Origin of the sequence: Pseudogemmobacter hezensis, from assembly GCF_013155295.1 — a bacterium.
Taxonomy (GTDB): domain Bacteria; phylum Pseudomonadota; class Alphaproteobacteria; order Rhodobacterales; family Rhodobacteraceae; genus Pseudogemmobacter; species Pseudogemmobacter hezensis.
On record NZ_JABJXT010000004.1, the window covers coordinates 229,983 to 270,537 of the forward strand.

30 protein-coding genes and 1 pseudogene (1 of these 31 running past the window's edge) are annotated in these 40,555 nt (G+C 64.7%); 20 read left to right on the forward strand and 11 right to left on the reverse strand.

What is annotated here, in order from left to right:
* On the forward strand, nucleotides 1–103 hold the final stretch of the coding sequence (gene eutC / locus HOY34_RS06670; protein WP_172361096.1) for an ethanolamine ammonia-lyase subunit EutC. Its footprint begins 692 nt before the window's first position; 103 of the gene's 795 nt are visible here — the last part of the coding sequence; its start codon lies off the left edge, out of view; it ends in the stop codon at nucleotides 101–103.
* A 60-nt stretch (nucleotides 104–163) separates the two neighbouring features.
* Here eutC and HOY34_RS06675 read toward each other — a convergent pair whose 3' ends face one another.
* From HOY34_RS06675 to HOY34_RS06685, 3 genes are read right to left on the reverse strand one after another with little or no spacing between them, the layout of a single operon-like run.
* Nucleotides 164–910 (reverse strand): SDR family NAD(P)-dependent oxidoreductase, encoded by a 747-nt coding sequence (locus HOY34_RS06675; RefSeq protein WP_172361098.1) that lies wholly within the window; start codon nucleotides 908–910, stop codon nucleotides 164–166.
* Between the two features lie 13 nt (nucleotides 911–923).
* Nucleotides 924–1,649: an SDR family NAD(P)-dependent oxidoreductase gene (locus tag HOY34_RS06680; protein ID WP_172361100.1), complete on the reverse strand. Its 726-nt coding sequence runs from the start codon at nucleotides 1,647–1,649 to the stop codon at nucleotides 924–926.
* Between the two features lie 46 nt (nucleotides 1,650–1,695).
* Entirely contained in the window at nucleotides 1,696–2,715 is a 1,020-nt protein-coding gene (locus tag HOY34_RS06685; RefSeq protein WP_172361102.1) for a helix-turn-helix transcriptional regulator, read from the reverse strand.
* A 226-nt stretch (nucleotides 2,716–2,941) separates the two neighbouring features.
* Here HOY34_RS06685 and HOY34_RS06690 point away from each other — a divergent pair, with 226 nt between their 5' ends.
* The 8 genes from HOY34_RS06690 (at nucleotide 2,942) to HOY34_RS06725 (ending at nucleotide 16,274) form a co-directional block, all read left to right on the forward strand.
* Nucleotides 2,942–3,985, forward strand: coding sequence for a sugar ABC transporter substrate-binding protein (locus tag HOY34_RS06690; protein WP_172361104.1), 1,044 nt, complete (start codon nucleotides 2,942–2,944; stop codon nucleotides 3,983–3,985).
* 315 nt (nucleotides 3,986–4,300) lie between these two features.
* Nucleotides 4,301–5,866 (forward strand): sugar ABC transporter ATP-binding protein, encoded by a 1,566-nt coding sequence (locus HOY34_RS06695; protein WP_172361106.1) that lies wholly within the window; start codon nucleotides 4,301–4,303, stop codon nucleotides 5,864–5,866.
* The gene (locus HOY34_RS06700) at nucleotides 5,856–6,839 is read left to right on the forward strand and encodes an ABC transporter permease (RefSeq protein WP_253944250.1); all 984 of its coding nucleotides are present in this window, start codon (nucleotides 5,856–5,858) and stop codon (nucleotides 6,837–6,839) included. Before HOY34_RS06695 ends, HOY34_RS06700 begins: the two co-directional genes overlap by 11 nt.
* A 42-nt stretch (nucleotides 6,840–6,881) precedes the next feature.
* A complete protein-coding gene (locus HOY34_RS06705; protein ID WP_172361108.1) occupies nucleotides 6,882–7,760 on the forward strand; it encodes a polysaccharide deacetylase family protein in 879 nt (292 codons plus the stop codon).
* A 103-nt stretch (nucleotides 7,761–7,863) separates the two neighbouring features.
* The gene (locus HOY34_RS06710; protein ID WP_172361110.1) at nucleotides 7,864–10,197 is read left to right on the forward strand and encodes a penicillin acylase family protein; all 2,334 of its coding nucleotides are present in this window, start codon (nucleotides 7,864–7,866) and stop codon (nucleotides 10,195–10,197) included.
* 217 nt (nucleotides 10,198–10,414) lie between these two features.
* Nucleotides 10,415–12,214, forward strand: coding sequence for an ABC transporter substrate-binding protein (locus HOY34_RS06715; protein ID WP_172361112.1), 1,800 nt, complete (start codon nucleotides 10,415–10,417; stop codon nucleotides 12,212–12,214).
* Nucleotides 12,215–12,710: 496 nt separating this feature from the next.
* Nucleotides 12,711–13,379 carry a TetR/AcrR family transcriptional regulator gene (locus HOY34_RS06720; RefSeq protein WP_172361114.1) on the forward strand — a complete coding sequence of 223 codons (669 nt, stop codon included), beginning with the start codon at nucleotides 12,711–12,713 and terminating at the stop codon, nucleotides 13,377–13,379.
* Nucleotides 13,380–13,820: 441 nt separating this feature from the next.
* Nucleotides 13,821–16,274, forward strand: coding sequence for a membrane-bound PQQ-dependent dehydrogenase, glucose/quinate/shikimate family (locus HOY34_RS06725; RefSeq protein WP_172361116.1), 2,454 nt, complete (start codon nucleotides 13,821–13,823; stop codon nucleotides 16,272–16,274).
* Between the two features lie 48 nt (nucleotides 16,275–16,322).
* Here the strand turns inward: HOY34_RS06725 and HOY34_RS06730 are convergent, their stop codons facing one another.
* On the reverse strand, nucleotides 16,323–16,472 hold the full coding sequence (locus HOY34_RS06730) for a hypothetical protein (protein WP_172361118.1): 150 nt from the start codon (nucleotides 16,470–16,472) through the stop codon (nucleotides 16,323–16,325).
* Between the two features lie 710 nt (nucleotides 16,473–17,182).
* On the opposite strand from HOY34_RS06730, the gene HOY34_RS06735 reads away from it, so the two are divergent.
* The 4 genes from HOY34_RS06735 (at nucleotide 17,183) to HOY34_RS06750 (ending at nucleotide 22,715) form a co-directional block, all read left to right on the forward strand.
* Complete coding sequence (locus tag HOY34_RS06735) at nucleotides 17,183–17,704, forward strand: RNA polymerase sigma factor (RefSeq protein WP_172361120.1); 522 nt, start codon at nucleotides 17,183–17,185, stop codon at nucleotides 17,702–17,704.
* 101 nt (nucleotides 17,705–17,805) lie between these two features.
* Nucleotides 17,806–18,759 carry a FecR family protein gene (locus HOY34_RS06740; RefSeq protein ID WP_172361122.1) on the forward strand — a complete coding sequence of 318 codons (954 nt, stop codon included), beginning with the start codon at nucleotides 17,806–17,808 and terminating at the stop codon, nucleotides 18,757–18,759.
* A 186-nt stretch (nucleotides 18,760–18,945) separates the two neighbouring features.
* Nucleotides 18,946–21,477, forward strand: a complete 2,532-nt coding sequence (locus HOY34_RS06745; protein ID WP_172361124.1) for a TonB-dependent siderophore receptor — start codon at nucleotides 18,946–18,948, stop codon at nucleotides 21,475–21,477.
* 86 nt (nucleotides 21,478–21,563) lie between these two features.
* Nucleotides 21,564–22,715 (forward strand): YncE family protein, encoded by a 1,152-nt coding sequence (locus HOY34_RS06750; protein WP_172361126.1) that lies wholly within the window; start codon nucleotides 21,564–21,566, stop codon nucleotides 22,713–22,715.
* Nucleotides 22,716–23,283: 568 nt separating this feature from the next.
* Here HOY34_RS06750 and HOY34_RS06755 read toward each other — a convergent pair.
* The 3 genes from HOY34_RS06755 to HOY34_RS06765 are packed head-to-tail and all read right to left on the reverse strand — an operon-like array spanning nucleotide 23,284 to nucleotide 26,739.
* Nucleotides 23,284–25,263, reverse strand: a complete 1,980-nt coding sequence (locus HOY34_RS06755; RefSeq protein ID WP_172361128.1) for a PP2C family protein-serine/threonine phosphatase — start codon at nucleotides 25,261–25,263, stop codon at nucleotides 23,284–23,286.
* Nucleotides 25,260–26,054, reverse strand: a complete 795-nt coding sequence (locus HOY34_RS06760; protein ID WP_172361130.1) for a hypothetical protein — start codon at nucleotides 26,052–26,054, stop codon at nucleotides 25,260–25,262. Before HOY34_RS06760 ends, HOY34_RS06755 begins: the two co-directional genes overlap by 4 nt.
* A complete protein-coding gene (locus tag HOY34_RS06765; RefSeq protein ID WP_172361132.1) occupies nucleotides 26,038–26,739 on the reverse strand; it encodes a hypothetical protein in 702 nt (233 codons plus the stop codon). Before HOY34_RS06765 ends, HOY34_RS06760 begins: the two co-directional genes overlap by 17 nt.
* Before the next feature lie 185 nt (nucleotides 26,740–26,924).
* Here HOY34_RS06765 and HOY34_RS06770 point away from each other — a divergent pair, with 185 nt between their 5' ends.
* The 7 genes and pseudogenes from HOY34_RS06770 to HOY34_RS06800 all read left to right on the forward strand — a co-directional run bounded on the left by HOY34_RS06770 (nucleotide 26,925) and on the right by HOY34_RS06800 (nucleotide 32,748).
* Nucleotides 26,925–29,267: an MFS transporter gene (locus HOY34_RS06770; RefSeq protein ID WP_172361134.1), complete on the forward strand. Its 2,343-nt coding sequence runs from the start codon at nucleotides 26,925–26,927 to the stop codon at nucleotides 29,265–29,267.
* The gene (locus tag HOY34_RS06775) at nucleotides 29,264–30,259 is read left to right on the forward strand and encodes an ABC transporter substrate-binding protein (RefSeq protein ID WP_172361136.1); all 996 of its coding nucleotides are present in this window, start codon (nucleotides 29,264–29,266) and stop codon (nucleotides 30,257–30,259) included. Before HOY34_RS06770 ends, HOY34_RS06775 begins: the two co-directional genes overlap by 4 nt.
* Complete coding sequence (locus HOY34_RS06780; protein ID WP_172361138.1) at nucleotides 30,260–30,901, forward strand: hypothetical protein; 642 nt, start codon at nucleotides 30,260–30,262, stop codon at nucleotides 30,899–30,901.
* A pseudogene (locus HOY34_RS22010) lies at nucleotides 30,898–31,524 on the forward strand (alanine racemase); the annotation flags it as partial. The gene HOY34_RS06780 and the pseudogene HOY34_RS22010, both read left to right, overlap by 4 nt.
* A gap of 77 nt (nucleotides 31,525–31,601) precedes the next feature.
* Nucleotides 31,602–31,997, forward strand: a complete 396-nt coding sequence (locus HOY34_RS22015) for an alanine racemase C-terminal domain-containing protein (RefSeq protein WP_253944252.1) — start codon at nucleotides 31,602–31,604, stop codon at nucleotides 31,995–31,997.
* Nucleotides 31,997–32,419, forward strand: a complete 423-nt coding sequence (locus HOY34_RS06795; protein WP_172361142.1) for an ATP-binding protein — start codon at nucleotides 31,997–31,999, stop codon at nucleotides 32,417–32,419. Before HOY34_RS22015 ends, HOY34_RS06795 begins: the two co-directional genes overlap by 1 nt.
* On the forward strand, nucleotides 32,416–32,748 hold the full coding sequence (locus HOY34_RS06800) for an STAS domain-containing protein (RefSeq protein WP_216654668.1): 333 nt from the start codon (nucleotides 32,416–32,418) through the stop codon (nucleotides 32,746–32,748). The genes HOY34_RS06795 and HOY34_RS06800 overlap by 4 nt, the downstream gene beginning before the upstream one ends.
* Here HOY34_RS06800 and HOY34_RS06805 read toward each other — a convergent pair.
* Genes HOY34_RS06805 through HOY34_RS06820 form a run of 4 tightly spaced genes read right to left on the reverse strand, consistent with a single transcriptional unit; the run spans nucleotide 32,745 to nucleotide 39,704 of the window.
* Nucleotides 32,745–35,645, reverse strand: coding sequence for an ATP-binding cassette domain-containing protein (locus HOY34_RS06805; RefSeq protein ID WP_172361144.1), 2,901 nt, complete (start codon nucleotides 35,643–35,645; stop codon nucleotides 32,745–32,747). The genes HOY34_RS06800 and HOY34_RS06805 overlap by 4 nt on opposite strands.
* Entirely contained in the window at nucleotides 35,642–37,783 is a 2,142-nt protein-coding gene (locus HOY34_RS06810; RefSeq protein WP_172361146.1) for an ATP-binding cassette domain-containing protein, read from the reverse strand. The genes HOY34_RS06805 and HOY34_RS06810 overlap by 4 nt, the downstream gene beginning before the upstream one ends.
* On the reverse strand, nucleotides 37,780–39,069 hold the full coding sequence (locus tag HOY34_RS06815; protein ID WP_172361148.1) for an NHLP bacteriocin system secretion protein: 1,290 nt from the start codon (nucleotides 39,067–39,069) through the stop codon (nucleotides 37,780–37,782). The genes HOY34_RS06810 and HOY34_RS06815 overlap by 4 nt, the downstream gene beginning before the upstream one ends.
* 47 nt (nucleotides 39,070–39,116) lie before the next feature.
* Nucleotides 39,117–39,704 (reverse strand): hypothetical protein, encoded by a 588-nt coding sequence (locus HOY34_RS06820; RefSeq protein WP_172360730.1) that lies wholly within the window; start codon nucleotides 39,702–39,704, stop codon nucleotides 39,117–39,119.
* Nucleotides 39,705–40,555 lie beyond the last annotated feature (851 nt).

Consider the following 40,555-nt stretch of genomic DNA (forward strand, 5'->3'; position numbering starts at 1 on the left):
CCAGGAGGCGCGGCGGCGCAATCTGTCAGGCGTTGATCTGAAGGATGAGGCCGAGATCCTTGCCGGGCCCGGGGGAAATGCGGGCTTTTTGCTGGGCCACTGAGGGCAAAAACCCCCGCCCGGGCTTGCGGGCGGGGGATTTCATACCCGTGAAAGCCAGGCCTCAGGCCAGGATCCCACCATCCACCAGCAGCTCGGCCCCGGTCACATACCGCGCCTCGTCGCTGGCGAGGTAAACCACCGCATCCGCGATGTCGCGGGGCTGGCCCAGCTTGCCCAGCGGAACCGAGGCGATAAAGGCCCCGGCCTGGGCGAGATCGTTTTCATGGAACATCGGCGTGTCGATCACCCCCGGCGAGATGGTGTTCACCCGGATCCCGCGCGGCGCGAATTCCCGCGCGGCCGAACGCGACATCCCCCGCACCGCCCATTTGCTGGCGGTATAGGAAAACGTCCCGCGATAGCCGACCATACCACCAATCGACGACAGGTTGACGATTGCCCCGCCATCCCCCATCAGCGCAGCCGCCGATTTCATCCCCCAGAACACCCCGAACTGGTTGATATCGCTCATGCGGCGAAAGCCTTCGGGCGTCTCGCTTTCGATCAGGGCGGGGGCATAGATCCCGGCATTATTGACCAGGATATCCAGCCGCTCGTGATCGGCCTTTATCCGCTTCATCACCGCGGCCCAGCTTTCGGTCGAGGTAACGTCAAGCAACAGGCCAATCGGCCCGGGGCCTTCGGCGGGGGGAAAGTCCGGCAGCCTCAGGTCGGCGGCATAGACAGAGGCCCCCTCAGCGATAAGACGCAGGCAGGTTTCACGCCCGATCCCGCCTGCGGCCCCGGTCACCAGGGCGATTTTACCCGCCAGCCGGGCAGAAGATGTGTTCGCAGAAGACATGTTCATTGTGCCAGCCCCCTTATTGCGCGGTAAATCCGCCATCGACCGGCAGCACGGCGCCGGTCACAAAGCTTGATGCGTCTGACGCAAGGAAAAGCACCGCCTTCGCCACTTCCTCGGGCAGGCCAATGCGCCCCATCGGCGTCAGCGCCAGGGTGGCCGCGTTCATCTGCGGCGGCTGGACGCGGACCATTTCAGTATCGATCAGGCCGGGGCAGATCACATTGGCGCGGATGCCGTCTTTGGCATAGGTCACGGCGGCATTGCGGGTCATATTGATCACCGCGCCTTTGCTGGCGTGATAGGCGATCTGGCCCATGCCGCCGACCTGGCCCCAGATCGAAGAGATATTGACGATAGAAAGCGGCCCGCGCCCCAGCATCAGCCGCGTGGCAAGCCGCATCCCCAGCAAAACCCCGGTCTGATTGACGCCAAGGATCACATCCCAATCGGCCAGCGTCACATCATGGGGGGCGGCTTTGGTCGGCGCGATCCCGGCGGCGGTCACCAGCACATCAACCGGGGTGCCATCGCGGCGCAGATCGGCTTCCAGCGCGCTCCAGCCCGCCTCATCGGCAACATCAAGCCTGTGATAGCGGATGCCCGGCACGGCGTAATCCGGGGCCTCTGCGGCGATATCGGTGGCGATCACCTGCGCCCCGGCCCTGGCCAGAACCTCGGCACAGGCCCGGCCGATGCCGCGATAAGCGCCTGTAATCAGAGCGGTCTTTCCAATGAGGTCCATCAGCCCCTCCTTTAATGTCTCAGGTTTTTGCGATTCTGTTATGCGGTCAGGCGACAAGGTCCGGCAGTTGCGCCGCCCTGAGCCGCGAAGGCGGTTGCCCGAACCAGCGCGATGAGGCCCGGGTCAGCGCGCTTAACTCGGAATAGCCCAGAAGCGCCGCAATCTCGGCAAGCGCAAGGTGGTTCTGGCGCAGATAGAGGCGTGCCAGATCGCGGCGGGTCTCATCCACCAGATCCGAGAAGACCTCGCCCGCTGCGGTCAGCCTGCGTTGCAGGGTCCAGCGGGTGGTGCGCAGCGCCTCGGCCACGCGCTCGATCCGGGGCACGCCGGTCGGCAGGGCCAGCTGGATCTCGGCCTTGACGCGGTCGCGCAGCCCGATCCGCGAGGGCGCGACACAGCTGTGCAAAGCCGGTTCCGCATCCGCCCCGCAGCCCGAGACCGGGATTTGCAGGGCCGCGGCCTCGATCAGCATTGCGTCGCGGCCCATGCCAAACAGCGGCAGGACGCCGAATGCCGCGCGATGCGGGCGGGTGTCTTGCGGCGCGGCATGCTGGAATTGCAACTCCAGCGGCGCCCAGCTGCTGCCCAGAACACGGCGCAAAAGCCGCAGCAGGGCCAGCATCGCCAGCTCTGCCTCCTGGCGGCGGCAGAGCGCCCGCCCGTCAAGATGCCGCCGTGTCAGCGCGAAAGCGCCGTCCAGACGTTGCAGCGACAGCTCTTCCCAGGGTCTGCGGGCGATGGTGATCCGGCACAGGCGCTCCAGCGCGAGTTGCAGGCTGGGGGCGTCCTGAAAGCCCGGGAACATATCCTCGGGCGGCAGTTTCGCCCCCAGCGACAGCCCGGCTGCCTGAGAGGTTTCCTGCTCCAGCAAAGACCAGGCATCCGGGGAATCGAGCAAAAGCGCGTTTTGGCGCTGCCCCGGAATTTGGTGTGCGGGGATCTGCTGCGCCGGGGTCTGGTGCCCCGGAATCTGGTGTGCCGGGATTTGGCCGCCCGCCCCGGATTGTGCCGCAAGGAAAAACGGGAATGCGGCCTTTGCCGTCGGTAAGACGCGGATATTGGGCATTTTCTCCCTTTCGGCGGATGGGGTGGGCCGCGCATTGGCCCTGCCGGGGCAAACCTGCCCTGCCTCACCCCGCGCCAGAAATACGCAGATCTACCGATGCGGGCGGCCGATGGGGCGCATCCGAGGGGCCCTGATTTTGTGTTCGCCGGTCAAACACTCTGCCGGCTTGCGGCCCATAGTTGCGGTTCGGGCCGCAAGGCATCCGATCCGACAGATGGAGAGACATATGCAAAGAACAAGAAGGGCGCTGGCCCTCGGCACGGCTTTCTGTGCGGGCGTTGCCCTGCCGGCCCTGCTGCCGCTGCCCGCCGCCGCCGAAGAGTGCACCCCGCATCCGATTGACGTTGGCACCGATACGCCGGTGATGGGCGGCTGCGAACCGCTGCGCATCGCCTTTATGATTGCGGCAACCAACAACACCCACCTGCAGGCGCAGATCAAAGGCGCGCAGGATGCCGCCGCCGAGATCGGCGCCGAGCTGGCGGTCTTTGACCCGAACTGGAGCCCGACGACCCAGTTCAACCAGGCCCAGAACATCATCTCTGGCGGGCAGTTCAACGCCATCCTGGCCGAGATGAACGACGGCAACCAGGCCTGTTCCATCCTGACGAAAACCGCGCCTGAGGCCGGGGTTCTGGTCGCGGTGGTCAATCAGCCGGTCTGCGGGCGCGGCTCGAACGAGGGTGATGAGCTTTGGGCGCCGGGCACGCTGAATTTCGTGGGCGGCACCCAGGGGCGCACGGCGTTCCGCGACTGGATCTTCTCGGTCGCCGAGGAAAATCCGGGCCCGCAAAAGGTGGCGGTGCTGACCGGGCCGGATCTGAACTCCAACACGATCAACACCGATCTTGCGGTGAAAGACGTGCAGGAGGCCTATCCCGATTTCAAGGTCATTGCGACGGTGCGAACCGATTATTCGGTTTTGCAGGGCAATGAGAAAACCCTGCCGCTGTTCCAGGCCAATAAGGATCTGAACATCTTCATCTCGAACTATTCCGACATGACGCGCGGTGCGGTTCAGGCGGCGAAACAGGTCGGCATCACCGATTCGCTGAAAATCTATGACAGCGGCGGCAATAAATGGGCCTTTGAGGCCGTGCGCCGTGGCGAGATCGCGCGCACCCGCACCATCGAGCCCTATGCCGAGACCTATACCGCGATCAAACAGATCGGCGAGGCCTGGAAGGGCCAGCAGGTCGCACGGTTCACGCTGACCGATACGCTGGTCGTGACGCCGGAAAATGTCGCCGACCATGAGGCGGAATACTGATCCTGCCCTGCAGAGGGATGTGATCGCAAAGACGGACCGCGCTCTTTAAAGGGGCGCGGTTTTTCGTTTCATATCAATGTTTTGAAATAGTCTGAAAATCTGTGTTCTGCGGTCAATCCGCTTTCGCGCCGGGGCTGTTAGACCTTCGGAAAAGAACAATGCTTCTCGCAGGGAGGAGTGATCGGGCCCCAGGGTCCCTCTGAAGAACCGGCATGGCGACAGCCCTGCGCGGCTCTGGCCTGGCGTGTCCGGGCAGGGATCTCATGGCCGGTCTTTCCCGTCCTGCGAACGGCACCAGTCTGAAAGGATCAGCCTATGACGCAGGCCGAGGCCCGCATATCGCCGCCGCGCGCAGGGGCGGCGGAGGCTCTGCCCGCATTCGCGGCGCGTGGCATTACGAAACGCTATGGCGGCACGCTGGCGCTGGATCATATTGATCTGACGCTGGCCGCCGGGCAGATCCATGCGCTGGTCGGCGAGAACGGGGCGGGAAAATCCACCTTCCTTGGTGCGCTGGCCGGGCGTGTGGTGCCCAGCGAGGGCGAGATTACCGTCTTTGGGCAGCCCCATGTCTTCGGCAACCCGCGTGAGGCGCGGCGGCTGGGGATCGGCACGATCTATCAGGAGCTGACGATCATCCCGCGCCTTTCTGCGGTGGCCAATGTTTTCCTGGGCCAGCCGCTTTCACGCGCCGCGATCCTTAGCGAAGCCGCCATGCGCCGCGAATTCCATGATCTCTGCCTGCGCTTTGACGTCAGCATCCGCCCCGATGCCATTGCAGGCACCCTTTCGACCGCCGATCAGCAGATGCTTGAAATCATGCGCGGCGTGCGTTCCGGGGCCGAGCTTTTGCTTTTTGACGAGCCGACAACCTCGTTGGCCCCGCCCGAGCGCGAGGGGCTGTTTCGCGTGATGCGGCAGCTGCGCGAGCAGGGCAAGACCATGGTTCTCGTCAGCCACAATCTCGAAGAAGTGCTGGCGTTGGCCGATACGATCACCGTCTTCCGCGATGGCAAGCTGGCCCGCAGCGCGCCCCGCGCCGACTGGACCAAGGCCACGATGGTCCATGCCATGGTCGGCCATGAGGTCGAGGAATATCGCCGCGTCGCCCGTGCCGCCCGTCCGGCCGGTGCCGCGCCGCTGCTGACGGTCAAAGGCGTCACGCTTCCGGGCGCCTGCGAGGATATCTCGTTCAGCCTGCAACCCGGAGAGATCCTTGGAATTGGCGGGCTGGTCGGATCGGGGCGCTCATCGCTGCTGCGCGCGCTGGCCGGGGTCGAGCCGAAGTCGCGCGGCGAGATGATCATTGAGGGCCATGGCACTCCCTGGCCCGCGCGTCCGCGTCAGTCGATGCGGGCCGGCCTTGCGCTGGTCCCCGAGGATCGCAAGGCCCAGGGCCTGGTGCTGAGTATGCGGGCCATGGACAATATCGTGATGTCGAATATGGGTCGGGTGATGCGGGCGGGCATTCTGTCTGACAGCACCATTGCCAGCGCCAGCAGGCAGATCGCCCGCGAATTCGGCTATGCCGAACACCGGATCGGCACCATCGTGCGCCATCTGTCGGGCGGCAATCAGCAAAAGGTGCTGCTGGGAAAGGCCCGTTTCAGCGATCCGAAAATCCTGATGGTGGATGAGCCTACCCGCGGCATCGATATCGGCGCCAAGGATGAGATCATGTCCACCCTGCGTGCGCTGGCGGATCAGGGGATGGGGATCATCGTCGTCTCCTCCGACCTCGAAGAGGTCATCCAGATCAGCGACCGGATTCTCGTGATGTCCCATGGCCGCCTCGTCGATGAGATCGACCAGTCCAAAGGGCCGGCCACGGTTTCGGACATCCTCAATTCAGCCTTCGGAGTCGACAAAAATGCAAACTGAAGCACAGGCACATGCCGGAACCGGCGGCGGATTTTCCAGATATTTCAGCCGCGATATGCTTTTGCAATATGGGGTGGTCTGGGCCTTTGCCCTGCTGCTGATCCTGGGGTTCATCGCCTATCCGCGCCTTTTCGCGCTGCAAAACCTGCAAAACATCCTCAGCCAGGCCGCCCCCCTGGGCATCGTTGCGGTGGCGATGACCTTCGTCATCATCTCGGGCGGGTTTGACCTCTCGGTCGCGGCGATCTTCGCGCTTGGGGCGGTGGTCTTTGCCGGTCACGCCGATGGCCTTGGCCTTTGGGGGGCAGCCGGGGCCGTGCTGCTGATCAGCGTGATCTGCGGCGTCATCAACGGCTTCATCATCACCAAAATGAAGGTGAATCCCTTTGTCGCCACGCTTGGCACCGGCTCGATCTTTGGTGGCGGGGCGTTCCTTTACTCTAACTCTGCCCCCCAGGTGCCGGACAATTTCGACTTCGGCATCCTTGGCACCGAGCGTTTCCTGGGCTGGCCGATCTCGATCTGGATCCTGCTGGCGGTCTTTGTGATCGGAGCCTTTGTGCTGGCCCGCACCGTTTATGGCCGCTCGCTTTACGCGCTTGGCGGCAATGAAGAGGCCGCGCGGCTTTCGGGGATTTCCGTCGATCTGATCCGGGGCTCTGCCTATGTGCTGACGGCGGTCTGCGCGGGCCTCGGCGGCATGATCCTGTCGTCGCGCCTTGGCGTGGGCCAGGCCGATATGGGCGGCTCGCTGGCGCTGGATGCCATCGCGGTCGTTGTGATCGGCGGCACCTCGCTGCTGGGGGGCGAGGGCGCGGTCTGGCGCACGGCAATCGGCCTTCTGATCATCGCCACGCTGACCAATGTCTTCGACAGCCTGGCGATCAATACCAATGTCCAGCAGGTGGTGAAGGGTGTGATCGTCATCTTCGCCGTGGCGCTTGATCTTTATGCGCGCCGCGTCCGCCGCTGAACCCATCTTCCTGAAATACACTGACAAGAAAGCAGGTTAACCATGACCACGCCCGTGACGAAAGATGTCTCTGTCGCCCTGACCTTTGACTTTGATGCCATGTCGCTGTGGATCGGCACATTCGGCATGAACTCGCCCTCGGCACTGTCGCGCGGTGAATTCTGCGCGGTCGGCGCACGCCGCATCCTTTCGGTGTTGGAAAACGCCCGGGTGCCCGCGACCTTCTACATCCCCGGCCATACCGCCTATGCCTTCCCGAAAACCTGCCGCGCCGTGGTCGAGGCCGGGCATGAGGTGGGCCATCATGGCTGGGTGCATGAGAACCCCGTCTCGGTCACCCCCGAGCGCGAGCGCGAGATCATGGCGCTTGGCCTGCAGGCGCTGAATGATGTGATGGGCATCCGCCCGACCGGCTATCGCTCGCCCGCCTGGGACAATGGCCCCAAGACGCTGGAGCTGCTGCTGGCCAATGGGTTCGAATATGAAAGCTCGATGATGGGCAATGATTTCGAGCCCTATTGGTGCCGCATCGGCGATGGCTGGAGCGCGGATGGCAAATGGGTCTGGGGCAAGCCCGTCGATATGGTCGAGATCCCGGTGGCATGGCATCTGGATGACTTCCCGCTGTTCGAATATGTGCCGCTGAAGAACACCGTGAACCAGGCTGTCGCCACCCCGCGTGAGGTGCTGCAGATGTGGAAGGACGAGTTCGATTACCTCTATGACCGCATCGGCACCGGGCTTTTCGCGCCGACCATGCACCCGCAGGTGATCGGGCGCGGCCACCGGATGCTGCTGCTGGAAGAGTTCATCGATTACGCGCAATCGAAGCCCGGCGTGAAATTCACCACCATGACCGATTACGCCCGCCGCTGGCGTGCGGGCAAAACCCCGTCGCTGCCCGCTGACGCCGAAGCGTAAGACCGCACGCATTATGACCGGGCCGCAGATGTTGCGGTCCGGTATGTCATTCCGCCCGGCCCTGTTCCTTTGGCCCGGGATCCTGCCCCAGGGGGATCTGCCCATGCTTCGTGAAACGCTCTCGCTTGCCGGTCTGAAGGCGCCCGGCTCGATCCATCTGGATGCCTGGGGCATCCCCCATATCCGGGCCGAAAATGAGGCGGATCTGTTCTTCCTGCAGGGTCTGAATGTCGCGCGTGACCGGCTCTGGCAGATCGACCTGTGGCGCAAGCGCGGGCTTGGGCTGCTGGCCGCAGATTTCGGGCCCGGCTATCTGGAGCAGGACCGCGCCGCGCGGCTGTTCCTTTATCGCGGCGATATGGCGGCGGAATGGGCCAGCTACAGCCCGGATGCGAAGGCGATCTGCACCGCCTTTGTCGCCGGGATCAACGCCTGGATCGCGCGTCTCGACGCCAGCGGCACGGCGTTGCCCGCCGAATTCCAGCGGCTTGGAACAAAGCCCCAGCCCTGGCAGCCCGAGGATGTGCTGCGCATCCGCAGCCACTCGATGATGCGCAATGGCCTGTCTGAGGTGATCCGCGCCAATGTCATGGCCCGTGAGGATCAGACGGTCGATCTCTTGCGCCAGTTCCTGCAGCCCGCGCATGAGGTGCAGATCCCCGAGGGGCTGGATCTGGCCGCGCTGCCGATTGGGGTGCTTGATCTTTTCAAACTCGCCATCGCCCCGGTGACATTCGAGCCAGAGCGCCTGGCCGCAACGCTGGATGAGGCCCCGCGCTGGCGGATCACCTCGGCCAGCGGCGATGTGGTCCGCGATGCCAATGCCCAGGGGTCGAACAACTGGGTGATCGGGCCGGGTCGCAGCGCGACCGGGCGGCCGATCCTTGCCTCAGACCCGCACCGCGTTCATGCCGTGCCGTCCTTGCGCTATATCGCGCATCTGACCTGCCCGACGCTGGATGTGATCGGCGCGGGCGAGCCCTGTCTGCCGGGCATCTGCATCGGCCATAATGGCACGGCGGCCTTTGGTCTGACGCTGTTCTTCGGCCCCGATCAGGAGGATGTGCAGATCTATCAGCTGAACCCCGATGACCCGCTGGCCTACCGCTATGGCGAGGGCTGGGAGGCGATGACCCTCGTGACCGAGACCTTCGCGGTCAAAGGCCATAACGATCAGACGCGTGATCTGGCCTTCACCCGCCATGGCCCGGTGATCTGGACCGATCCCGCCCGGGGCCTTGCCGCCGCCGTCCGCACAGTCTGGAGCGCGCCGGGTGCCGCGCCCTATGCCAAATCCATGGCGGCGATGCGCTCGCAAAATTTCACCGAGTTTCGGGGGCATATGGAAAGCTGGGGCGTTCCGGCGGCCAATCTGGTCTATGCCGATACCTCTGGCGATATCGGCTGGACCACCGCAGGTTTCAGCCCGCAACGCCCGAACTGGGACGGGCTTTTGCCGGTGCCGGGCGATGGGCGCTTTGAATGGCAGGGGCATTTCCCGGGCGAGCGGCTGCCGATGGTCGTCAACCCGCCAAAAGGCTGGTTCGCCACCGCCAATGAGATGAACCTGCCCGAAGGCTGGGACCAGTCTACCGATCAGATCGGCTTTGAATGGATGGAGCCTTCGCGGGCCGAGCGGATCAATGAGGTGCTGCGCGATTGCCAGGATCACAGCCTCGCCGACAGCGCGGCGCTGCAATGTGATGTGCTCTCGATCCCGGCGCGGCGGCTGATGGCGCTGCTTGCGGGGCTGGGCACGCCCCTGCCCGCCGCATGCGCGGTATTCACCGGCTGGGATTGCCGCCTTGAGACCGACAGCGCGGCTGCGGCTTTGTTTGAGGTCTGGTGGTCGCGCCATCTGCGCCCGATGCTGATTGCGCGGGCAACATCCGATCCGGGTCTGCGCAGCCTGCTGTTGCCCGGCGATCCGGCGGGCGTTCTGGCCTGTCTTGAGGCCCCGGATGCCCGTCTTGGCCCCAACCCCGAAGCGGCCCGCGATGCGCTGCTGGCCGAAAGCCTGGCACGTGCCTGCGAGGATTGCACAGCACTGATGGGGCCGGAGCCGCAGGCCTGGCGGTGGGGCAGCCTGCATCGCAGCCGGTTTGCCAATGTCACGGCACGGGTTGACGGCGGGCCGGACATTGCCCCGATCCCTGAGGCAGAGGTGCCGGGCAGCGACAGCACGCCAATGAACGCCCTTTACTCGGCGGCGGATTTCACGGTCACGCTGGGGGCCTCGGTGCGGCTGGTGCTGGATGTCGGGGCCTGGGACAACAGCCTCTTTATCAATGCGCCCGGCCAGTCTGGCAGCCCCGACAGCCCGCATTACGCCGATCTGGTCGGGAAATGGGCGCGTGGGGAATATCTGCCGCTGCTTTACTCTGCGGCCGCCGTCGATTCGCAGACCCGGACTGTGCTGACCGTCCTGCCGCTGTGATCCAGGCTTTGCCCAACTATTGCGCGATCTGATGATATATGCCTTACTTCAGCCCAGCTGGAGGAGCAGCGCCGGGCTTGCCGCGTGTGGCTGACCGCACCCTTTTACAAAGGGCGGTCGGTCCTCCAGTCTGGTGATGGCAAAGAGGCAGGACGCCCCTTTCTTCTTTGCGCGACAGGTTGAATGTTTCCGGCATCGACAGATTGTGACCCCTCACGTGAAAGACCTGCCTCAGGATCAGAGCAATGTAACCGCCGTCGTGCTGCGCGACGGGCGGCTGATTGTGTCCTCTGGGGGCAAGAGCGCGACAGAGTTCTTCGAGACCCACCCGATCTTTGCCGAACATGCGCGCAAGCTGCTGCAATCGGGGCGCACCACGGTGCGCTACAGCTATATAGATGAGGGCGCCGCCGACTGGTTCCTTGTCTCGATCGATGCGCTGCCCGGCGCGAATGGGGAAAGCCTCGGCCGGTTGCATGTGCTGCGCACGGCGGCGCCCTTTGGCCTGACCCTGCGCGAGCTGGATGTGCTGACCCTGCTGGCGGCGGGCCACAGCAACCAGGATATCGGCGATTGCCTTGATATCAAGCTGCGCACCGTGACCACCCATGTCGAACGGATCCTTGTGAAGCTGGGCCGTCTCAGCCGGACGGCGGCCGCGACGCTGGCGGTGGATTTCGGCCTCTTGCGGCTGCCCACGCCCGGCGGCGGGCGCAATCTGCAGCCGCTGACCGTGGGTCTGCTGGATGCGGTGATCAAAGAGGATGCACCGCAAGAGGCCACCGCTCGCAGCCGAAGCGCGCGGCCCGACCCGCTGATCATCGGCACCCCCCTCAGCCTGCGCGGCCTGGCCGCCGCCGATGCCCGCGAGATGATGATGAGCGCGCGCATGGCCGTCAGCGAGATCAACGCCGCCGGCGGTGTGCTGGGCCGCCCGCTGGAGCTGCGCGAATTTGACTGCGACATTGGCGATGCGGGTTCGGTGACCTCGGCGGTGCGGGGCCTGATCGATCAGGGCGTGCATGCCATTGCCAGCGGCTATTCCGCAGGTGAGGTCGCGGTCCAGGACCTGATGGCGGATTACGGCGCGCCCTATCTGCATTGCGCCACGATGGAGGCCCTGGTCGAACGTGTCCGCAATGAGCCCGACCGGCTGTCCAATATCTTCCAGATCTGCCCCAGCGATGTAAGCTATGGGCCGCGCTTCATCCAGTTCCTCGATCACCTGGCCGAGAATGGCCAGTGGAGCACCGGAAACCGCCGTATCACCATCATCCAGCCGCGCTGGCTGCAGATGGATATCGGGCTGCAGCGGGTCGAGCAGATGGCGCTCAGGCGCGGGCTGCAGCTGGATGTGATCAGCGATCTGCCGCCGCGCAATATCGACTGGGCCGGGGTTATCAACCGGGTGAACCGCCATGATCCCTGTGCGGTGCTGCTGGCCTATTATTTCCCCGAAGAGAATATCGCCTTTCTGCGCCAGTATCTCGCCGATCCCGGCAATGCGCTGATCTATACGCTTTATGGCCCCTCGGTTCCGGCCTACCGGGAAGAGCTGGGCGCTGCCGCCGAGGGCGTGATCTGGGCCACCACCACCGGGCGTTTCAGCAATCCAAGGACCGAAGGCTTCCTGCACCGCTTTCGTGGTATGCATGGGCGCAACCCCGGACATTCGCATGCCGGTCTTTCCTATGACCGGATCCATCTTCTGGCCCGGGCCTGGGCCAGCGTGGGCGACCCGAACGCCTTTGGCGCGGTCTGCGAAGCGCTTCGCACCCAGCCCTATCGCGGGGTGAATGGCATGTATTTCATGGACAATGCGGGCCAGTCGGTTACCGCGCCGGACCTCAACAGCGAAGACCCGTCGCTCAGCCATCCGCATCTGATCTACCAGATCCAGCAGGGCAAACAGGTTCTGCTGTCGCCGCATCTCGAAAAACAGGTTCGGTTCCGGGCGCCGCCATGGGTTATGCGCGGGCAGCGGCACCTGGTTGCGGGCGGCGAGGGGCTGCGCTGAACGCTGAGGCCAGCCCGCGCCACCCCGGGGCTGACATTCCAACCGGGGGGCCGCCAAACCGTCATGCAATCCGCCAGGGGATGCGAGATGCCATCTGGGCCGGTTTCCTGCAGCGGGCCACGGGATGCCGGTTTCGCCCCCGAACATTCCTGCGCGAATTCGCGGTGAAGCGCAGGTGGACCATGATCATCGTATTGAGGGCCTCGTTCGCAGGCAGAGGCGCGATGCCGGGCAGGTCTGGAAACCTCTCAGACTTTATGACCGCATGGCAAAACAGACCGGAGGCATTCACAACCCTGATGATCCGCCCTGCAAACATGTTTCCTGACCGCGGCCACGGGGCCCTGAAATCCCGGAAATCCCGGATACAGGCCTGTGTCGTGCAGTGCCATTTCAGGGCTCATGCGCTTCCCCTGAGCGGTCGAGGCACTTTAGCAGTATCATCCTGTCCCCGATGCTGGCTTGCGTGATTTCCGGGCCGTCGTAAGATAGCGCCATGCCAAGAATATCAAGTTCCTCCAGCCGTGCCGATGAACCGCGAACCCGCGGTCCCAGCCCGGACAAGACCCGCCAGACCCGCAAACAGATCCTCCAGGCGGCGCGCGACGAATTGACCGAGCACGGCTTCTCCGGCAGCACCATGGCCGGGGTTGCGGGCCGCGCCGGTCTCGCAAAGGGGACGGCCTATCGCTACTTCGTATCGAAAGAAGCGCTGTTTCTGGGGCTTATGCAGGATCTGGTGGCCGATCCGCTGCGCGAGGCCCGTGCCCAGATGCCGTCACCGTCTGAAAGCATCAATGCCTATTGCCGCCGGGTGCTGCTGCCGCTGATGCGGGTTATCGAAGAGAGTGGCCGTGCCGAGATCGCCCGGATCGCCATAACCGAAAGCCGCAGCTTTCCCGAACTGACGGCAACCTACAGCCGCGATGTCTATCTTCCGTTTCACCGCCATCTGGAAATGCTGGTCACAGAGGCTGTCAGCCGGGGCGAATTACCGGCTGCAGGATCGCAGCATGTGCCGCATCTGCTTTCGGGGGCGCTCTGGGTTGGCATGATCCAGAACGGGATTCTCGCAAGTGATCAGCCTGTGGCGATCGGCGATGTATTCGAATGCCAGCTTGACTGTGTTTTCGGCCCCGATCCGCAAAACAGTGGCGCAAACTGATCTCTGAACCTGAGCTGGCCCCGTTGAAGCTGGCCTCGTTACAGCTGGCACCGCTTCAGCCGGCCCCGTTACGACCGAGGGGGACAAAGGCGGCGGTTCAGCTCTCTGCCGCAACACAGGCCTATGCCTGAGACAGAGATCTGAACCGCCAGCGACCGCCGGCGCTGCTGGCGGGGGCCGTCGCCAGCAACAGGTTCATCCGGCATTTGGCAGGCCGCATCCGCGAAATCAGGCATCCGTTCGGGCGCAAGACGCCAGGATACAGGCCGCTTCAGGGCTGCCCAATTCCGGCTGCGCAGCGGGTGACAGAGGCCTCTTCAGTATGCGATGGCATGCTCTGCCTTGACTAAAGTGACCGCATGGTCATTTTAGGCGGCGCACAGCAATGGCCTGGCGGCAGCCGGAATCAGACAGGGCTGCATCATTCAAGGGATATCAATCATGTCAGAAACGACACAACGCCAGGGCACGGGGGGGCGGGCGGCGAAGGTTTTCGCGGTCCTCCTTGTGCTGATCGGCGCGGCTTATATCTGGGGCGGGGGGCAGCTCGCAGCTTTGGGGGGAAGCCTTTACTTTCTCCTGACGGGGATCGCAGTTGTTCTCTCGGGCCTTTTGGTCTGGCGTGGAAATGCGCTTGGCGGCTGGCTTTACGCGCTGGTGCTGGCCTCGACCTGGATCTGGGCGATTTCCGAGGTGGGTGTTGATTTCTGGACGCTGCTGCCGCGCCTTATGGGGCCGTTCCTGTTCGGGCTGTTCTTCCTGACCCCCTGGTATCGCCGGTCGGTCACATCCGGGCCGGTTTCGCTTGCGGGCGGCAGGGCCGTGGCAGGCGCGCTGACGGCTGCGATCGCCGGGCTGTTCGTCTGGGGTGGCCTGGCCGGTGACCCGCACGAAACCAAAGCCGCCCGCGCCTTGCCCCAGGCCCTGGGCAGTTTTGCCCCGCCGGGTGTCAAGGGCGAATGGCACAATTACGGTAATGATACCGGCGGAACCCGGTTTTCGAACCTGACCCAGATTACGCCGGCAAATGTCAAAGGGCTTGAGGTCGCATGGACCTATCGCACCGGCGACTACCCGCCCGCCGAAGGGCCGAACCGCCGCTTTCAGGCGACTCCGCTGAAGATCGGCAATGCGCTGTATTTCTGCACGCCGCGCAATGACATCGTGTCGCTCAACCCTGAAACCGGGGCCGAGAACTGGCGCTTCAATGCGAATGTGAACCTGCGCGGTGTGACCGGCTCGGCTGCCTGCCGTGGCGTGGCCTACTTTGAGACGCCTTCCCCCGATACGACGCAGCGCAACAGCGCGGGCGAGGCGCTTTGCGCGCGCCGCATCATCGGGCCCACCGTTGACGCCCGCCTGCTGGCGGTGGATGCCGCGACCGGCGAGCCCTGCACCGGCTTTGGCGAAAATGGCCAGGTCAACCTGCTGAAGGGCCTGGGCGAGGTGATCCCCGGCTACTCCTATGTCTCATCGGCGCCGCAGGTCATTCGCGGCCGCGTGGTGATCGGGGGCTGGGTCTCTGACGGGCAATCGGTGAATGAGCCTTCGGGCGTAATCCGGGCCTTTGATGCGACCACGGGGGCCTTCTCCTGGGCTTTCGACATGGGCGATATCAACAACCATACCGAACCGGGCGAGGGTGAGGAATATACCCGTGGCACCCCGAATTCCTGGGGGCCGATTTCGGCGGATGAGACGCTTGGTCTGGTCTATATGCCGACCGGCAATGCGACGCCCGATTACTGGGGCAGCCATCGCCGCGATTTCGACAACCGCTATTCCGGGTCGGTGCTGGCGATCAATGCCGAAACCGGCGCACTGCGCTGGCATTTCCAGACCATCCATAACGATGTCTGGGATATGGACGTCGCCGCCCAGCCAAGCCTGATTGATCTGGAGATCGACGGCAAGACCGTGCCCGCGCTGGTGCAGCTGACCAAGCGCGGCCAGAACTTCGTGCTGAACCGCGAAACCGGCGAGCCGATCTACCGGGTCGAGGAAAAGCCCGCGCCGCAGGGCGGGGCCGAACCGGACTACATCTCAAAAACCCAGCCCTATTCGGTGGAAATGCCGGAGTTTTCGGGCATGAACCCCGACAAGCCCTTTGGTGTGGACGAGGCTGACATGTGGGGCATTACGCCCTTTGACATGATGTATTGCCGCATCCAGTTCAAAAAGGCGCGGTGGGAAGGCACGCTGACGCCTCCGGGCGAAGATCCCGTCTTCTTCTTCCCCGGCTCGCTGGGCGGCAATAACTGGGGTTCGGGCAGCTTCGATCCGGAACGCAAGATCCTGATCGCCAACTGGAACCGGGTGCCGATGTATCTGCGCCTGATCCCGCGCCCCGAGGCGGATGCGATGGGCCTCAAGGCCGCTGACGGCTCGCCCGGAACTTCGGTCGGGGGCAATGTGCCGCAGATGGGTGTGCCCTATGCGGCAGGGCTTGCGCCCTTCATGTCGCCTCTTGGCGCGCCTTGCCTTGCGCCGCCCTATGGGATGGTGACGGCTATCGATCTGACCACGAAAGAGGTGCTCTGGAGCCGCCGGTCCGGCACGGCAGAGGATAGCGGCGTATCGGTCGGCGGGACGAAGATCTCGGCGCCTCTGCCGATCCCGATGGGCGTTCCGGGGCTTGGCGGCACCATGACCACCAAATCCGGCCTGGTCTTTGTGGCGGCCTCGGGCGAGCAGACGCTGCGGGCGATGGACCTGGCGACCGGGGATGTGATCTGGAAAGATCGGCTTCCGGCGGGCGGCAATGCGACACCGATGACCTATCTCTCGGAAGAGAGCGGGCGTCAGTTCGTTGTCATCGCCGCTGGCGGGCATAACCTGATGCAGACCCAGCCCGGCGACTATGTGGTCGCCTATGCGCTGCCGAAGGGGAACTGATCCCTCGGCAGGATAGATCAACCGGGGCGCCCTGTCAGGGCGCCCTTTCTATTTGCCGCGCCCGGGTTCCGGGACCTGCCCGCGGCCCTCGGGGTCAAAGGCCACCCCGGCAAGGCCCACCAGCCAGAGCGTCAGCGCGCAGACAGCATGGATCACCCCCGGCACCGTCAGGCGTTCCTCTGGCGCAAACCCGCCCACTGATGCCTGAAATCATATTCAAACCCGGCAAAGATGCGGGGCAGATCCCGTGCGAGGGAAAGCAAAAGACGCGCAGGAAGGGAATAGCCTGTGCAATCTTAATATATTGATAATAAAAGATTATAACAGGGCTTTGACCCACCCCCTTCTCACCCCCGCGATCCCGACGAAGTGGGGCTCAAAAGCTGCAAATGGCGGCTGATTGCCCTGCCTGCCTTGCCGGGGAAACGGCCTGGTCCGGGCGGCAACCGGGCTCGCTTTCCTGATGCGACACAGGGGGCTGCGCATCCTTTGCTGTTTTCGACCGGGAACATGAAAACCGTAATCTGACGACCAGCGCAGATGCCGCGTGCAGGTCACGATCCGCTTCCCTCAGAACTTCTGCAAGCGCACCAGCCTGGTGAAAGCAGGGCAGTTCATGTGCCCGAAACGGCTTTGCGGGAGGCTTCAAAGCAGAAAGGGGAATGAAACGCCCATTTTGGGCCGCCCCGACCCCAGCCGGTTTGCTTTGTCCTGCGAGAGGCCGTAAAACAGGGAACGGGTCAGCCATATGCCAGCTCAGAGGGGATCGTCCGGTTCGCCCGGACGCTGCAGAGAGTGGGGCGTGGCATGTGTCGCAAAGGCTGCGATTATATCGTGAAAGGCTTTGCGCGCCGCCGGGCGTTTCCCGCGCATACAAACCGCTTCGGTTGGTGGCAGCAGGATGGGCCATGAGCCATTCTGAAGATCCGAAGAGCATATTCGCGGCACTTGCCGGCAGCTACAGCGAGCTGACGCGACGGCTGGCGCGTCGGCTTGGCCACCATGCCGATGCGCAGGATGTGATGCAGGAGACCTGGATCCGCCTTGCCCGCAGTGAGGTTCCGGCACAGGTTTCCAGCCCGAAATCATATGTGGCAAGGGTCGCAGGAAATCTGGCGATCGATCATATGCGCGCGCAGACCCGGCATGAGCGGCAATTCGGCGCTGATCCGGAGGCGGTGGTCGCGGATGATGCGCCCTCGGCCGAGCGGGTGCTGGATTACCGCCAGCGCATCGCGCGGCTGAATGCGGTGATCGCCGGTCTGCCACCGCGCCAGCGCGAGGTGTTCCTGATGCATAAATTCGACGGGCTCAGCCATTCCGAGGTGGCATCCCGGCTTGGCATCAGCCGCTCGGCGGTGGAAAAGCTGGTGATGAAGGCGCTTGCAAGCTGCCGTGACGGGATGGGGGATCTGCTCGATGAAGACTGACAGGCCTATCCCCGCCCCGGGGCTGAGGGGGGCGGGCCGACGGATCGTCTTATCTGCAGCAGGGATGCGGTCGCAGGGCAGCAGACAGACAGGTGACGCGGATGGCTGAGACAGGCGAAGGGTTCGCCCCGGAAGGAAGCGTGCGCGATCAGGCGCTGGCCTGGTTCGTCCGGATCAATTCCGGTGATGCGACGCCAGTGGAACGGGCAGGCCATGCGGCCTGGCTTGCCGCCGATCCGGGGCACCGCGCAGAGTATCAGAAGCTGGGTGGTCTCTGGCAGGATCTTGAGGGCGTCACTGATCCGAGGATGGGGCAGATCGTTGCGATGCCCGCGCGCAGGCTTTCACGCCGGATGGTGCTGTCGGGCGGTGTGGCGGCCAGTGCCGCGGGCGGCTGGCTGGCGCTGAACGGGCTGCCGGATTTCCTGCAAAGCGACGAATATACCGGCATCGGGGTTCAGGGCCACGCGGTTCTGGCCGATGGCAGCGAGGTGGATCTGGACGCCGATACCGCCTTCGCGCTGGATTACACTGCTTCCGCGCGGGGCCTCAGGCTGCAACGGGGCCGCGCAGTGTTCGAGGTCGCGCCCGACCCGCGCCCCTTCCGCGTTTCCGTCGGCGATGGGGTGATTACCGCGCTCGGAACGAAGTTCTCCGTCCATCTCTGGGCCGGGATGACGACCGTGGCGGTCGAGGAACATGCGGTCACCGTTCAGGCCCGGGGCCTGGGCCAGGTGCAGGTGGCAGAGGGGGAAAGGATCTCCTTCGGCCAGGGCGTCAGCGGCCAGGTGGAAACCGCCGATCCCGCGACGGAAACCGCCTGGCTGCGCGGCAAGCTGATTTTTGAGGACCGCCCGCTGCGCCAGGTAATCGCCGATGTGAACCGCTATCGCAGCGGCACCATCCGCGTGACCAGCGACAGCCTGATGGAGATGCGGGTCAGCGGCATGTTCGACATCGCAAACCCCGATGGCGTGCTGGCAGCGATTGAACAGACCCTGCCGGTGAAAAGCACCCATATCACCCCCTGGCTGGTGGTTTTGCGCCCGGCATAAACGCGAGACCGGATCGATCAGCCCCCCGATCAGCCCACCCGATCAGCCCCCGGGTCGGCCCCCGGATGAAACTTCTGACAAAAAAATTAAGAAATCTGCGCGCAGGGGGTGAGGGACCAGGCTCGTCCGCTCGTCCTGATCTGTAACGGGCTGGAAAGCCCTCTCACGGACAGGAGTTTTCAGATCATGGCGCAGGGTTCAGGCCGCAGACAGACCATAAACCGGGCAGGGTCAGTAAGAGGGATTGGCCTCGCGCTGATGTCCTCGACCGCCATTCTTCTCGGCGCGGCGGGCGGCCTCATCGGTTCCGCCACGCCCGCCCGCGCGCAGCAGGCGGCGACGCAATATGCGGTTCCGGCCGGGCCGCTCGCCTCGGCGATCACCCGCTTTGGCGAGGCCTCGGGGTTGCAGATCCTTTATCCGGCGGACCTTGTGCGCGGCAAGCAATCGCCGGGCGTCTCGGGCAGCTACAGCCGCGATGAGGCGCTCTCGCAACTGCTGGCGGGCAGCGGGCTGACCTTCCGCTACACCGCCGGAAACACCCTGACGCTGGAGGCGGCAGGCGGCGGTGCCGGCGACAGCGCGGTGGATGGCGCGCTCAATCTGGGCACCATCACCCTGGTCGGCGCGGGCAATGCCGTGACCGAGGGCACCGGCTCTTACACCACCGGCGCGATGAGTGCTACGACCCGTTTCGCGCTTGCGGTGCATGAGACGCCCCAGGCGGTGACCGTGGTCACGCGGCAGAAAATGGACGACCAGGCGATGACCGGCGTTCAGGATGTGGTGCGCAATTCAACCGGCCTTAGCCTGCGCAAATGGGGCGGCGAGCGGCCGCGCTATTACGCGCGTGGCTTTGTCATGGATAATTTCATGCTCGACGGGCTGCCGGTGAATTATGAGGCGGATACCTTCACCGATTCCACCCTGGCGATCTATGACCATGTCGAAGTGGTGCGCGGCGCAACCGGGCTTGTGACCGGCACGGGCGAGCCCTCGGGCACGATGAATTTCGTGCGCAAGCGGCCGGGCGATGAGAGGCGTACCAGCATCACCGGCAGCATCGGGTCATGGGCCGATTACCGGGGCGAGCTGGATGTCGGCGGCCCGCTGAATGAGGCGGGCACCATTCGCGGCCGCTTTGTCACTTCGCTGCAGGATAAGAACAGCTATATCCGCGATTATGAAAGCAAGCGGCAGCTGTATTACGGCACTTTTGAGTTCGACCTGGGCGATGCGACCACGCTCAGCATCGGCGGCTATTACAACCGCGAAGACAATCCCGGTGCCGACTGGAACGGGCTTGGCACCAATCCCGATGGCACCTTCCTGGATATCGACCGCTCGACCCGGCTGTCGCCGACGTGGTCCTACTGGGACAAGGAAACCTCGAATGCCTTTATCGAGCTGGAGCATCAGTTCGACAATGGCTGGCAGGCAAAAGCGGCTTTGCGCCGGGTCTCGACCAAAATGGATATGCGCGGCTCTTTCCTGCAACTGCCAGTGCGCGATGCAAGTGGCAATGTGAGCTATCAGCTGCGCGCGGGCAAATATGATTATACCCGTGACCAGACCACATTCGATGCCTGGGCCTCGGGCCCGGTAGAGCTTTTCGGCCGCGAGCATGAGCTGGTCTTTGGCGCAAGCTATCGTGACAGCGCGAATACCGATCGGGGCGCGGCCTATAATACCGCAACCGGCGGCTTTGATCTGACCACGATCGACCCCTACACTTGGGATCCGGGATCATTCCCGGTGCCGCCGATCTATGGCTATTGGGGCCAGTGGTCGCGCACCACCGAGATCAAAAACACCTCGGTCTATGCGGCGGGGCGTTTCGCGCTGAGCGATGATCTGACGCTGGTCAGCGGCGGGCGGTTCGACTGGTATGACTACACCACGACAACCGATGATGCCGGCTGGATCACCTCGAAAGGCTATAAAGAGAATGGCGAGTTCACCCCCTATGCCGGGCTGATCTGGCAGCTGAATGACAGCTATTCCCTCTATGCCAGCTATACCAGCATCTTTAAGCCGCAAGGCCAGTCGACCGATGCCGCGGGCAATGCACTGGACCCGATCACCGGCAAGAATTACGAGATCGGCTTCAAAGGCACCTGGATGGATGAGCGGCTGAATTTCGGCGCATCTCTTTTCCGCATCGTGCAGCAAAACCTGCCGGAATCTCTGCCCAGTTCCGCCTGTTCTGTCGGCTGGGAATGCTATCGCGGCGTCGGTGAGGTCGAGGGCAAGGGGATCGACCTTGAAATCTCGGGTGAGATCATCCCGCGCCTCAATCTTATGGCGGGCTATACCTATACCCATGCCGAGGTGACCAGAGGCTCGAATACCGGGGTTGCGGGGGATCGCTACAATACCTCCCTGCCCGAACATCAGCTGAAGATTTCGACCGTCTACCACCTGCCCGGCAAATGGGAGGGCTGGCGTATTGGCGGCGCGGTGCGCTGGCAAAGCGAGATAACTTCGGTTTCGTTTAAAGACACCTATCCCGCCTTTGGCATCACGCCGGTGGTGCAGGATGCCTTTACGGTGGCGGATCTGGTTGTCGGCTACAGGCTGAGTGACACTTTCGACATCCAGCTGAACGTCAACAACGTCTTTGACAAATACTATTACGAGACGGTCGGTGGCTTTGAAGGCTCGAACTCTTTCGGTGCGCCGCGCAGCTTCATGCTGACCGCGAAGGCGACGTTCTGACCGTTCCTCCGGCGGGGCATGGCTTCGCCGGATCCCGTTGTCTGACCGGAAGGCATCGGCTTTTCGGTCCAGGAAGGAGATTTCCCATGATCCCGATGCCCCGCATCACCCGCACACTTGCCAGTGCCTTGCTGACGCTGTCGCTGGCCTCACCCGCGCTGGCCGAGACTGTCACGCCGCTGACCCCGGCGCAGATCGCGCCCGCTATAACCCGCACCGACAGCATTCCCGGCGCCAATGAGCTGGTGCATGACGCGGCTTCCGGGCTGCTTTATGTCGCCTCGGTCCCGGATTTTGCCGAGGGCACGCCCGGCTATATCCATATCCTCGATGCGACTGACCTGCGCCCTCTCCGCCAGATCCAGTCTGGACGGCTGCCGTTTGCATTGGCCCTGGATCACAGCACGGGGCGTCTTTATGCCGGGAATACGCTGGAGGGCTCGCTCTCGGTGATTGACGCCAAAGGCGGCCAGCTTTTGCAGGTGATCCAGCTTGGCCAGCCCATGGGTGAAGGTTTTGAACATACCCGGATGATCGCGCTGGACGAGGGGCGCGGCCTTGGTTTTGTCACCAGCCCGGGCGAAAAGGGGGTGATCTGGGTCGTCGATACCAAAGACGGCAAGCTGCTGCACCGGATCGACCAGGGCCTCTGGACCGCCGGCGCGGCCCATGACCCGCAGGCCGGGCGCTTTTATGCCAGCGGCGGCGGCATGGCAGAGATCGCGGTGATCGATGCCGAAAGCGGCGGGCTGACGGGCACGATTTCCACCGGTGATACGGTTGAGCCGGGCGAGGCCGCGTCGAAGCATTTCTTCGTCAATCTGGCCATCGACCCGGCGACGCAGCGGCTTTTTGCGGCGGATGCCAGCACCGGGTCTCTTTATGTCATTGATATTGCTGCCGGTAAGCCGGTTGCGACCGTTCCTGTCGGTCTCGGGGTGCTGGATGTGGCTTTCAACCCGACCCGCTCTGAGATCTATGTCTCCTGGCGCGGGGTGACCCGTGAGGCACCCGAGGGTCAGGGCGGCGTCGCGGTGATTGACGCAACCGATTACCGCGTGAAAGCGCAGATCCCGCTTGCCACCCATCCAAACAGCCTTGAGGTCAGTGCCGACGGAAGCGTGCTTTTCGTGACGGTCAAGGCCCCGCATGAGGAAAGCCATCCCGATTACCGCAAGGGCGCGCTGGACGGGGTTGTGCGGCTTGATCTGGCAAAGCTGGCGGGCCTGTCTGACTGAGCCGGTCTGACTGAGCCTGTTTGGCTCACCAGCCGTCCGGAGACATGCCCAGGCGCCCGGGAGCTCAGATGCCCGGAAACTCAGGGGCCGGGGAAATCTGGCAGACAGCGCAGCTGTTGCTTCCCGGCAAGGCGGCGCCTGGCCCTGAGGGTGCCCCAGGCGCCGTGAACCGGCAGAACAGGCGCTTATCTGTGGCCCCATTGGCCTGGTCCCGGGCCTTCCCCCGAGCATCATCAGACCCCGCTGGATCAGTGCGCCCCCGGGCGAGATCGCGCGGCCCGGGAAGAACCAGGAATGCGAACGCGACAGCGCAACGGACGACACGCACGTCAAAACTGCCCTTTCCTGGCTGAAAGAAGCGCAGCTGATGACGCGGGCAAAAAACCGCGTTCAGGTCTTCCCCGCCTCAATGATGAGGCGCACAGTTGATGAGGCGAAGGCAGGTCTCGCAAGGGCCAATCTGACCGAAAGCGTGCGCGATGACATAGCGATGACGGTTTTCATCCATATGGGCATGCGGCGTGTTTCGGGCCAACGTCTTTCGGACGGGGCTTTGGCTGCGTTCAGTTCACCGACCGCCTGTCATATGCTGCAGCGCAAGCACCGTTATGTCATCGGCCTGATCCGATCCCGCCGCAAATCGCTCCAGATCGGCCAGCAGGGTTTCAAGCAGCGTCTCCGGCCCCTGATCATGCGCGGCCTGTGCCAGAGCGATCAGTCGCGCCTCGCCATAAAGCGCTTCGCCGGGATCGGTCGCTTCTGTCACACCGTCTGTATAGGTCAGCAGCAGATCCCCTGGCGCCAGCACCAGCCGCGCCGCGCTGAACTGCTCACCGCCCATGACCGCAAGCGCCATATCGCCGGTCAGCGGCAAAAGAGCGGGCGCCCCTCCGTGGCGGCACAGCAGCGGCGGATTGTGCCCGGCATTCACATAGTCCAGCACACCGCTGCGCGCATCGTAAATGCCGAAGAACAGCGTGACGAACAGCATCTGGCCATTCTCGGCCTCAAGGATATCGTTCACCCGACGCACACAGCGCGCCGGATCCGCCTCATATGGGGCGGTGGCGCGCAAAAGCGTCCGGCAGATGGCCATGAACAGCGCCGCCGGCACCCCCTTGCCCGAGACATCACCGATCATCAGCACATAACGATCTGCATCCAGCGCAAAGAAATCGAAGAAATCGCCCCCCACTTCTTTGGCCGGGATCATTTTGCCCGCAATGCGATGGCCTGGCACATCGGGGAAGGTCTCGGGCACCATCGAGAGCTGCACATCCCTTGCGATAGAGAGCTCCTGCTCCAGCCCGGCCAGACGGGCGCGGGTGACCAGCGCCTCGCGCAGCTCGGCAATCATCCCGGTCAGTTGCTGATGCTGCCCCTCGATCCGGCGCGACAGATGCCCCAGAACAGAGGCCAGCAGCCCCAGTTCGTCGCGCGGCGCACCGTCCTGGCCGCGCCCGGCCTCAAGAAGGTCCAGCATCTCGTCCCGTCCCCCGCTGTCCAGCGCCGAAGCCAGTTTGCGGATCTCGGCCCGGATCAACCTTTCCTGGCGTTGCTGGCGGCGGCTGGATTGCAGCTGGATCTCTTCGATCCGGCGACGGTTTCGGCCGGCTGTCTCAACCGCCTGCTGCAGGGACGGCGTGCCACTGCCCTGCGCCGCGCCCTCGTTCAGGCAGATCAGCGCCGCGTTCAGGGGGCGCAGCTGCTGGCCTGTGATCAGGGCGGCGAGCAGACCGATCAGCGCAGCCAGGCCCAGCCAGGGCAGGGTCGCAGGCAGGGGTGGCAAAGGATAAAATCCGCTGAGCTGCGCCACCTGCCGCCCGTCAAATCCGTAGACCGGCGTGCCCAGCCAGAGCGTCTTTTCCTGCCATTCCACCGCTGGCTGCCGCAAGACGCCTGCCATTTCGGCACCCGCCTCCTGGTCGGTCTCGCCAGCGGTCGGCACCACCCGCCCCCGCAGGTCGCGCAGGGTTAAGCTCTGCGCCCCAAGCTGCGCCTGCAGCCCCGCAAACATCGGCCCGGCAGGCGCGGCCAGCAGAAGTGTGACCCTGCCCTCGTCACTTTCCCATGTCCTTGCGACCAGGATCACGGGGCCCCGCCCCGGGCCGAGCGGCGAGCCGAGTCCCGAGGCAAGTCCCGGGCCGAGCCAAAGCCCCTGGCCCTGCCCCGCATCCAGCAGATCCCTGAGACTGAAGCGGTCAAGCAAGGGGGCCTGCCCCCCCGCCGAAGCAAAAAGCAGCCCCCCCGCGCTGTCGTAAAACTCCGCGATCAGATCGGGGCGGGTCGCCAGCGCCCCGCGCATCGCACCGACAAGGCCCGTGCGCCCTGTCGGATCCTCGGGCAGCGCGGCCTGCAGCCAGGCGGCCAGATCCCGTGCTGCGCTCTGGCTGGTGCTGGCCATCAGCCCGGCCTGATCTTGCAAAAGCCGGTCCGAAAGGGCGCGGCTGACCACGGCGGTCTGCCGCTGCCCGGCATAAACCAACGCCGCCGCCACCAAGGCCAGCGCGGCGCAGAGGGTCAGGATCAAACGGTTCTGCAAAGTCATCCGCGCCCTGTCCGATCCTTGTCCGCAAAGGTCCAGGCAGGCAGCCCGGCCATGACCTGATCAACCTGCGCGCTCAGCCTGCCGTCATGGTCAATCGCCTTCAGCCCCCCGGCAAGGTCCTGCAACAGGTTGTAACGCAGGTTCAGAGGCTCCAGCCGGGACCGCAGGGCGACCAGGGCGTAATCGCCTGGCAAGGTGCCGCCCGCCAGAGAGGGCCCCGGACGGAAGTCCCCCACCTTCAGCGCCGCCAGCCGCCGTTCAAACCGCCGCTCTGAACGCTGCAGGGCCCTTGCGGCGCTGAGCTGATACCAGGATGCCGCCAGCAGCCCGGCCAGCGCCGCGATCCCCAGCACCCTTGCCAGCCTGGCGGGCCGGGTCAGCGGATGCTGTGGCGGCGTGCTGTAAAAGCGGATCCGCGCGTCTTCACCGGGCAAGTTCAGGCTTCGCTCGTCCGGCCTGTCACCGGAACGGCTTTCGCCTGTCTGAAACACCTCGCCGTTCAGCGTAAGATCAATGCGGGTCACGCCGGGCAGCCGCCCGCGCAGGTCTTCCAGATAGGCCCCGATCCCCGGCAGCCTGTCCAGCGGCACGCCATGTTCAGACCCGCGGCGCAGGCTGGCCCCGACAAGACTGCTGGCAGTATCGATCAGCCCGGCCTGATCCGGGGCCACCGCCTCGTTCAGTCGGGCCGTTGTCAGCAACGACAGGCTGGCCCCCGCGACAGCCATCAACAGAAAAACCGCAAGTCCGAGGGAAAGCGCCATCCGGCGCGGATCAGCTGCGCCTGTCATCCCGTTCCTCATCCGCCCCAGCAAGCTGTTGTGACAATTGGTCGAGGCGGTCTTCGGCAGCCAGGATCTGCGCCGCGACCCTGCGCCCCTCGTCAGCCGCCTCGCCGCTGCGCCCCTCCAGCCCGGCGACGAAAGCATCCGCGCGCCGCCCTGCCCCGCGAAGGGAACCGGCGCCAAGAAAAAGCCCCGCCCCGATCACAAGCGCAAGGCCGATGAAAAACAGCCGATCAAGCCCCTGCGCCAGATCGGCCGGCAAGACCTCTCCTGCGCTGTTCAGCCGGATAAAACCTGCCTCTTCGCCCAGATTGTTCTGCAGGATCATCCCCGGCCCGGCCCGCAGCTGCGCCAGAAAATCAGCCTCGGCGCGATCACCGATCAATGCCCTGTCTGTGCTGAAAAGCGTCACGCCATCCGGCGCATAAACCCCGATCGACCGGATCGACGGATCATCAGCCTGAACGGCCTCCAGCACCCCCTGGATTGCGTCGATCTCGCCAAGCGCATAGCCGTATGACAGCTGCGCCTCGATCTGCGCCGCGAGGGTCTGCAGCCGAAAACCGACATGCAGGTCATGCTGTGAGGCCGCGTCCCGCAGGGCCTGTTGCCGCATGGGAAACCAAAGCGCCAGCAGGCCAAGCGCCAGGATCAGCGCCAGTCCCGCCCCGATCTGCAAACGAAGCCACATCTTCCGCCCTCATCTGTGGCCAATAGCCGCCGCTCCGGGAGTGATCAGAATATCACCCTGATCTGTCGGCCTCGCCTTGAAAATGTCAAGGTAGTGCCGGAAAATGGCTTGTGACATCAGTGGTTAGTCATTGTGGGTTTTCAATATCTTTCACCTGTCCTCCCGGATCCGGATTCTGAATTCCAATGGCTTCCTCCTTTATGCGCCTGCTTGCTTTTCTGGCCGTTCTGCTGGCAGGGGGCCTGGGTCTTGCGGGCTGGATGGGGCTTTCGACCCTGTCCCGCGCCGCCCAGGACATGACCGAGGGCGCAATCCGTCTGACGCTTGATGACATCGCGCGCAGCATCACCGCGCAGGACGCGCTTGGCATCCGGCCCGGCCAGCAACCTGAACTGGCACGGCTGATCGAGGCCGAGGCGCGGGATTCCGGTGATCTCTGGCAAATCCGTCTCAGGGACCGGACCGGGGCGCTTTTGCTTGAGAGCCCGCCACAGGGCGATGCCCCCGGGCGCCTGCAAATCGTGACGCAGGTGGTCAGTGACGACCTTGGCAATCCCCTCGCAGAGCTGAACGCCCTTTATGACGGGACGGCGCAGCAAAAGCAGACAGCCTCGCTTTCCCGAAGCCTGATCGGGCCCGGCATCCTGCTGTGGCTGGGGCTGACCGGCATCACGGCGCTGGTGTTGCGGGCGGTCACCGGCATCGGCGGGGCGGGGCGGCCACCTGCCAGTCTGCCACCTGCCACTCTGCGCCCTGCTCATCTGCGCCTGCGGATCGCGCTGCTGCTGGCGACGCTGCTTATGGTCAGCAGCCTTGCGCTTTCGGCCCTTCTCTTTTTGCGCGGGTCAGAGCTGCTGGCGCCCGGTCAGATGCAAAAGGCCGACCGTCTGGCGCTTTCGCTGGCCACCAAGGTCGAGCGCGCGCTTGAACTGGGGATCCCGGCAGCCGCGCTGCGCGGCGTCCCCGAGCTGCTGGAGGAAACCCGCGCCGACAACCCCGATCTGGCGCAGATCCGGCTGGAGCTGCAGGGACTTGCCCCCTCGACAGCCGGCCACCGCCCGGCGGACGCGACAGAGGTATCCCGCCCGATCCGCAACCCCGGGGCGGGCGGCGGCGAGGATCCGGGCCAGATCGTGGTCACGCCCGATCCGGCGTTTCTGGCGCGCAATATGATCGGGATCGCAGTTGATCTGGCGATCATCACCCTGGTTATTACGCTGATCGGCCTCGAACTCATTGGGGCGGTGCCTGGTATCCTGCCCAATGGCCAGCCCGGCGCTATGTCTGCTGGCGGCAGGGATCAGGCAGCGACGGGCGCAATCCGCGCGCCCCTTTTCCTGTTCATGTTCGCGCAGGAACTGTCGCGCCCCTTTCTGCCAGCCCGCGCGATAGAGCTTTCGGGCGATACCGGCTGGCTCAGCCCGGGGCTGGCGGCAAGCCTGCCGCTCAGCGCCTTTATGGCGGTGGTGGCGCTGCTGCAGCTGCCGCTCGCCACCCGCTCGGCCCTTTGGGGCCGCGGCATATCGTTTCGCATAGGTGCGCTGACCGGCGCGGCGGGCTTTTTCCTGAGCGCACTGGCCAGCGGACCATTGGGGCTGATCGGGGCGCAGATCACGGCAGCCATCGGCTTCGCCCTGGTCTTTGTCAGCTGCCAGGGGCATATCCTTGACACATCTGCCGGGCCCGGGCGGGTGGCAGGGCTTGCAACAATGGTCGGCGCGATCATGGTGGCCGGGCTTTGTGGCCCGGCGGTGGGCGGTATGGTCGCTTCGGCCTTCGGGGCAGAGGTGGCTTTTCTGCTGATGGCGCTGATTGCCCTTGCCGCACTTGCCATAGGCTGGCGCACAATCCCGCCGAGATCCTCTGCCCCGCCCCGGGACGCGGCCCGGGAGCCTGTTGGCCGCCGGTCATTCACCCCCGATCTGACGCTGGTCGCGCTGCTGGCGGGCTGTGCGCTGCCGGCCAAGATCCTGCTCTTTGCCACCTGCTTCTATCTGATCCCGCTGCAGATGGCCGCCGAAGGGGCCAGCCTGCTGGAGATCGGACGGATGCAGATGATCTATCCCATTGTCACCGTGCTGATGATCCCCGGCCTGTCACAGCTGTCACGCCAGCTCGACAGGCGCCTGCCCTTCGTGCTGGCAGGGGCGGCCCTGGCGGCCCTGGCGCTTGGGCTGCCGATGTTTTCCGGCGGTGATCCGGTGCCCTTTGTGGTGCTGGCGGTGCTGCTCGCTGGCTTTGGCCTCGCGCAGTCGCTTTCGATCACGCCCCAGGCCGCGCTGGTCGGCGAAATCGCCCGTGCCCGCCCCGGCAGCGATGAAAACCGCGCCTATGGGCTTTACCGCCTGATCGAACGGGCTGGCAGCGCGCTAGGCCCGGTGATCGGCGCGCTTATCCTGCCGGTCTTCGGCTTCGCGGGAAGCCTCGGGCTGCTGGCGGGCCTCAGCCTCTCTGGCGCGCTTGTCTTCGCGCTTGTCTTCATTGTCAGCCGAGGCAAAGATCAGCCTGCCGAAAGGACCATGATATGACCTCCCGCCGCCAGTTCCTTGCCGCGCTTCCGCTTTCGCTGGGCCTGTCCCTTGCGCCCGCGCGGGCCAGGGGGCGCAAGCGCATCGTGATGATCACCTTCCGCGGCGAAACCGAGGTCGAGCGCGGCTTTCGCGACTATCTTGCCGCGCACGGCCCTGAGACAGAGCTGATCCACCGTGACCTCTCGCGTGACATCAGCAATCTTGCTGCGGTGATCGACGAAATCCGCGCCCTTGCCCCCGATCTGATCTACACCTGGGGCACGCCCGCGACGCTGGGCGTGGTCGGCCCCTGGGATCAGATCGATCCTGCGCGTCATATCACCGATATCCCTGTGGTCTTCGCATTGGTCGCAGCCCCGGTCGGGGCAAAGATCAGCCAGAGCCTGCAGGGGTCAGGGCGCAATGTGACGGGCGCGGTCCATGTGGTGCCCATCGCCGCACAGATGCGCGCGATGCGCGGCTACCGTGATTTCAGCCGTTTTGGCCTTCTCTACAGCGAGAACGAGCCCAATTCCCGGGCGCTGCTGGCCGAGCTGCAGGCCTGGGCCGAGGGCGAACAGCTCAGCCTGCGGGCGCTGCCTTTCCACAGCGCCCCCGATGGCAGCCCCGACGACAAGGGGCTGGAAGATCTGGTCCGGGATCTGGCCGGGTCGGGCGCCGAGTGGCTTTACTATCTGCCCGACACCTTCCTTGGCCAGCATTACAGCCGTGTCAGCGCGGCGGCGCTTGCGGCCCGCCTGCCGACCTTTGGCGCCGCCGAGCTGGCCATCCGCGAAGGCGGCGCGCTTACCGGACTGATCAGCCGCTATTATTCGGTCGGCCAGCTTGCCGGGCAAAAGGCGGTGGCCATTCTGTCAGAGGGGGCCGATCCCGGTCAGCTGCCCATCGAAACGCTGAGCCGCTTCTCCCTTATCATCAATATGTCCGTGGCCCGCGCGCTTGAGGTCTATCCGCCGCTTGCGATGCTGGACTATGCGGAGCTGATCTAGATGCAAAAGGAAACGCATCCGCTTGACCTGCGGGGGCTGAAGCGCGGGGATGCCGGATCTGTGCAGGTGCTGCATGACCTGGTGCTTGCCGGGCTGAACCGGCCAGACTGGGTGCGCCCCGAAGCCCCGGACTTTTTCGCCCCCGTGCTGGAGGAAGGCCTGAGCCTTGGTCTTTTCGCGGGGGACAGCCTGCAGGGCTATGCGCTTTTGCAACGCCGGCTGGAGCCGGGCGACGATCCCGGTCCAAAGATCGGGCTGGCGGGAAAGGCCTTCGGCAAGCTCTGCGGCTGCAGCGTCGCGCCCGCCTGGCGCGGATATGGTGCGCAGGCACAGTTGTCACGCGCCCGCATCGCGCTTGGCAGATCAAACGGGCTGACCCGCTTTTTTGCCACCGCCGCCCCCGGCAATGTCGCAAGCTGGCTGAGCCTCCTTCGGGCCGGGATGAGCATCGCCACCCTCGGCGAGAAATATGGCGGCAGCCTGCGCTATACGCTGGTGCTGACCGAAGGCGAGGCCTTCGGCGCGGGCACCTGGTGCGACAGCCATAACCTGGCAGAGCAAAGCCGCCTGCTCGATCAGGGCTGGCGCGGCACGGATGCACAGGATGGCAGGATCCTCTTTCACCGCTGGCGGCTGATATGAAACCCCTGCGCGCCACGCTCGAAATCAATCTGGCGGTCATCGCCGAGAACTACCGCCATCTTCGTGAGGTCTATGGCGGCCCCGTCTATGCGGTGTTGAAACGCGATGCCTATCAGCTGGGGCTGCGCCGGATCGCCCCGCTTCTGGCGCAGGCCGGTGCGCCCGGCTTTTTCGTCGAGACCCTGGCCGAGGCGCGGCTGCTGAAAACCGCCCTGCAGCGCGCCGGCAACTGGCCTTGCGAGGTCTATGTCCTCACCGGATTTGGCGGGCATCCCCCCCGCGCCTTTGCGCAAAGCGGCCTTATCCCGATGCTGTCCACCCGGCAGGAGGTTCGGCTGGCGGCAGGCTGGCCGGGGCTTGAGGTCGGGCTGATCCTGGAAACCGGGCTTGGCAGGCCCGGCCTGACCCCGGCGGATATCGAGGCCTCGGCCAGCGTGCTTGCGCAGTTGCGGATCCGCCATGTGATGAGCCATCTGGCCGATATGAACCAGCCCGAGGCCCCGCGCAATCAGGCGCAGCGCGCGGCCTTCCTGCGCATGGCCACGGCTTTTCCGAAGGCCGGAACCAGCCTTGCCTCTTCGGCCTTTGCCTTTGCCGGACCGGCCTGGCGGATCGGCGCGGCGCGGCGCGGGCAGGCAGCGCGATCCTTGGCACCCGCCATGTCGAAAACCCCGCCTATCAGACCCGCCCCGCCACAAGAATGCTGGCGCCTGTTCTGGCGGTCACGCCCCATCCGGCAGGTCAGGTTCTGGGCTACAGCGGGTTTCGGCTGGCCCGCGACAGCCGGATCGCGAGCCTCGCCCTTGGCTATGCCGATGGCCTGCCCGAGGCCTTCTGGCAAAACGCGCCACAGCTGCGGATCGCGGGGCAGAACTGCCCGGTATTGCCGGATCTTTCGATGATGCAGTGTTTCGTCGATGTGACCGATCTGCCCGCCGCGGCCGTCACCCCAGGCACCGAGGCCGAGGTTTTCGGAACCGCGCCGGACCTGAACCATTTTGCCGCCGGGCTCGGGCTGAAGCCGAATTATCTGCTGACACAGATCGGCGGCCTGTGTCATCGCCGCTATGTCACCCACCTGCCCGGAGACTGCTGATGCCGCTGCTGCTAAAGCCTGACCTGACTGCGCTTAACCAGCTTGCGGCGGCGGTAGAGGATTTCGCCGCATCGCATCAGCTGCAGCCCAGTGATGCCATGCGGCTCAATCTGGTGCTGGATGAGCTTTTTACCAATGCCGTGGATTATGGCCGCCAGCCCGAAGGCAGCCTGATCGCAATCACCCTGACGCGGAGCCCCGGCCAGACCCTTGTCACGATGGAAGATCAGGGCATTGCCTTTGATCCGCTTGACATTCCGCCGCCCGATCTTGAGGCCGCGCTTGAGGATCGCCCCATCGGCGGGCTGGGGATCCATTTTCTGATGACATTCATGACCGATCTGGCCTATCGCCACAGCGAGGGGTTGAACCGCCTGAGCTTTCGCCAGATCGACAGCCCCCCCGGGACGGAGACCGAATGATGCAGATTGAGGAACATGACCTGGCAGGTGTGCTGGTGGTTGCCCCCTCGGGGCGGCTCGACAGCAACAGCGCCCCTGTGCTGGACGCCGCCCTTTCCGGCCCCGCCAAAGCGCGCGACAGGCTGGTCGTCGATCTGACGGGGGTCGATTATGTCAGCTCTGCCGGGCTGCGCATCCTTCTGAAGACCGCAAAGCTTGCACGGGCCTCGGGCCAGCGGCTGGCGCTTGCGGGCCTGACGGCATCGGTGCGCGAGGTCTTTGACGTCTCTGGCTTTACGAAGCTTTTCACCATCGCCGAAACCGCCGGCGCGGCGGCCGAGAGCCTTTAACCCAACTGCCCGGCCACCAGGGCGTGATACCGCCCCTTTGCCGCCATCAGACTGTCATGGCTGCCCTGTTCGACGATCTGACCGCGGTCCAGCACCAGGATGCGGTCGGCATGGCGCACGGTGGAAAGCCGATGCGCCACAAGGATCCGCGTGGCGCCAAGCCGCCCGATATGTGCCATGATCCGGGCCTGCGCCGGACCGTCAAGCGCGCTTGTCGCCTCATCCAGCAAAAGGATCGCCGGATTGGCAAGGAAGGCCCGCGCAAGCGCGATACGCTGCACCTGGCCGCCGGACAGCGTGCGGCTGGCATCGGTCAGCAGGGTGTATAGCCCCATCGGCATCGCCCTGATCTCACTGTCGATGGCCGCCTGGTGCAAGGCGGTCCAGATCGCGGCTTCATCGGCCTCTCTGGTGCCGCGCACCATTTCGGCAATCGTGCCCGGGGCCAGGCGGTCATCTTGCAGCACCGCGCCGATCTGGCTGCGACAGGCGTTCAGATCCAGGCCGCGCAGGTCATGGCCATCCAGATAGATCGCGCCCGACGAGGGCTGCTCCAGCCCCAGCAACAGCTGCAACAAGGTGGTTTTGCCGCTGCCCGAGGGACCAACAATCGCCACCATTTCCCCCTGCCCGATCTTCAGCGAGAGCCCCCGGAACAGCACCGGCTGGTCGGCCCGCTGAAAGCTGACATTCGCAAGCTCGATCCGGCCTTCAAGGGTGCCCGGATGGGTCAGCCCCCTGCGCGCCTCGGGCTGTGCGTCAAGCAATTTGCGACCAAAGGCCCAGCCGGGCCGGGCCATCAAAAGGCCAAGCATACCGCGCATGATCTGGCTGACGCTGATCAGCACAGCGCCAAAGGCGGTGATGACCGCCATGCTTCCCGCCAGCCCAGGCGCCGAGGCCGGATCGGCCGCTGCCCGATGCAAAAGGGCAAAAAGCGCGATGCTCGCCAGCAGCGGAAAGGCGGTCAGCCAGATCTCCAGCAGATTGGCCACCCGTCGCGCCGCCACCGATTTTTCCCGCAAAGCCGCGTAGCGCTCTGCCCAGATCAGCAGCAAGCGCTCTTCTGCGGCAGCGGTTCGCAGTTTCGCAAGGCCGTTCACCATCTGCAGCATCAGCGAATCCGCCGTGCCCGCCAGCGCCTCGCCCTGGCCAAAGGCGCGCATCTGCGCCCAGGCGGCCAGCCAGCCAATCAACAGATGAAGGGCCAGCAGCACCGCAAGCAGGATCGCCGTCGCCCAGGACTGCATAGCAATCACCCAGAGGCTGGAGAAAAGCAGCCCCAGCAGACCGGCAAAGGCAAAACCAAAGGTCGAAACCGTGGTCAGCGCGCCGGTGCTGCCGCTGGCAAAGGCATTCACATCTGCGCTGGAATACTGGCGGTGCCAGCTGATGGGCAGGCGGCAGATCCGGTCCCAAAGCCCGCGAAAACTGTGATGGTTCAGACGCGCCATCGCGCGCTGCTGCGCCCGGCCGCTGGCAATCGTCAGCAGGAAACCGCAAAGCGCGATGGCGGCGATAATCATCGCCAGCGGCAAAAGCTGATCGCGCCGCGCCGCCGGAACCACAAGGCTGAAGACCGCATTGGTGGCCAGGGGCAAGACCTGCCCCAGCAACCCGCCCAGCACCACCGCCACAAGATAGCCGGAGATATCACGCCCCGAACCGCGCAGCCCCTGCCCTGTGACCGACAGGAAATCAGGCTTCGCCCCAAGATCGGCAAAGATCTGCGCGGCCGGCCCCTCAAAGTCGGCGGCGCGGCTGGCATCAAGGCGCAGGCTCTCGCCCGCCGCCCCCTGCAACTGATAGGCGCCGCGCTGCCAGAGCGCGGAAAAGGGGGTCCCATCGGCATCGCGCAGCAGAAGATCGCCCAGATCGCGGCGCCACCACCCCGGCCCAAGCGGCACCGGCTGCACCGAGAACCCCGAGGCGCGCGCGATTTCATCCAGCGTGAAAGCCCGATCCATCTGCCCCCGGCTGGCCCGTGCCGGGCGCTGCAGCGGCACCCCGATCCGCGCGGCAAGCCGCCGCAGAACCTGCAGGAGCGGCTCTTCCGTCTTTTCCGGGATCAGGGGGGCAAGGCGGTGCCCAAGCAGCCTGCCAAGGCGCAGCCGCGACTGGCCGCGATCGGTTTCGTCGGCCGCGCTGCGGGCGGCGATACGATTGTGCTCATCTGCATCGGCAAAGCCGCGCAAAAGCGGCAGCAATTCGACCATAGCGGCGTTGAAAGCCGCAACCGCCTCTTTCCAGGCAGGATCGGAGAACCCGTCCTCCCAGGTCTGCACCGTGATCTGACCCGCGCCTTCAAGGGCAATCCAGGCAGCTTCGGGCAGGGCGATGCGGCCAAAGACCGGCTCGATGCCGAACAAAAGCCCGCCTTCGGGTGGCAGATCGCACCAGACCGTGCCTGCCCCGGTCATCAGAATCTGCCCGGCCGCGACGGCATGCTGCCCCGCGACAGGCAACAGATCGGCGCGGGGGTGCGGCACGATCAGGTGATGCGCCGCACGTGCAAGCGTGCCAAGCCAGCAGGCGATCCCCGCAGCCAGCACCTGGTTCGGGCTGTCCAGCATCGCAGGCGGCAACCGCCAGAACTGCGCGTCCGGGCCCGGGATGGCCACGACGCCCGCCGGCCCCATCAGGCCCTCGGGCAGACCAAAAAGCACCGTCTCGGCCGGCAGCATGCCCAGCGGCAGCCGCGCCTCGCCCGCGGGCGCATGGAAAAGATCGGCGCTGCCCGACAAAACGACATAAAGCGCCTCCGGGTCATCAAGCGCAAGCGGGCTGGCGCCCAGCCATTCCGGCTCTGGCGCAGACGCGGACGCAGGCGCGGACGCGGACAGGGGCTGAGGCTGAGGCTGGGGTTGGGGTTGGGGCACGAGATCTGTATCGCTCAAGCGTCATGCTCCATCAGATGGCGGAAAGGGCCCGGGGCCGCGATCAGCGCATCGGGGGTGCCCTCCTGCACGATCCGCCCCTTTTCCAGCACCAGAACCCGGTCGACATGGCGCAGCGCAGACCAGCGATGCGCAATGACAATCGTGGTCAGGCCAAGCCCCGATATGCCGCGCATGACCCGCGCCTCGGTTTCCGCATCAAGGGCTGCGCTGGCCTCATCCAGGATCAGGATCCGCGGTTCGCGCAGCAAAGCGCGGGCGATTTCCAGACGGGCGCGCTGCCCGCCGGACAGCGTGGTGCCCCCCTCGTTGAGCATGGCACCGTATCCGCCGGGACGACGCAGGATGTCGTCATGCAGCCCGGCCGCCCTACAGGCTGCGATCACCCGTTCCTCGGGCTGGCTGCTGTCCCAGAGCGTGACATTCTGCCGGATGCTTGCCTGAAAGATCGCCGTGTGCTGATCCACGGATGCCAGCGAGGCGCGGAAGGTGTCGCGCGCAATTTCGGCAAGCGGCTGCCCGTCGAAGCGGATTTCCCCGGCCTGGGGCTGGATATGCCCGGCAATCAGCTGGCCAAGGGTGGATTTGCCGCTGCCCGAGCTGCCGACGATGCCCAGCCGCTCGCCGGGATAAAGCGTAAAGCTGATGTCCTGCAGCACCGGCTGATGCGCGGAATGTCCAAAGCTGACGCCCTGGAGCGAGATCGCGCCGCTCAGCTTGCCCGCCGCTCGCGCCGGCTGAGCGGGCGAATTGGTGAATTCGGCCGCCAGGGGGTGGTCAAGCGTGTCATCCAGCAAGCGCATGATCGCCAGCCCGTCCATGATGCCGCCCCCCAGCTGGATCAACTGGCCAAAGGGGGCAAAAAAGGCCATCATCAGCGCCTGAAAGGCAATCAGCGTGCCAATCGTGATCGCCCCGTCGATCACCTGCATCCCCCCCAGAAGCAGCACCGTCCCGGCGGTCAGCGTGGCGCTGAGCGCAGGCAGTGCCGCCAGCCAGAGCTGCGGCGCAGCGACCTCTTGCTGCAGATTGACGTATTGCGCATTGCGGGCGGCAAGGCGGCTGCGGAACAGATCCTGCTGCCCGCGTGCCGCCCAGGCCTCGATCATCTGCAGGCCCAGTTTGGCGAAACCCGCCTGGCCGGTCATCGCACCAGCCAGACGGCGGTTGGCATCGGTCAGACCACGGCTGACCCACAGGAAAGCCCCCAGGTTCAACAGCGCCGCCACGACCACCGGCAGGGTCAGAAGCGGGGCATAGACCAGCATCGCCATGAGATAGGCGCTGGCGGTGATCCCCGAAAGCAGCAAAAGCCCCAGCTGGGTCGAGATCAGCTGCCCCACCCGGTCATTGACCATGACCCGGCTGGCCACTTCGCCTGCATGGCGCTGCGCGAAGTAACTGAGCGGCAGATGCAGCACATGGCGCGCAAAGCCCAGGGCCCCGCGCAGCACCAGCGCTGTTTCAAGCCGCAGCATCACCTCGCGTTGCAGCCATGTCAGCGCCGCCATGACCAGGGCCGCCGCCAGCATCGCCAGCAAAAGCGGCACCAGCCAGCTGTCATGCCGCGCAATCAGCACCTGGTCGATGAAGATCTGGGTAAAGACCGGCACCATCAGCCCGGGAATGATCAGCGCCAGGGCCAGCATCACGCTGAAACCTATGGTTCCGCGCTGCCCGACAAGCCTCTGGCGCAACGCGGACCACAGCGAGGGCGCACGCCCGCCCTTCGCAAAGCCGGGGCCCGGCGTCAGTTCCAGCAGAATGCCCGTAAACCCCTCATCGAGTTCCCGGAGCGATATGCTGCGCGGGCCGGTGGCCGGATCATTGATCCAGGCCTTCCCGCCCCGGATCCCTTCGAGCACAATGAAATGGTCCATCCCCCAATGCAGGATGGCAGGATGGCGCAGGCGGGACAGTTCCGCCGGCTCCGTGCGGCTGGCTCTGACCTCAAAGCCCAGACCCCGCGCCGCGCGCGCGATCCCCGCCGCCGAGGCCCCATCGCGCGAGACATTGCACAAAAGCCGCAATTCCTCGAGCGTCTTCCACAGCCCCCAATGGCCGCAAAGAATGGCAAGGACCGCCGCCCCGCATTCCGTGCTTTCCATCTGCAAAACGGTGGGCGTGCGCCGCATCATGGCGCGCCTTCGGCCTGCACTGCCGTGAAATCGGTCTCAAGCCCGCGCAGCGCCTGGACGGCAAGCGCGGCCAGCGGCAGTTCCGAAAGGGTAAACGTCACATCGGCAAGCGTGCCATTCTCGATCGCCTGCGCCTGCCCGTCCCGCATCGGCCGCGACCAGAGCGGCTGGCCCGCCGCATCGGTCATCAGCGCAATTTCAACCTCAAAGGGCGTATCGATCTGCTGCATAAAGCTTTCCAGCAGCCGATCATTTTGCAGCCGCCGCATCATCCCGGCCGAGGAAGCGGGCGTCTCAGACACCCGCGTGACGCGACCGCGCAGAAAGCCCTGCTCTTCACGCGCGGCCGACGCGGGCGAGATTTCGACCGGCATCCCATCGGACAGCCGCTTCGCCTCGAACCCCGGGACATAGGCAACCACGATCGGCGCGGTGTCCGGCTCGCGCTCCAGCGCGAGGATGGGCGTGCCATTCTGAACGATCTGGCCGATATTCGCCTTTATCTCCAGCACCCGCCCCGAGAAGGGCGACAGAATGGCCCCAAGGCGGGCGTGCTGGCTTTCCAGGGCGGCAAGCCGGCGGGCCGCCTCATCGCGTGCCAGTTCAGAGCGCAGCAGTTCCGCCTCGGCATCGATGCGCCTTGTGGTCCGGTCAGCCTCAAGCTGGGCGCGGCTGTCAGAAGCATCGGCCAATGCGCTTTCAACCGACATCAGATCGCTTTCCGCCAGCAGGAATTGCTCACGCGCGATATTGCCGCGCTCCATCAGCTGGCCGAGGTTCGCCAGCCGTTCGGCAAGACTGTCGCGCCTTGCGTCCAGGGTCAGGCCGCGCGCCTCAAGCGACTGCAGCCTTTGCGTCAGTGTCGCATCGAGGGCCGCCGCCTCACGCGACTGAAAGCGGGCCAGCTGATCATGGCTGCGCTTCGCATCCTCATAGCTGGCCCGGGCGGCCATAACCTCCAGCTCAAGTTCGGGCTGGTTGACCAGCGCAATCACCTGGCCGCTTTCGATCATCTGGCCGGGATGCAGGCTGATCCCGGTCAGCTGCCCGCTGGCCGTGGCGGCGACATCCATCACACCGCCCGCGGAAAGCACGATCCCCTTACCCGCCACCGTGACCGGCAGCCGGAATGCAAAGGTAAAGGCCAGGGCCGCAACACAAAGGCCCGCCAGCCCGAGACCGGCAAGCCAGAGCCTCGGTTGCATGACCTGCAAGGCGGCATCCTGCCCCTGGCGCCCGGCGGCGGCCCGCCGGGCCTTTTCACGAAAGAGATCGCCGGATGTCATGGCCGGAATGGCTCGCGCTCAGCAGTTTTAATCGCAGAAATGACGTCTCAGCGCATATTGCCGATGATCGAGGCCCGGCTGTCCTGCATTTTCTGGATGAAAGCTGTCATCATCTCGAAAGCCTGATTGCGCTTTGAATTCAGCTCCTGCAGTCGCAACATATCCATCTGCTGCGCATTGCTGAGGCTGTCAATCGTCGCCCTGACCGACACGATCAATGAATCGACCTCATCCTTCGTGATCAGACCGTCCTGGTCACTGTCGAGCGCCTGTCCCTCGCCAAGCACCCCCTCAAGAGCCGATATCGCCTCTTTTGCATCTGCAAGCGAGAGGGCCCCGTCTGCCGGCAGCTGATCCAGCGCTGCATTCAGGGCACCCAATGCGCCCAGCCCGTTATTCAGGGTTTCGATCTGTTTGTTCAGGTTTCGCACCTCGGTCAGCTGGTTCTGAAGCTGAGCATTCAGCAAGCCGGCACGTTGTTCCTGCACGGCCAACAATGCGGCCTCAAGATCCATATCGCCGAAGTTCGCGGCAAGCAAAACCTGCGTGGACGCACCAGCCGAGACGGAAGCTCCACCAACGACCGTTTCGAGTTCGGCATCAGAAAGCGGCTGTTTGTTTTGCTGTTCGGCCATAGAATATGCTCCCTGATCGGCTCATTCGCCCTCAATGCTACCCTGGATTGAGAGTTTTCAAAACAAAATAATCCTGAAATTTCTTCCCGCGCCAGGGCAATAAACTGCCTTCCCACCAAACGCTGCTATTGTGGCAGGCCCGGTCATTGCGAAGAGAATGATGGAGGTTCCGGACATTGATCTCGGCAAGACCCACCGCAACCTGGTCATCCAGGATGAAGGCCAGGCGGTTCTCTCCTGAGAAGGGACATAAGCCCCGATTGATGTCGCCTCTATATGCCCGGCCTTATGCGACGGTTCACAAAGAAGATGACCGTGATGCAAAGGCCATAGCCGCAGCCACGGCGCATCCGACGATGTCATTTGATGCATCCAACCCGAAGAGCCGCCTGATCTTCCGGCCCTGGGCCCTGCCCGAGAACGCCTGGTGTCTGACAGAACGCCCCCCCGACCGAGCGTGTCCGGGCTATGATTGGGGGCAAGGCAATCTGTGTAACGGTCCGTCGATGAAAGTGCTGAAGGACCAGGCCCGGGCGATAGAATGGAGGATAAATCATCGGGCTCTGCCCCGCCGGGTTGGCGGTGCGGGAAGCCCCTGGCGATCAAGGGCGACAATGGCCCGGATCATCAGTGCCATGCTGATGATCCGGGCCGGGAAGCAGGGCATTACCCTCAGTGGCATCCAGCCCGAAAAGCCACAGCCGAACGCTTATGCCGAGCGTTATGAACCGCACCGGGTTTGCCGGAGGCTCCAACTCCTGAGTAGGATGGAGCATCATGAGCAAGACGACGAACAAGTTTTCCGCTGAGGTTCGCGAGCGCGCTGTGCGCTTGGTTCTCGACAATGAAGG

What these genes read in the sequence shown, in the direction of transcription:
- HOY34_RS06675 (WP_172361098.1), bottom strand. Translation starts at nt 910, where the DNA reads ATGAACATGTCTTCTGCGAACACATCTTCTGCCCGGCTGGCGGGTAAA.
- HOY34_RS06680 (WP_172361100.1), bottom strand. Translation starts at nt 1,649, where the DNA reads ATGGACCTCATTGGAAAGACCGCTCTGATTACAGGCGCTTATCGCGGC.
- HOY34_RS06685 (WP_172361102.1), bottom strand. Translation starts at nt 2,715, where the DNA reads ATGCCCAATATCCGCGTCTTACCGACGGCAAAGGCCGCATTCCCGTTT.
- HOY34_RS06690 (WP_172361104.1), top strand. Translation starts at nt 2,942, where the DNA reads ATGCAAAGAACAAGAAGGGCGCTGGCCCTCGGCACGGCTTTCTGTGCG.
- HOY34_RS06695 (WP_172361106.1), top strand. Translation starts at nt 4,301, where the DNA reads ATGACGCAGGCCGAGGCCCGCATATCGCCGCCGCGCGCAGGGGCGGCG.
- HOY34_RS06700 (WP_253944250.1), top strand. Translation starts at nt 5,856, where the DNA reads ATGCAAACTGAAGCACAGGCACATGCCGGAACCGGCGGCGGATTTTCC.
- HOY34_RS06705 (WP_172361108.1), top strand. Translation starts at nt 6,882, where the DNA reads ATGACCACGCCCGTGACGAAAGATGTCTCTGTCGCCCTGACCTTTGAC.
- HOY34_RS06710 (WP_172361110.1), top strand. Translation starts at nt 7,864, where the DNA reads ATGCTTCGTGAAACGCTCTCGCTTGCCGGTCTGAAGGCGCCCGGCTCG.
- HOY34_RS06720 (WP_172361114.1), top strand. Translation starts at nt 12,711, where the DNA reads ATGCCAAGAATATCAAGTTCCTCCAGCCGTGCCGATGAACCGCGAACC.
- HOY34_RS06725 (WP_172361116.1), top strand. Translation starts at nt 13,821, where the DNA reads ATGTCAGAAACGACACAACGCCAGGGCACGGGGGGGCGGGCGGCGAAG.
- HOY34_RS06735 (WP_172361120.1), top strand. Translation starts at nt 17,183, where the DNA reads ATGAGCCATTCTGAAGATCCGAAGAGCATATTCGCGGCACTTGCCGGC.
- HOY34_RS06740 (WP_172361122.1), top strand. Translation starts at nt 17,806, where the DNA reads ATGGCTGAGACAGGCGAAGGGTTCGCCCCGGAAGGAAGCGTGCGCGAT.
- HOY34_RS06745 (WP_172361124.1), top strand. Translation starts at nt 18,946, where the DNA reads ATGGCGCAGGGTTCAGGCCGCAGACAGACCATAAACCGGGCAGGGTCA.
- HOY34_RS06750 (WP_172361126.1), top strand. Translation starts at nt 21,564, where the DNA reads ATGATCCCGATGCCCCGCATCACCCGCACACTTGCCAGTGCCTTGCTG.
- HOY34_RS06755 (WP_172361128.1), bottom strand. Translation starts at nt 25,263, where the DNA reads ATGACTTTGCAGAACCGTTTGATCCTGACCCTCTGCGCCGCGCTGGCC.
- HOY34_RS06760 (WP_172361130.1), bottom strand. Translation starts at nt 26,054, where the DNA reads ATGACAGGCGCAGCTGATCCGCGCCGGATGGCGCTTTCCCTCGGACTT.
- HOY34_RS06765 (WP_172361132.1), bottom strand. Translation starts at nt 26,739, where the DNA reads ATGTGGCTTCGTTTGCAGATCGGGGCGGGACTGGCGCTGATCCTGGCG.
- HOY34_RS06770 (WP_172361134.1), top strand. Translation starts at nt 26,925, where the DNA reads ATGGCTTCCTCCTTTATGCGCCTGCTTGCTTTTCTGGCCGTTCTGCTG.
- HOY34_RS06775 (WP_172361136.1), top strand. Translation starts at nt 29,264, where the DNA reads ATGACCTCCCGCCGCCAGTTCCTTGCCGCGCTTCCGCTTTCGCTGGGC.
- HOY34_RS06780 (WP_172361138.1), top strand. Translation starts at nt 30,260, where the DNA reads ATGCAAAAGGAAACGCATCCGCTTGACCTGCGGGGGCTGAAGCGCGGG.
- HOY34_RS22015 (WP_253944252.1), top strand. Translation starts at nt 31,602, where the DNA reads ATGCTGGCGCCTGTTCTGGCGGTCACGCCCCATCCGGCAGGTCAGGTT.
- HOY34_RS06795 (WP_172361142.1), top strand. Translation starts at nt 31,997, where the DNA reads ATGCCGCTGCTGCTAAAGCCTGACCTGACTGCGCTTAACCAGCTTGCG.
- HOY34_RS06800 (WP_216654668.1), top strand. Translation starts at nt 32,416, where the DNA reads ATGATGCAGATTGAGGAACATGACCTGGCAGGTGTGCTGGTGGTTGCC.
- HOY34_RS06810 (WP_172361146.1), bottom strand. Translation starts at nt 37,783, where the DNA reads ATGATGCGGCGCACGCCCACCGTTTTGCAGATGGAAAGCACGGAATGC.
- HOY34_RS06815 (WP_172361148.1), bottom strand. Translation starts at nt 39,069, where the DNA reads ATGACATCCGGCGATCTCTTTCGTGAAAAGGCCCGGCGGGCCGCCGCC.
- HOY34_RS06820 (WP_172360730.1), bottom strand. Translation starts at nt 39,704, where the DNA reads ATGGCCGAACAGCAAAACAAACAGCCGCTTTCTGATGCCGAACTCGAA.